The 57,245-nt window shown below is 65.1% G+C and carries 49 protein-coding genes (2 of these 49 running past the window's edge); 19 read left to right on the top strand and 30 right to left on the bottom strand.

Annotation, left to right across the window (positions count from 1 at the left end; translation table 11 throughout):
- Both ASD14_RS12580 and ASD14_RS12575 read right to left on the bottom strand, forming a co-directional pair.
- Positions 1–254, bottom strand: the 5' end (the start) of a protein-coding gene (locus ASD14_RS12580; RefSeq protein WP_056134279.1) for a tetratricopeptide repeat protein. The gene continues 514 nt to the left of window position 1, outside the view; only the first 254 of its 768 coding nucleotides appear in the window; the start codon lies at positions 252–254; its stop codon lies off the left edge, out of view.
- A gap of 171 nt (positions 255–425) precedes the next feature.
- The gene (locus ASD14_RS12575; protein WP_056134276.1) at positions 426–1,106 is read right to left on the bottom strand and encodes an ATP-binding protein; all 681 of its coding nucleotides are present in this window, start codon (positions 1,104–1,106) and stop codon (positions 426–428) included.
- A gap of 285 nt (positions 1,107–1,391) precedes the next feature.
- Between ASD14_RS12575 and ASD14_RS12570 the strand changes: the two genes are divergently transcribed.
- A complete protein-coding gene (locus ASD14_RS12570; RefSeq protein WP_157475365.1) occupies positions 1,392–2,852 on the top strand; it encodes an NEW3 domain-containing protein in 1,461 nt (486 codons plus the stop codon).
- A gap of 161 nt (positions 2,853–3,013) precedes the next feature.
- On the opposite strand, the gene ASD14_RS12565 is transcribed toward ASD14_RS12570, so the two are convergent.
- On the bottom strand, positions 3,014–4,846 hold the full coding sequence (locus ASD14_RS12565) for a hypothetical protein (protein WP_056134269.1): 1,833 nt from the start codon (positions 4,844–4,846) through the stop codon (positions 3,014–3,016).
- A gap of 192 nt (positions 4,847–5,038) precedes the next feature.
- On the opposite strand from ASD14_RS12565, the gene ASD14_RS12560 reads away from it, so the two are divergent.
- Positions 5,039–5,671: a response regulator transcription factor gene (locus ASD14_RS12560; RefSeq protein WP_056134266.1), complete on the top strand. Its 633-nt coding sequence runs from the start codon at positions 5,039–5,041 to the stop codon at positions 5,669–5,671.
- 49 nt (positions 5,672–5,720) lie between these two features.
- Here ASD14_RS12560 and ASD14_RS12555 read toward each other — a convergent pair whose 3' ends face one another.
- From ASD14_RS12555 to ASD14_RS12540, 4 genes are all read right to left on the bottom strand, one after another.
- A complete protein-coding gene (locus tag ASD14_RS12555) occupies positions 5,721–6,065 on the bottom strand; it encodes a hypothetical protein (protein ID WP_056134261.1) in 345 nt (114 codons plus the stop codon).
- A gap of 245 nt (positions 6,066–6,310) precedes the next feature.
- A complete protein-coding gene (locus ASD14_RS12550; protein WP_056134258.1) occupies positions 6,311–7,258 on the bottom strand; it encodes a DegV family protein in 948 nt (315 codons plus the stop codon).
- A gap of 134 nt (positions 7,259–7,392) precedes the next feature.
- Positions 7,393–8,007, bottom strand: coding sequence for a 2-hydroxychromene-2-carboxylate isomerase (locus ASD14_RS12545; RefSeq protein WP_056134255.1), 615 nt, complete (start codon positions 8,005–8,007; stop codon positions 7,393–7,395).
- 27 nt (positions 8,008–8,034) lie between these two features.
- On the bottom strand, positions 8,035–8,430 hold the full coding sequence (locus tag ASD14_RS12540; protein WP_056134252.1) for a DUF1761 domain-containing protein: 396 nt from the start codon (positions 8,428–8,430) through the stop codon (positions 8,035–8,037).
- A gap of 108 nt (positions 8,431–8,538) precedes the next feature.
- On the opposite strand from ASD14_RS12540, the gene ASD14_RS12535 reads away from it, so the two are divergent.
- Positions 8,539–10,239 (top strand): diguanylate cyclase, encoded by a 1,701-nt coding sequence (locus tag ASD14_RS12535; RefSeq protein WP_056134251.1) that lies wholly within the window; start codon positions 8,539–8,541, stop codon positions 10,237–10,239.
- Positions 10,240–10,445: 206 nt separating this feature from the next.
- Here ASD14_RS12535 and ASD14_RS12530 read toward each other — a convergent pair whose 3' ends face one another.
- Both ASD14_RS12530 and ASD14_RS12525 read right to left on the bottom strand, forming a co-directional pair.
- Positions 10,446–11,735: an amidohydrolase family protein gene (locus ASD14_RS12530; protein ID WP_056134488.1), complete on the bottom strand. Its 1,290-nt coding sequence runs from the start codon at positions 11,733–11,735 to the stop codon at positions 10,446–10,448.
- A 14-nt stretch (positions 11,736–11,749) separates the two neighbouring features.
- Positions 11,750–13,174 (bottom strand): amidohydrolase, encoded by a 1,425-nt coding sequence (locus tag ASD14_RS12525; RefSeq protein WP_082538964.1) that lies wholly within the window; start codon positions 13,172–13,174, stop codon positions 11,750–11,752.
- A gap of 192 nt (positions 13,175–13,366) precedes the next feature.
- Here ASD14_RS12525 and ASD14_RS12520 point away from each other — a divergent pair, with 192 nt between their 5' ends.
- From ASD14_RS12520 to ASD14_RS12505, 4 genes are all read left to right on the top strand, one after another.
- Positions 13,367–14,143, top strand: coding sequence for an AMP nucleosidase (locus tag ASD14_RS12520; RefSeq protein WP_056134246.1), 777 nt, complete (start codon positions 13,367–13,369; stop codon positions 14,141–14,143).
- Positions 14,144–14,170: 27 nt separating this feature from the next.
- Entirely contained in the window at positions 14,171–14,578 is a 408-nt protein-coding gene (locus tag ASD14_RS12515) for a GFA family protein (protein ID WP_056134244.1), read from the top strand.
- 175 nt (positions 14,579–14,753) lie between these two features.
- Positions 14,754–15,326: a lysozyme inhibitor LprI family protein gene (locus ASD14_RS12510; RefSeq protein WP_056134241.1), complete on the top strand. Its 573-nt coding sequence runs from the start codon at positions 14,754–14,756 to the stop codon at positions 15,324–15,326.
- A gap of 10 nt (positions 15,327–15,336) precedes the next feature.
- A complete protein-coding gene (locus tag ASD14_RS12505) occupies positions 15,337–15,873 on the top strand; it encodes a DUF924 family protein (protein ID WP_056134238.1) in 537 nt (178 codons plus the stop codon).
- 74 nt (positions 15,874–15,947) lie between these two features.
- Here the strand turns inward: ASD14_RS12505 and grxD are convergent, their stop codons facing one another.
- The gene (grxD, locus tag ASD14_RS12500; RefSeq protein WP_056134235.1) at positions 15,948–16,877 is read right to left on the bottom strand and encodes a Grx4 family monothiol glutaredoxin; all 930 of its coding nucleotides are present in this window, start codon (positions 16,875–16,877) and stop codon (positions 15,948–15,950) included.
- Positions 16,878–17,018: 141 nt separating this feature from the next.
- Here grxD and ASD14_RS12495 point away from each other — a divergent pair, with 141 nt between their 5' ends.
- Positions 17,019–17,855 (top strand): polysaccharide deacetylase family protein, encoded by an 837-nt coding sequence (locus ASD14_RS12495; protein WP_082538962.1) that lies wholly within the window; start codon positions 17,019–17,021, stop codon positions 17,853–17,855.
- 316 nt (positions 17,856–18,171) lie between these two features.
- Here the strand turns inward: ASD14_RS12495 and ASD14_RS12490 are convergent, their stop codons facing one another.
- The 3 genes from ASD14_RS12490 to ASD14_RS12480 form a co-directional block, all read right to left on the bottom strand.
- Complete coding sequence (locus tag ASD14_RS12490) at positions 18,172–18,840, bottom strand: methyltransferase domain-containing protein (RefSeq protein WP_200947067.1); 669 nt, start codon at positions 18,838–18,840, stop codon at positions 18,172–18,174.
- 26 nt (positions 18,841–18,866) lie between these two features.
- Positions 18,867–19,493 carry an SGNH/GDSL hydrolase family protein gene (locus ASD14_RS12485; RefSeq protein WP_056134482.1) on the bottom strand — a complete coding sequence of 209 codons (627 nt, stop codon included), beginning with the start codon at positions 19,491–19,493 and terminating at the stop codon, positions 18,867–18,869.
- A 193-nt stretch (positions 19,494–19,686) separates the two neighbouring features.
- Positions 19,687–20,937, bottom strand: a complete 1,251-nt coding sequence (locus ASD14_RS12480; RefSeq protein ID WP_056134230.1) for an aminotransferase class I/II-fold pyridoxal phosphate-dependent enzyme — start codon at positions 20,935–20,937, stop codon at positions 19,687–19,689.
- Between the two features lie 166 nt (positions 20,938–21,103).
- On the opposite strand from ASD14_RS12480, the gene rsgA reads away from it, so the two are divergent.
- The 4 genes from rsgA (at position 21,104) to ASD14_RS12460 (ending at position 27,717) form a co-directional block, all read left to right on the top strand.
- Complete coding sequence (gene rsgA, locus ASD14_RS12475) at positions 21,104–22,243, top strand: ribosome small subunit-dependent GTPase A (protein WP_235565404.1); 1,140 nt, start codon at positions 21,104–21,106, stop codon at positions 22,241–22,243.
- A 194-nt stretch (positions 22,244–22,437) separates the two neighbouring features.
- Positions 22,438–23,700: a flavohemoglobin expression-modulating QEGLA motif protein gene (locus ASD14_RS12470; protein ID WP_056134477.1), complete on the top strand. Its 1,263-nt coding sequence runs from the start codon at positions 22,438–22,440 to the stop codon at positions 23,698–23,700.
- Between the two features lie 380 nt (positions 23,701–24,080).
- Complete coding sequence (locus ASD14_RS12465; protein WP_056134227.1) at positions 24,081–26,354, top strand: NADP-dependent malic enzyme; 2,274 nt, start codon at positions 24,081–24,083, stop codon at positions 26,352–26,354.
- 460 nt (positions 26,355–26,814) lie between these two features.
- Entirely contained in the window at positions 26,815–27,717 is a 903-nt protein-coding gene (locus ASD14_RS12460; RefSeq protein ID WP_056134224.1) for a polysaccharide pyruvyl transferase family protein, read from the top strand.
- Here the strand turns inward: ASD14_RS12460 and ASD14_RS12455 are convergent.
- A complete protein-coding gene (locus ASD14_RS12455) occupies positions 27,707–28,591 on the bottom strand; it encodes a glycosyltransferase family 2 protein (protein ID WP_056134221.1) in 885 nt (294 codons plus the stop codon). The genes ASD14_RS12460 and ASD14_RS12455 overlap by 11 nt on opposite strands.
- A gap of 125 nt (positions 28,592–28,716) precedes the next feature.
- Between ASD14_RS12455 and ASD14_RS12450 the strand changes: the two genes are divergently transcribed.
- Complete coding sequence (locus ASD14_RS12450) at positions 28,717–29,490, top strand: methyltransferase domain-containing protein (RefSeq protein ID WP_056134217.1); 774 nt, start codon at positions 28,717–28,719, stop codon at positions 29,488–29,490.
- Positions 29,491–29,499: 9 nt separating this feature from the next.
- On the opposite strand, the gene ASD14_RS12445 is transcribed toward ASD14_RS12450, so the two are convergent.
- On the bottom strand, positions 29,500–30,345 hold the full coding sequence (locus tag ASD14_RS12445) for a glycosyltransferase family 2 protein (protein WP_056134215.1): 846 nt from the start codon (positions 30,343–30,345) through the stop codon (positions 29,500–29,502).
- Positions 30,346–30,744: 399 nt separating this feature from the next.
- Here ASD14_RS12445 and aceE point away from each other — a divergent pair, with 399 nt between their 5' ends.
- Entirely contained in the window at positions 30,745–33,438 is a 2,694-nt protein-coding gene (gene aceE / locus ASD14_RS12440) for a pyruvate dehydrogenase (acetyl-transferring), homodimeric type (RefSeq protein WP_056134212.1), read from the top strand.
- 56 nt (positions 33,439–33,494) lie between these two features.
- Here the strand turns inward: aceE and ASD14_RS12435 are convergent, their stop codons facing one another.
- The 7 genes from ASD14_RS12435 to ASD14_RS12405 form a co-directional block, all read right to left on the bottom strand.
- Complete coding sequence (locus ASD14_RS12435; RefSeq protein ID WP_056134209.1) at positions 33,495–34,637, bottom strand: DGQHR domain-containing protein; 1,143 nt, start codon at positions 34,635–34,637, stop codon at positions 33,495–33,497.
- A complete protein-coding gene (locus tag ASD14_RS12430; protein ID WP_056134207.1) occupies positions 34,630–35,157 on the bottom strand; it encodes a hypothetical protein in 528 nt (175 codons plus the stop codon). Before ASD14_RS12430 ends, ASD14_RS12435 begins: the two co-directional genes overlap by 8 nt.
- A gap of 72 nt (positions 35,158–35,229) precedes the next feature.
- On the bottom strand, positions 35,230–37,560 hold the full coding sequence (locus tag ASD14_RS12425) for a DGQHR domain-containing protein (RefSeq protein WP_056134204.1): 2,331 nt from the start codon (positions 37,558–37,560) through the stop codon (positions 35,230–35,232).
- Positions 37,557–38,393, bottom strand: coding sequence for a Dam family site-specific DNA-(adenine-N6)-methyltransferase (locus ASD14_RS15800; RefSeq protein ID WP_082538961.1), 837 nt, complete (start codon positions 38,391–38,393; stop codon positions 37,557–37,559). Before ASD14_RS15800 ends, ASD14_RS12425 begins: the two co-directional genes overlap by 4 nt.
- A gap of 71 nt (positions 38,394–38,464) precedes the next feature.
- Entirely contained in the window at positions 38,465–40,480 is a 2,016-nt protein-coding gene (locus ASD14_RS12415; RefSeq protein WP_082538960.1) for a DUF2075 domain-containing protein, read from the bottom strand.
- A gap of 101 nt (positions 40,481–40,581) precedes the next feature.
- The gene (locus ASD14_RS12410; protein ID WP_056134200.1) at positions 40,582–41,055 is read right to left on the bottom strand and encodes a hypothetical protein; all 474 of its coding nucleotides are present in this window, start codon (positions 41,053–41,055) and stop codon (positions 40,582–40,584) included.
- A gap of 427 nt (positions 41,056–41,482) precedes the next feature.
- Positions 41,483–41,950: a hypothetical protein gene (locus ASD14_RS12405; protein WP_056134198.1), complete on the bottom strand. Its 468-nt coding sequence runs from the start codon at positions 41,948–41,950 to the stop codon at positions 41,483–41,485.
- Between the two features lie 212 nt (positions 41,951–42,162).
- Between ASD14_RS12405 and ASD14_RS12400 the strand changes: the two genes are divergently transcribed.
- Complete coding sequence (locus ASD14_RS12400; RefSeq protein WP_056134195.1) at positions 42,163–42,861, top strand: PIN domain-containing protein; 699 nt, start codon at positions 42,163–42,165, stop codon at positions 42,859–42,861.
- Between the two features lie 145 nt (positions 42,862–43,006).
- Here ASD14_RS12400 and ASD14_RS12395 read toward each other — a convergent pair whose 3' ends face one another.
- The 4 genes from ASD14_RS12395 to ASD14_RS12380 all read right to left on the bottom strand — a co-directional run bounded on the left by ASD14_RS12395 (position 43,007) and on the right by ASD14_RS12380 (position 46,332).
- Positions 43,007–43,633 (bottom strand): hydrolase, encoded by a 627-nt coding sequence (locus ASD14_RS12395; RefSeq protein WP_056134192.1) that lies wholly within the window; start codon positions 43,631–43,633, stop codon positions 43,007–43,009.
- Between the two features lie 183 nt (positions 43,634–43,816).
- Positions 43,817–44,002, bottom strand: coding sequence for a hypothetical protein (locus ASD14_RS12390; protein WP_056134189.1), 186 nt, complete (start codon positions 44,000–44,002; stop codon positions 43,817–43,819).
- 191 nt (positions 44,003–44,193) lie between these two features.
- On the bottom strand, positions 44,194–44,760 hold the full coding sequence (locus ASD14_RS12385) for a hypothetical protein (protein WP_056134186.1): 567 nt from the start codon (positions 44,758–44,760) through the stop codon (positions 44,194–44,196).
- 144 nt (positions 44,761–44,904) lie between these two features.
- A complete protein-coding gene (locus ASD14_RS12380; protein ID WP_056134183.1) occupies positions 44,905–46,332 on the bottom strand; it encodes a VCBS repeat-containing protein in 1,428 nt (475 codons plus the stop codon).
- Positions 46,333–46,510: 178 nt separating this feature from the next.
- Between ASD14_RS12380 and ASD14_RS12375 the strand changes: the two genes are divergently transcribed.
- On the top strand, positions 46,511–47,194 hold the full coding sequence (locus ASD14_RS12375) for a DUF4304 domain-containing protein (protein WP_235565403.1): 684 nt from the start codon (positions 46,511–46,513) through the stop codon (positions 47,192–47,194).
- A gap of 79 nt (positions 47,195–47,273) precedes the next feature.
- Here the strand turns inward: ASD14_RS12375 and ASD14_RS12370 are convergent, their stop codons facing one another.
- From ASD14_RS12370 to ASD14_RS12360, 3 genes are all read right to left on the bottom strand, one after another.
- Positions 47,274–48,317 carry a hypothetical protein gene (locus tag ASD14_RS12370; protein WP_056134177.1) on the bottom strand — a complete coding sequence of 348 codons (1,044 nt, stop codon included), beginning with the start codon at positions 48,315–48,317 and terminating at the stop codon, positions 47,274–47,276.
- A 505-nt stretch (positions 48,318–48,822) separates the two neighbouring features.
- Positions 48,823–50,091, bottom strand: a complete 1,269-nt coding sequence (locus ASD14_RS12365) for an EAL domain-containing response regulator (protein WP_200947065.1) — start codon at positions 50,089–50,091, stop codon at positions 48,823–48,825.
- Positions 50,066–53,116, bottom strand: a complete 3,051-nt coding sequence (locus tag ASD14_RS12360; protein WP_235565402.1) for an ATP-binding protein — start codon at positions 53,114–53,116, stop codon at positions 50,066–50,068. The genes ASD14_RS12365 and ASD14_RS12360 overlap by 26 nt, the downstream gene beginning before the upstream one ends.
- Before the next feature lie 376 nt (positions 53,117–53,492).
- Between ASD14_RS12360 and ASD14_RS12355 the strand changes: the two genes are divergently transcribed.
- The 3 genes from ASD14_RS12355 to ASD14_RS12345 all read left to right on the top strand — a co-directional run bounded on the left by ASD14_RS12355 (position 53,493) and on the right by ASD14_RS12345 (position 56,748).
- Positions 53,493–54,371 (top strand): universal stress protein, encoded by an 879-nt coding sequence (locus ASD14_RS12355; protein ID WP_056134171.1) that lies wholly within the window; start codon positions 53,493–53,495, stop codon positions 54,369–54,371.
- 54 nt (positions 54,372–54,425) lie between these two features.
- Positions 54,426–56,108, top strand: a complete 1,683-nt coding sequence (gene ybaL / locus ASD14_RS12350; protein ID WP_056134168.1) for a YbaL family putative K(+) efflux transporter — start codon at positions 54,426–54,428, stop codon at positions 56,106–56,108.
- Positions 56,109–56,220: 112 nt separating this feature from the next.
- Positions 56,221–56,748 (top strand): GNAT family protein, encoded by a 528-nt coding sequence (locus ASD14_RS12345; protein WP_056134167.1) that lies wholly within the window; start codon positions 56,221–56,223, stop codon positions 56,746–56,748.
- A gap of 62 nt (positions 56,749–56,810) precedes the next feature.
- On the opposite strand, the gene ASD14_RS12340 is transcribed toward ASD14_RS12345, so the two are convergent.
- A protein-coding gene (locus ASD14_RS12340) for a choice-of-anchor Q domain-containing protein (protein WP_056134164.1) crosses the window boundary here: on the bottom strand, positions 56,811–57,245 show its 3' end. The gene runs 867 nt beyond the window's last position; only the last 435 of its 1,302 coding nucleotides appear in the window; its start codon lies beyond the right edge, outside the window — the gene reads right to left on this strand; it ends in the stop codon at positions 56,811–56,813.

Genomic DNA, 57,245 nt, shown 5'->3' with positions numbered 1-57,245 from the left:
ATCTCGAACGCATCCTGCGCGGCGCGCAGTTCGCGCGTGGGATCGAGCACCTGCTTCACGCCGCGCACCAGCGCGTGGCCGTGGCGCGTGTAGCGCATTTCCGGCAACCAGATCATCAGCGCGTAGACGAGGCTGCCCAGCCCCGGGAACGCAAACAGGATCATCAGCCAATAGCGATCCTGCCCGCTGCGCACCGCGTGCATGGCAAAGAACATCGCAATGACCACGTGCAGGCCAAGGCCCAGGATTGGCATGTCGGCTCTCCCCAGAGTGAAGCCAGGCCGCATCCGCGCCGCCGGCCGACGGAGTCTAACGGGCGGGCACGGTTGCCCACACGACATCGCGCGCCGTTCGGCTTGGCCGAACTACACCTGCTGGACGTCACTGCGTGCCGCGGCCGCGTTGAACCAGTGCACCTGCTTTGCCTACGCGACCAGTTCCAGGTCGGTGTAGGCGAAGCGTTCTTCGCGCAGCACCTGTTCGCCGGTTTGCAAAACGAGCGCGTGCGCGAACATCGGCCCGGCATGGACGCATGTGTGGAATTCGCCGCCTTCGCCGCATGGATCCACGCCCGCCGGCAAATCGGCCAGCAACGTCGCATCGAATTCGCGACCACTGAAATCCGCGGGCAGCTGCGTCGTGTCGACGCAGCACAATGTCGCGCGCAGTCCGCCTTCAGTCATCGCGCGCGCGAGCTTCGCGGTGTCGGCGCCGAACAGCGGCGTTTCGATATTCCACCCGAGCCGCGCGCACAGTGTTTCGCGCCACGCGCGCACGTCTTCGAGGAACAGGTCGCCGAAGGCGATCGTCTGCAATTCCGGCCAACGCGCGCGCGCCTGCGCGAGGGCTTCGGCAAAGGCGGCTTCGTAGCGCGCGTTGTCGCACTGCTGCGGAATGCGTACCTCGATCAACGGCAATCCGGTCGCCCCGGCCTGCGCCAGCAGGATGTCGCGACGGATCCCGTGCATCGCGATGCGCTCGAAACCCTCCGTGACCGTGGTGAGCAGGCCGACGACGTCGACATCAGGGCGGTCGCGGAGCGTGTGAAGAGTCCACGCCGCGTCCTTGCCGCCGCTCCAGGACAGGAGGATGGGTTGTTTTCGCATGGGCGCAGCTTAGCGTGGCGAATTTCTCTGAATGGGAAAATAAAGGCATCTTTGGACACGGGTGGTGAAGTTTTAGCCAGCGTATGGATGAACTGGGCAACACGTACCGGTAACGCTGCGGCCGAATCCCCAACATCGCGCCCGTCGCTGGGCTTTAGGGGAAGCACGGCGCTGGTCGATAAACGGAAGTGTCGGCGTGGCCTTCGGCCAGAGCCGCGACGCCCCGGGGCGGAACCGGCACGGCAATGACGCCGGCCCGAGCAATCCACTTCCGAGGTCAGTTCAATGCATTTCCCCGCGATGGCGCTGCGCGCCACGTTCTGCTGCATCCTTGCGCTCCTGCTTTCCCTCGTCGCCGCTCCTTCCGCGCGCGCGGCCACCACCACCGGCGAAATAAAGACCGTGGTGATCCTGGTGAACTTCACCGACACCGCAGCGCCTTCCAACACGCCCGCCGAGCTCAACCAGCTCGTCTTCGGCAAGGTCAGCGATTTCTACTGGGAAGCCTCGTACCAGAAGACCTTTCTCAGCGGTGCCACCTTCGGCTGGTTCACCATTCCGGTGTCGACCACGCAGTGCACCTGGAGCCAGATAGCGAGCGAGGGCAATCGCGCCGCGGCTGCGGCCGGCGCCAACCTGTCGTCCTACACCACCTTCGTCTACCTGTTTCCCACCGCGTCCGGCTGCATCAACGGCGGAGGGGGCGATATCGGTCCCAACGGCGAGCACCGCGTGTTCATCAACGGCGTAGCCGGCTTCACCGAGCAGATGATCTCGCACGAACTGGGGCACCAGTTCGGCTTGCAGCATTCCGACGGCCTCGATTGCGACGTCAGCGCGCTCGGCAACACCTGCGTGCAGCGCGGTTACACCGACACGGCCGACACCATGGGCGGCCACGGCCATTTCAATGCATTCCAGAAGGAACGCCTGGGCTGGCTCAACGCCGCGGGGGCGCCGCCGATCACGACGGTCACCGCCAGCGGGCGTTACACGATCGAGCGCTACGAGACGCCGGGCACCGGTGCCAAGGCATTGAAGATCCCCAAGAGCGTGGATCCGGCCAGCGGGCAGAAGACCTGGTACTACCTCGAATACCGGCAGCCGATCGGCTTCGACGCGGTGCTGGCGGGCCTGGGCAACCTCACGACGGGCGTGCAGGTGCGCACGGGCACGCTGACCGCGGGTGGCATCGGCACGAGCCTGCTGCTGGACATGACCGCGAGCAGCAACGCGACCATCGCGTACGACATCTGGGACGGAGCGCTCGGTGTCGGCCGCACGTACAGCGATGCCGCCGCGGGCGTGTCTTTCACCGTGGTATCCGCCGACGCCAATGGTGCGGTGGTGGATGTAACCGTGGCCGCTCCGCCTGCCGCATGCGTGCGTGCCGCGCCGGCATTGGTCCTGACCGGGCCGACCTCGGCGCTTGCGGCAGGCAGCACCGCCAGTTACACCCTGAGCGTGAGCAACCGTGACGGCAGCGGCTGCACGGCCACCGCGTTTGCGCTTGCGCGTAGTGTGCCCACCGGTTGGAGCGGCGTGCTGGGTGCCACGAATCTCACTCTTTCGCCCGGCACTTCGTCGTCGACTACGCTCACGGTGGTCTCGTCGAGCACTGCGGGCGCGGCCAATTACACGATCGGTGCGGGCACCAGCAGTGCGGCTGGAGCCGTGCATACGGCCAGCGCATCGGCGACCTACGCGATCGCCAGCAAGACTAGTGGCAGGAAGACGCGGCGTTAGCCTGCGATGCCGCTGGCGTGCGGACCGACGGCCCTTTCGCGAAGGGGGACAACTAAGAAGCGGCTCAGGCGCGCCGCAATGCGTGCACGAAAAAGGGCGGTGCAGATCGCACCGCCCCTTGTCCTCGCGTCATGCTGCTTGCGGACGCGTTCGCCGATGCCCTAGTTGTTGATTCCGACCGGGCACAGGTCGCAGCTTGCCGACTTGGAGCTCGCATCCACCTTGATGCCCGGGTTGCTGTGCGCAAAGCCCGACGCGCTCACCGTGTCGCCGTACTGCGCCTTGTCCGGATCGGTCTGGTCGGCGTCCGGCTTCAGCGGGGTGTAGCAGTCGGTGATGTTGTTGACCGTCACGCCCGGATCGATCGTGTGCGTCGTACCGGGGATCTGGCTCAACAGGTTGGCCGAACTGCCGTCGTTACGCGCGTCGCTGAGCGAAGAAACGTCGATCTTGCTCTCGCCGGTGTTCTTCAGCGAGATCGACACGCACACCTTCGGCTTGTAGCCGTTCTCCGGATCGAGCACGACAGCGTTCGGGCACGACTTGGTCAGTTCGAGTCCCGTCGGAACGTTCTTCACGCATTGCGGCGTGGTGTCGGACGAGCCTTCCGCGTAACTGTCGGTGAGGCTGGTGCCACCCGGCGACTGTCCGGCGCGGATCGAGGCCGAGTTCGCGAACGGGTTCGACGGCGAAGTGCAGACCAGCGTCACCGCCATCTGGTTCGCAATGCCAGCCGCCAGCGAATCGGCGACCTTGATGTACGTCGTGTTGTTCGGGAAATAGAGCCCGTTCGCCGGAACACTCGGGTTGCCACTGCCGCCACTGATCGCCACGATCCGGCAGATGTTGTCGCCGCCGACCGCGTCGTCGCGGATCGCGACGTCGAACACGTTGCCGCCCAGGCCATCGTTGCGGATGGTGAGCACGTGCTTGGTCTGGTAGACCTCTGCGCCGGCGTTGTACAGCGGGCTGACGCCTGCCTCGGCCTGGCATTCCTTGCGTACCAGGTCGATGCTGCCGCAGGTGTTGAAATCACCGAGGGCGAGATCCTTCAGGTCCGCGGTTTCCGAATGCGCGGTGCGGGTGTTGGCCAGGAAGCTGTTGAAGCACACGTCGCCCACCAGCGCGGTGATGTCGATGCCGCCTTCGAACAGGCTTTGTGCCGGCAACTGGCCGCTGGTGCCGAACTTCGGCACGTAGGGCCAATACGAACCGGTCTGGCTCGCATTGGACGTGCCGCAGGCGGCGTCGTCCGAGGTGCACACGGTAGTGCCGTTCGAGAGCTGGGCGCGGAGCAGTTGCAGGCTACCGGCGGTGTCGCCGCCGCTCCCCACCCACTCGAACACCTCGATCCTGCTTTGCGCGCCGCCATTGATCACGTCCAGCTGGACGAGGATGTCGCCGCGCTGGCCGGTCGCCAGGTTGCGTGCGGTGTGGTTCGGACTGAAGCCGTCGATGCCAGTCAGTTCGACCTTGTTGCGGAAGAACCAGAAGCCCAGCGCCGCGTCGCCGTTGTTCGCCAGGCGGTCCATGCCGAAGTAGATCACCCGATGCTCCGGCGTGGCCGCGTTGCTGTCGTGGTCGACCATGTAGACCTTGGCGAACGCGTCGGTGATGTTGTCCTTGTCCGGCGTCACCTTGGTCACGTCCTTGCGCGACCAGCCGCTCAGGTCGAGCGAATCCTTGCCGGCGTTGTACTGGGTTTCTTTCGCGCCGCCGGCGGGCAGGTCGTGGACGAAGGTTTCGCCGTTGCCCGCAACCGGCGAGCCGGTCGACGGAGGCGTGACGCCGCTGAGTTCGAAGACGCCCTGCCAGTCGTCGGCGCCGCCGGCAGGATCCGTCACGTTGCCGTCCAGCTCGAACGGGAAGGGGCTGCCGTGGACAGCCAGCGCACTGGTCAGGATGAGGCCGCCGGCAAGAGCGGCCCCGAGGGCGGTGCCAAGGGCTGCGATCTTCCAACTGGCCCTGGTGCGGTTTCGTTTTTGATCAGACATGAGAAGCACTCCTTCGCGAGGGGGAAGCCGCGGGAGTAGGAATGGGCAGCTGCAGCCGCGGCCGGTCGACTCTCCCCTTGCTTCAGCAGCCCCGGAATCGCCCGTACGGGGGCGGCAAGAAGATGGCCGCCTGCCCGTACGCCCCGCGTTCTTGCCCGTATGGGTGCGCGCGTGCACCCCTTGGGAGGATCAATGGCGGGTCTGCCCGTCCTCGCTTTCGGACGCGATCGCCGCTGGGCTGCGCACCTGCAGCGGGTGCTGTCGCTGCACGGGGACGTGGAATGGTGCGGCGTGTTCACCGCGGAGACCTTTCCCACCGCGGCGGGGGGACGGCGCGCGATCTGGCTGATCGATGGCGACGACCTCCGCTCTCCGCGCCTGCCGCTGGGCGATGCGCCGGCCAAGGTGTATTGCTTCCGTCACCCCGATGTCGCCAGCCTGCGCACCTGTGCTCGCCTGGCTGCGAGCGGCTGCCTGGAAAAACTCGCGAGTCCCGATGTGTTGCTGCGCGCGCTACGGGCCGTCGAAGCGGGGTTGTTCGCGGTCGACACCAGCCTGCTGACGCGCGCGCTCGCGGCGGAACGGCGCGCCCCCGCGCCGGTGGACAACAACCTCGGCCATCTCACCGACCGGCAGCGCGAGATCGTGCACTGGGCCGCGATGGGAATGAGCAACAAGCAGATCGGGCGGCGCCTGGGCATCAGCCCCGAAACGGTGAAGAGTCACCTCCACCAGGTGTTCGAGCGCGAAGGCATCAGCGGGCGAGTTGCCCTGCTCGCACTGCATCGGCCCGATGAGAAGGCCACGGTGGACGAGATCGTCTGATCGCTGCTGGCACTGTCGGTCGACGTGCTCGTTCCGCCGAAAGCAACCCTCAGGCCGCAGTCACGTCGCGCAGTTCCCAACCGCTTCCCGCAAGCAGACGCAAACGGTGCTTGAGGATGTTGCCTGGAATCGAACTGGTGACGACCAGCCCCACGTGCAGGTCGTCCTGCTGTCCGAGGACCATCGCATCGGGATCGGTCACGGCGTAGGAAGGATCGATATCGTCGGGATCGTCCTGCCGCTGGCGCCAGCGTTCGAACAATGACCGGGTCCGCAACGCATCCTGCAACTGCGCGGCAAATTCGTCCGCGCCATGCGCGTTGAACGAAAGTGCCGGATCACTGCCGCGCGCACGCGACGGCTCGGGAAGACTGAGGTAATAGCGGGTCGCCATCCGGATGCCCCTGTCGTGGAAATCGGTTTTAGCTTAGGACGCTTTTTATTGCCCGGGCGTGAACATCCGGCGCATTGCGACGTCCGGGAATCACGGTCGTCGCGTGCACAAGGGCGCGATGTGTCGAAATTACGGAAGCCGTATGCACCCCGCTTCCGCCCGTCGTTCGCGCGAAGACAGGCGCCCTTCATTTCCACGAGCTGAAGTGCGCCGGATCGTCGGGAAACCAGACGTTCTCGAAACCGTTACAGCTCGACCTTCCCGGTTTCCGCCGCGTAACCGAGCGCGAGCCCGCCCTTGCCCAGGTTGACCATGCTGGTCAGGCTCATCACCGTCTCGAAGAACTCGACGTTGTTCGCCGCGCACGCCTGGCGCAACCAGTCGAAGCCGGGCAGTGCATGCAGTTCGTCGAGTTCGCCGCCGAAGCTCACGCACATCGTCGGCGTCATCAGCTCGTTGCGTTCGACGCGGCGTACCGCGTGCTCGAACAGTTTCTGCGCGGCGGCGTCGAAGTTCTTGACCTTGCCGACCGGGCCGGTCTCGCCGCGATTGCAATGCAGGATCGGCTTGATGTCGAACGCCGTGCCGAGCTTGGCCGCGAGGAAACTCACGCTGCGGTCGCCGCGGATGCGCGTGCGTTCGCGCATGTAGTTGAGATCGCGCGGGATCAGGAAGCCCTGCGTGTGCAGCGCGAGGTTTTCCAGCCGCGCGCGGATCTTCGGCGTGCCTTCGCCCGCGGCGCGCAAGCGCACCGCCTCGACTGCGGGAATCGCCTGCGCGGCGAACAGGTTCTGCGTATCGATCACGCGCAGCGAGAACGGCGAGTGGTTGCCCGCGGCCGCGCGCGGCGCCTTGTATTCGTTGAGGATCGCGAAGCTGGCCTGCTGCGCGTTGTCGAAGATCTGGCTGCGCGTCTTGGTGATGGTGAGGCAGAAGACGAAGTCGTAATCGATGACCAGCTTGCCCAGGAACAGGTCGCGGATCTGCTCGACGGAGAACGGGCTGCTCTCGGCTTCCCAGCCGCGTTCGGCCAGGTGCGTCTGCAGGAACTGCAGCGCGGCTTCGGGGTTGCGGTAGTCGGCGAGGACCGCCGAGCCCATGCGCACGGTGGTCGGCAGGATCGAGATCTGGTGTGCCTGCAGATAGCTTTCCGGCAGGTCGCACGGTGAATCAACGACAAGACCAATACGCATCGGAGCCCCCAACGGCTGCGTTTCGTGACAAAGCGCACGAAGCATACCCCGATGGCTAAAAAATCGCCGCGCGCAAAGGATGCGCTTCGTGGCGTGATCGCCGGCTCGTTCAGCTTTGAACGGACGTCCGCGGATCAGCGACGCTGGATGCCAATGGGCAGGGAGCCCACACGCTGCATCTCGGGGTCTGCGATCACATCCGGATTGCGCAATGCAGCAATCGCAAAGCCATGTGCATCGTTGCCCCAGAACAGATGCCCGTCGAAGGCCAGCGTCGGCACGCCGTACACGCCGGCCGCGATCGCCGCTTCGGTATTCGCGCGCAGCCGTGCCTTCACCGCTTCGTCCTGCGTCAACGCGGGGTCGACGCCGAGCGCTGCCGCGACTGGCGCCAGCGATTCGATCGACTCGCCGGTGTTGCCTTCCTTCCATATCCAGTCGAAGAGCGCATCGACCGCCTGCGCGGTGCTTCCAGCGGCGATGCACAGGCGCAACGCGGCCATCGGATTGAACGGATGCGCCGTTGGAAACCGCAGCGCCACGCCTTCCTGCCGCGCCTGCCAGAGCACATGGCGGTAGGTGAACTCGCGTTTGCCCGGAATTTCGGCGGGACCCTTCTGACCGCATGCCGCAAGCACCGCGCCGAACACGATCGGGACCGGTGTCACGGCTTCCGGCAAGGCTTTCACCTTCTGCCAGTGCAGATAGGAAAACGGAGAAATGAAATCGAAGTACCAGTGGATCGTCATGGCGCGGTCCCGCAAGTGCCGGTTACGTCAATGCCACAGGCCGAGGATCACGCCGTACAGCACGAACTGCAGCACGTGGTAGCCGCCATCGATCAACCACAGCTTCAGGCTGCGCTGCGCGAAGGCGTAGTTGATGCCGAAGCTGGTGGCGACGAAGGCGAAGCCGACCAGCACGCCATGGTGCACGCCGAGCGGCAGCGATGGAGCGGGGCCGAGCAATACCGCGAAGGCGGTCGCGGCGATGAAGGCGAGTACGAACGCGCTGCCGAACACGCGGCCGGGATGGCCCGGTTTGCCATTCGGATCGATGCCGGCTTCGCGGCACCACGCGTTCTTGAACAGCGGCCCGTACCAGATGCCGCCGAGCACGAACGCCGAAACCGCCGCAGCGACCACCGCCAGCCATTTGATGTCGAAGGACATGCGTGGTTTCCCCTGTAAGCTCCGATGAAGGCTTCAGCATACGTCTGCCCGGGCTTGCGGTGTCATGCGCACGGGCGGACACTGCCCGTGCAGCCGGGAGGCAGGGGCATGAAGGCGGCATGGTGGGCGGTATGCGTCGTCGCGTGGTTGGCCCTGCTGCCGGCCGGAGCGCATGCGCGCGGCGGCGACAACGGCATGGCCCGTATCGAGCGCCTGCAGTCTGGCGTCGACGCTGCTCCCGGACAGATTCTGCAGCAGCCCGAAAGCGCGTGGACGTCCACCGCCGAGCCCAACCAGCTCGCCGGCGCGAAGCACGGCAGCGGCTGGTGGCGATTGCACGCCCGGCACGCGGACGACGTACGCCTGCTGCTGGTCTATCACCCGTACAGCGCGCGGCTCACCGTACTGGCGCCGCCTGACTACCAACCGCAGCACCGGTCCATCTTCGACAGCGAACTGAGCAGCGGGCATTCGCGCCGCGCGCTGGCCTTCGCGTGGGACGACACCACGCAGCCCGTTTACATCGGCGTCGAGGATGCGCGTTATCCGCTGCAGGTCGCGGTGCGCACGCGGGAGGATTTCTCGGTCGAGGATTACGGCCACGTGCGCGTGCTGTGGCTGAGCCTGGGCATCCTGATCGGTGTTTCGCTGGTGACGTTGCTGTTTTGGCTGCAGCTGCGCGAACGCGTGTACCTGTTGTTCGCCGCGACCATGGCCCTGCAGCTGATGTACGTGCTGCTTGCCTATGGCGATGCGTATGCGTTGACGATGTTCGGATGGCTGGCACGCTTCGGCGTGGAAGGCATCTGGTTCATCGCGACCGCATCGACGATCGTCACCGTGTTCTTCCTGCTCGACTTCGCCGAGCTGTGGCCTCGCGCGCCGATGTTGAGCCGGATGCTGTTCGCGGTTGGCGCGGTGCTGCCGTCGCTGCTGCTGGTCGCGCTGCTGGTATCCGGGCTAATGGGCACGCATGACCGCAACTGGTTTCCGCCAATCGGCAATTCGCTGTTGCTGGCGGCGAACGTGCTGGCGATCGTCACGCTCACGGTGGTGTGGCTGCGTGGCGGCCGGCACGCGGGCTTCGTGCTGATCGCGTGGGTTCCGCTGGTGACGGTTTCGACCGCGCGCGCATTGCAGCTCGGTTCCGGCCGACCGTTGAATCCGTGGCTGGAATACGGGCTGCCGCTGATGCAGGCCTTCGCCGCGGTCGTGCTGGTGCTGGGCCTCGCGCATCGCATGCGCATGTTCCAGCGCGAGCGCGACGCCGCGCAGCAGGATGCCGAGCACGATGCGCTCACCCGTGTCTTCAACCGCGCAGGGACAATGCGCCGACTCGATCGCGCGATCGGCGAAAACCGCGAACGGCGGCTGCCGTTGTCGGTGCTGTTCCTCGACCTCGACCATTTCAAGCGCATCAACGATACGCACGGCCATGCCGTCGGCGATGCCTGCCTGGGCGCAGTCACCGAAGTCATCCGCTCGGAGATGCAACCCGAACAGAGCCTGGGCCGGATCGGTGGCGAGGAATTCCTGCTATTGCTGCCCGGCGCTGCGCGACGCCAGGCGCGCGATCTCGCCGAACGCATCCGCGAGCAGGTCGCACTGCGTTGCGCGGAAGTGCAGGGTGCCCCGGTGGCGCTCACGTTGAGTATTGGCGTGGTCGAGTGCCAGCCTGTGGACAACACGGCTTCGCTGTTGCAGCGCGCGGACGAGGCGATGTATCAGGCGAAGCACGAAGGCCGCAATCGCGTGGTGGTGCTCGACCGACGCGATGGCGTGGACCGGCGCAATCCGGTAACGCCCTGAGCCGTGGCTTTGTAGAGCGGAGCTTGCTCCGCTGCTCCTGCTTCCCTTCCTGCTTCTCTGCCGTCGTGGAAAAGCGGCGGAGCAAACTCCGCTCTACAAAGCGCGATCGTTTCTCGATGCACCGCGCAGGCCGCGGCGCGGCTTTGAATACGAACAAAGCCCGCCGAAATGGCGGGCTTTGTTCTCAACGCAAGATCGGATACCGATCACTTCCCACTAGCCGGATAAGCCCGCGGCAAGCCGCCGGCTTCCGGTGGCGTCGCCGCGCGCAGATAGCGATCGCGCAGCTCGGTCTGCCGGCTACGCATCGGGATCGCGCGGCCGTCCAGCCACACCTGCATCGCCACCGCGCTCACTTCCAGCGGATCGCCGCTCCACAGCACCAGGTCGGCGCGCTTGCCGACGACGATGCTGCCGAGCCTGTCGGCCACGCCGAAGGTTTCTGCCGGCACGCGCGTCAGTCCGGCCAGGCCGTCTTCCCACGGCAGGCCGTTGGCCACGGCATTGCCGGCGAGCTGGCGGATCTTGCGCGCGTTGTGCGAAGCATCGCCTTCCTGCGCGAAGCTCACCGCCACGCCGGCTGCGCGCAGGCGTGCCGCGTTCTCCATCGTCGCGTTGATTTCGTCGAAGTTCGCAGGCAGGTTTGCCAGCGGATTGACGAACACCGGCACCTTCGCTGCGGCGAGTTGCGGTGCGAGCTTCCACGCTTCGCTGCCACCCGCGATCGCAACCCGTACGTTGTGCTTCGCCGACCAGCGCAACAGTTGGCGGATGTCGGCGGCGCGATGCACGCTGACGACCACGCGACCGCCGCCATCGAGATACTTCGCCAGCGTCGCGCGACCGGCGGGCGTGAGCAGCGCCGCGTGCGAATCCTGCGGAATGCGGCCGCGCACTTCATCGACCAACTGATCCAGCAGCATCCATTGCGCCGCGCGCGAATTGCCGGTGAGGCCTGCCGCATCGCTGCCGAGGTTGACGAACAGCACGCGCGGCCCGATCGGATCCGGGCTGCCGTCGAGCCGCACGAGTCCGCCTTGGCCGCCGATGATCGAGCCGCCTTCGGTGGTGTTCGCGCCGAGCAGTGTCCAGCCGATGCCTTCGATGCGCTCCACCGGCACCAGCATCGAATCCGGGTTGTAGGCGAGGGTCACGTCGAATTCCGGACGCACCGTCATTTCCTTGCTGCCCGCGCCGAGGCCGACGGAAGCGTCGACCGTGCTGCGTTCGCCCGAGACTTCTTCCAGGCCGATCTCGGTGATGCCGCCGAACAGCGTCGGCGTCAGCGGACGTCCCTGCGCATCGATCACCTGCGCATTCGCGCCGGCGGAGAGGCTCTTGCCAATCGCGCGGATCACGCCGCCGCTCACCAGCACGTCGCTGTTCTGCAGCGTGCCCTGCGCCGTTGCGGTGTGCACGGTGGCGTTGCGGATCAGCACGTCCTGCGCGTGCGCGACACCTGCCGACAACAGCAACGCCCCCGCAAGCGCGGTCATTTTCGCGAAGCGGTTCATTGCACACCTCCCGTCACGGCGCCCTGTCCCAACATGAAGTCCGACTTCGGCTGCCGCGACGGATCATTGCGGTCAAACACGCGCGCGCCATCGACATAGACCTGTTCCGCCTTCGCGTAGACGCTGAAGGGATTCCCGTTCCATACCACCACGTCGGCCATCTTGCCGTTCTCCAGCGTGCCGGTTTCATCGAGGATGCCCAGCGCCCTGGCCGGGTTCTGCGTCAGCCAGCGGATCGCGCGTTCTGGCGCGATGTCCATGCCGGCGAGCCTCGCGTGCGCGAGCACCTTCGCGGCTTCCTGGTTGAGGCGCTGGATGCCTTCTTCCGAATCCGAATGCACGATCGCGCAGCTGTTCGCGGGGCGATCGACCAGGGCGATGTTTTCCTGGATGCCGTCGAGCGCTTCCATCTTGAAGCCCCACCAGTCGGCCCACAGCGCGCCGCACACGCCTTCGGCTGCGAGGCGGTCAGCGAGCTTGTAGGCCTCCACGCCGTGGTGGAACGCGGCGACCTTGAAGCCGAATTCCTTCGCGAGGTCGAGCATCGTCGCCATCTCGTCGGCGCGATAGCAGTGGATGTGCACGCGAATGTCGCCATTGATCGCACCGGCGAGCGTGTCGAGCTTGAGGTCGCGCTTGCCGCCGGTGTCCTTGCTGGAGTCGGCCTTGTCGCCATTGCCGCTGCCGCCGCCCTTGCGCTTCTTCATGTATTCGGCCGCGTCGATGAACGCGGCGCGATAACCGGCGACGTTCGCCATGCGCGTCGACGGGCCGCCTTTCTGGCCGTACACGCGCTTGGGGTTCTCGCCGCAGGCCATCTTCAGGCCCCACGGCGCGCCGGGAAATTTCATCGCCTGGTAGGTCGTCGCCGGCACGTTCTTCAGCGTGACGCCGCGGCCGCCGATCAGGTTCGCCGAGCCAGGCAGCACCTGCATCGAGGTGATGCCACCCGCGAGCGCGGTGAGGAAACCGGGGTCCTGCGGCCATACCGAATGCTCGGCCCAGACGTTGGGCGTCACCGGTGACGTCGCTTCGTTGCCGTCGCTGTGCGCGCTGACGCCGGGGCTCGGGTACACGCCGAGGTGCGAATGCACGTCGATGATGCCCGGAGTGACCCACTTGCCGGTGCCGTCGACGCGGATTGCGTCCGCTGGCGCCTCGAGCGATGCGCCAACCGCGGCGACCTTGCCATCGCGCATCAGCACGTCCGCGTTCTCCAGGCGCTCGCCGGTGCCGGTGAGCACGGTCGCGTGCTGGATCAGCACCGGTGCCGAGGCGATGGCGCGATAGGTGCTCGGATACGGATCATCGGTGAAGGACGGTCGCGATGCCGACGAGGGTGGCGTCCCCCGGGTCTGCCCGGTGCTGGTGCAACCGGCGAGCAGGACCACCGCGAGCGCGGCAGCAAGTGGTTTGAACATGGGCAATCCCCCGCGACGAAACGGGCACCGTAGCCCGAAGCCGCGAAGCTGCAACGTGACTATGGTCATGGGAGCGGGCGCGGAGTCCGGACCATCTCGCCAAGCGCCCGTTCGCGCACATTGCGGGTCCCGCCGTGCGCGTCGGCGCCGTATCCTCTCCCGATCCCCCAGTCCCCCTTCCGGGCTTCTTCGATGAAAGACAAAGAACAGATCGTCGGCAACTGGCTGCCGCGCTACACGGGCGTGCCGCTGGACGAGTTCGGCGAACACATCCTGCTGACCAACTTCAGCGGTTACCTGCACACCTTTGCCCGACTCACCGGTGCGCAGGTGATCGGCCTGGACCGCCCGATGCCGAGCGCCACCGCCGACGGCATCACCATGATCAACTTCGGCATGGGCAGCCCCAACGCCGCGACGATGATGGACCTGCTCACCGCGATCATGCCCAAGGCCGTGCTGTTCCTCGGCAAGTGCGGAGGGCTGAAGAAGAAGAACCAGCTCGGCGACCTCGTGCTGCCGATCGCGGCGATCCGCGGTGAAGGCACCTCGAACGACTATCTCGTGCCGGAAGTCCCCGCGCTGCCCGCGTTCGCGCTGCAACGCGCGGTGTCGACGATGATCCGCGACCTCGGCCACGACTACTGGACCGGCACCGTCTACACCACCAACCGCCGCGTCTGGGAACACGACGACAACTTCAAGGAATACCTGCGCAAGCTGCGCTGCATGGCGATCGACATGGAGACCGCGACGATCTTCGCCGCCGGCTTCGCCAACCGCATTCCCAGCGGCGCGCTGCTTTTGGTGTCCGACCAGCCGATGGTGCCCGAAGGGGTGAAGACCGAAGCCTCCGACGCGCGCGTCAGCGCCGATTACGTCGACAACCACATCCAGGTCGGGATCGAGGCGCTGCGCCTGATCCGCCGGCACGGCAAGTCGGTGCGGCACCTTCGCTTCGACGAATAACGACCTCCAGCAACCACAAGGACGAACATGACCCTGAAGACGTACACCGGCAGCTGCCATTGCGGCGCCGTCCGTTTCGAAGCCGACCTCGACCTGAACCAGGGCACCGGCAAGTGCAACTGCTCGGTCTGCACGAAGACGCGCAACTGGGGCATCACCATCAAGCCCGAGGCGTTCCGCCTGCTCTCGGACGAAGCGGCGTTGAGCGACTACCAGTTCGGCACGCTCAGCGCGCACTGGCCGTTCTGCAAGACCTGCGGCGTGCGTGCGTTCGGCCACGGCGACATCCCCGAAATCGGCGGCAAGTACGTCTCGGTGAAGGTGAACTGCCTCGACGATGTGTCGCCCGAGGAACTGCTGGCGGCGCCGGTGCATTACTGCGACGGCCGCAACAACAACTGGTGGGAAACCCCAGCGGAAGTGCGCCATCTTTGACGTGAACGGGTAGCGTGCGCGTGCGCAGGAAGGTCGCACGCGCAGTGCCAATGGAAGTGCGGGCCGTGTGAACGCCGGAGCCTGAAAATCCCTGAAAAAGCAGGGAAATCCGCCTTCGCAGTCGCAAGCCATGCGACCCCCGCCGCGCAGACTATGCCCTCAAGAGGAAGGGGTTATGGAAAAGATCGTCTACCTGCTGATCGGCGCCACGATCACCTGGGGTCTGTACTTCATCCAGCGCACGCTGGAACGGCGCAAGACCACCGAGGTCATCGATCGCAACCAGAAGCTGCTCAACCTGAAGCAGGGCCTGGAGCAGGCCAGCACCAACCTGGAGGACCTGCGCCAGTTCGAGAGCCAGCTGATCGGCAAGGCCGAAGCCGCAGTGAAGATCGCCGGCCATTACGTCAGCCAGGCCGGCGAAGTCGCGCGGCACGGCGACACGTTGAGCGCGCACGACGAGTTCAGCCAGCAGGCGATCGCCGGTTTCCAGCGCGTGGATGCACGCCTGGATGGTCTCGTGGAGCACCTGGGGAAACAGCTCGATGGCGACAACCTCGCCGCGTTCGAACAGGTGCACCTGGCGTGGCTCTCGTTCCGCGAACGCTACGCGCGCTTCATCGCGCAGTCGTACTCTGGCGGCTCGATCCAGCCCCTGATCCACGCGGTCACGCTGGAAAGCATCACCGCGGCGTGGATCGCGGAGCTTGAAACGCAGCTCGGCGACGACGACGACGCCACCGATTGAAGGATTGCGCATGACCACCGCCAACGAGATCGTCAGCTTCTGGCGCGACTCCGGCCCCGACCGCTGGTTCGGTGGCGGTGATGCGTTCGATGCGGAATGCCGTACGCGTTTCCTCGAAGCGCACCTGCTCGCGGCGCGGCGCGAATTCGAACACTGGCTGGCGGACGCCGAAGGCGCGCTCGCGCTGGTACTGCTGCTCGACCAGATTCCGCGCAACGTGTTCCGCCGCAGCGGCCACGCTTTCGCCACCGACGGACTCGCGCGCCATTACGCCTCGCGTGCGTTGACGCTGGGCTTCGACACGCAGGTCGACCTCAACCTGCGCGGCTTCTTATACCTGCCGTTCCAGCATTCGGAAGCGATGGCGGACCAGGAACGCTCGCTCGAGCTGTCCGCGCGCCTGCCGCCCGGTGGCGATCGCTGGGCGAAGCACCATTTTGAAATCATCAGGCGTTTCGGCCGCTTCCCGCATCGCAATGCGGCGCTGGGCCGCGAGAGCACTACCGAAGAACGTGAGTTCCTGGCGAACGGCGGCTTTTCGGGATAGCGGGAATCGTGCGGGTGATGGTTCCGATGTTGTAGATCGGAGCTCGCTCCGTTCTACAAAGCATCCACTGCCCCTCAGTATCGCGGCACATGCTCATCGGCCTCGAGCGCCCACGCCTCGATCCCGCCTTCGATGTTGTACACCTCGCGGAACCCGAGCCCGCGGAAATGCTCCGCCGCCTGCGCGCTGCGTCCGCCGTGGTGGCACAGGAACGCCAGCGGCGTGTCTTTCGGCAGCGCTTCCAGGTGCGAAAGCGCGTCGCCATCAAACACCGAGAACGGCACGTTCACCGCAGCGAGGGCGCGCTCTTCCGGCGGACGAACGTCGACGAGCGTGAGCGAACCCGCGGCGGCGCGCGCGTTGGCTTCCACGACCGCCATCGTCTTCACCTGCGGCGGCGCGTTCGGGTTGTCGATCACCAGGCCGCGGCCGCGTTCGTCGTCGACCCAGTCGATCGTCATGCCGTTGGCGCGGCGCGCACTGGCCATGTCGAACTGCGCGCGGATGCCGTCCTGCTCGATGGCAATCGCATTCGCGTCCACCGGGGCCAGCTGCAGCTTCGCGTTGAAGCGCGCATCGACATCGACCTGCAGCGCGTAACCGTCGCCGGCATTCTGCAGCGCGTCGCGCAGCATGCCCACGGCTGCGGGCGTGATGGTGATCGAAGGCGGCGTGCGGTCGGGCGCGGACAGGCCGAGCAGGGCGTGCAGTTCGCCCGAATTCACCATCTGCTCGATGATGTCGCTGCCGCCGACGAGTTCGCCGCCGACGTACAGCTGCGGGATGGTTGGCCAGTCACCGTACTGCTTGATGCCTTCGCGGATCTCCGGATCGGCCAGCACGTCGACATGCGCATAGTCGATGTCGAGCGACGACAGCGCACCGACGGCCTTCGCCGAGAAGCCGCATTGCGGCGCGCGCGGCTCGCCCTTCATGAACAGCACGACGCGGTTCGACTGCAGCAGGGATTCGATGCGCGAACGCAGTGCGGGATCTAGGGACATGGGATGTTCCGGAGCGGGGATGAGTGAATTTTACGCCTGCCCGCGGGAACCCGAAAAACGAGGCCACGCCCCGGCTGCTGAAGGCAATCGCCGGTGGCTTAACCGCCCGGGCGGACAGATCCCCATGTCATCATCTTCCCAATGACCGCGCCGCTCCATCGTCCACCGCGCCATCCGCATGCCTGGATCGCCTACCTGCTGCTCTCGCAGCTGGCGATGGCCTGTGTCTGGTGGCGCTGGGGCTGGCATTGGGGGCTGCCGGCGATGCTGCTCTCGCATGCGCCGCTGTGGTGGGGCACGTTCAAGCCGGATTCGCGCCTGTTCAGCCCGGTGTTGCGCCGCCTGCCCACGCGCGCGAAGCAGGTGTGGCTGACCATCGACGATGGCCCGTCCGCCGATACTTCCGCGATCCTCGACCTGCTCGACGCCCATCACGCACGCGCCACCTTCTTCGTAGTCGGCGAACGCGTAGCGAAGCAGGCCGAACTCGTGCGCGAGATCGCCCGCCGTGGCCACACCCTCGGCAACCATAGCCAGACGCATCCGCAAGCCTGGTTCTGGGCACTCGGGCCACGGCAGATGCGCCGGCAGATCGCGCAGAACCAGGCCACGCTCGAAGCAATCACGGGCACGGCGCCGCGCTGGTTCCGCGCAGTGGTCGGCATGGCCAATCCGTTCGTGTCCGCGCCGCTACGCGAGCATCGTCTCGCACGCGTCGCCTGGAGCGCGCGCGGCTTCGATGCCCTGGCGGCGGATCCTTCTTCGGTCGTTGCACGTATCGAACCAGGCCTGGCACCCGGCGCCATCGTGCTGCTGCACGAAGGCGCGAAGCACGGACGCAATGTGGAAACGCTGGCGTTGCTGCTGCGGCGACTCGACGCACTGGGTTACACGACGGTGCTGCCGGAAGCGCTCGAAACTACGACGGACGTACCGAACCCAGAACTCGTCATTCCCGCGAAGGCAGGAATCCCGTGACTTTGCTTTGTGTGAACGGCAGGGAGCGCTGATGGGCCCCTCGCTCCTCATTCCCGCGAAGGCGGGAATCCAGCGACGTTGCTTTGCGTGAGCGGAAGGGAGCGCCGATACGCCTGCCCGTCATTCCCGCGAAGGCGGGAATCCAGCGACTTTGCTTTGCGTGAGCGGAAGGGAGCACCGATACGCCTCGCTCGTCATTCCTGCGAAAGCAGGAATCCAGCGACTTTGCGTTGTATTCGAAGAACGGAAGGCGCTGGATTCCTGCTTTCGCAGGAATGACGAGCAAAGAAAACACGAGCACACCGCAAACAGACAGCTACTTCGTCGCCACAACCCGCCAGTTGTTGAATGGCGTGCGGCCATACAGCGGCGTGAATTCGTAGCGCAAGCCCGCCGCTTCGAAGCGCGCGCGCAGCGCATCGGCATCGGGATAACGCGAAGGCCCGGCATTCATCCAGCCCAGCACGCGCGAGAACACATCGACCGCGCGGGTCACGTGCGCGCGCCCGCTGCCATCGGCCAGTCCCGTGCGGATCACCAGCTTCGCGCCCGGCACCAGCATCGCGATGGCGGCATCGAGCGCACGCGACTGCGCATCCGGCGGAACGAACTGCAGCACGTCGAGCAGCGTCACGCTGCCGCGGTGCGCCGGATACTCGCGCGCCAGGTCGACCACGTCGAAGCCGGCGTCCTGCAGTCCCACGCGCGTGGAAGCCAGGCGCGCCCGCGCGATCTTGCCGGCATCGTTGTCGACGCCGCGGTAGGGCAGGCCGATGCCGTGTCCGCGCAATGCATGCGCAAGTAGTCCCAGTCCGCAGCCCAGGTCGAGCAGCGGCGCGGTCGTGCCGCGCAGCGCCTCACACACGCCCGGATACAGCGGATCGCTGCCCAGCTTGGTGCGCGAATACCAATAGTCCCAGTAACCATCCCGGATACGGTCGGGGAGGAAGGCCTGCGCGATCATGCGCGCCTGTCCGCTCGACAGCGGTCGCGTCGCCGCGTGCGCGTGGTTCATTTCGTGAGCAGCGAACGTGCGACCGGCAGCGCGGCCTGCGTCCACAGCGTGTACATCGCCGCGGAAGGATGCAGTCCGTCGTCGGCGAGCATCGCGGCTTCGGCCCCGCGTTCGCGGGAGACCGGGGTGATGTCGACGAACGTCGCGCCTTCCTTGTCGCACATGCGCCGGGCCTGCTCGTTGAAGGCATCGACCTCGGCGCCGATCGTCGCCGCGTCGCGCTTGTCGTTCACCGCGAAGGGCGTGATGCCCCAGTCGGGAATCGACAGCACCAGCACGCGATCGGCACGCCCGCGTGCGTAACGGATCGCGCGATGCAGCAAGGTGTGGAATTCGCCGCCGTAAGCGACCGCACTGCGGTTGCGGTACTGGTTGTTGACGCCGATCAGCAGCGACACGAAGTCGAAGGTGCCCAGCGGTTCCACCGCATCGATGCCCCACTCGAGTTCGTCGGTGGTCCAGCCCGTCATCGCGACGATGCGCGGGTCGCCGAGCGGGATGCCTTCCTCGCGCAACGCTCGCGCGAGCTGCACCGGCCAGCGGCCGTCTTCGGCCACGCTTTCGCCGATCGTGTAGCTGTCGCCGAGGGCGAGGTAGCTGAGGGTGTCGTTGGCCGCGTCCATGACCGCATTGTAGGGTGGGCCCCGGCCCATCGCGTCACGCCGGATTGACGGTGCATCGGTGGCGGGCTTGAGCCCGCCCTACGCGGTTTTTGCAACCGCAACGGCTGTAGAGCGGAGCTTGCTCCGCTGCCTTCTTGGTCGATGCGAAAAATCAACAGCAGCGGAGCAAGCTCCGCTCTACGGGCTCGTGCTCTCAAGCCACCGCAGTCCGCTTCGCGCGATTCTGCTCCGCATACCGGTCCAGCACCCGTTCGATCCGACGGAACACTTCGCGCAGGTCGTCCGGTTGCGGCAACAACGTCACGCGGAAGTGGTTGCGGTAGGGCACGTTGAAGCTCGAGCCCGGCACCACCAGCACGTCCTCGGTTTCCAGCAGTTCGAGCGCAAACCGGTGGTCGTCGAAGCCGACGGCCGCATCGCCGGTCACCGCCGGGAACGCGTACAGCGCACCGGCCGGCGTCACCAGTTCCAGGTGCTCGCTCGCGGCGATGCTTTCGCTGACGGCGCGGCGCGCTTCGTACAGGCGGCCACCCGGCGCGCACAGCGGCGCGATCGTGTCTTCGCCATGCAACGCTGCTTCGATCGCGAACTGACCGGGCACGTTCGCGCACAGGCGCAGCGCACCGAGCAGGTCCATCGCATGGTGCAGGTCGCCGCTGGCGAGCGGGTCGCCGCTCAGCACCGCCCAGCCCACGCGCCAGCCGCAGGCGCGATGCACCTTCGACAGTCCGCCGAACGACAGGCACGGCAGGTCGCCGGCGATCGGCGCGATCGGCGTGAACGTCGCATCGTCGTAGAGGATCGAGTCGTAGATCTCGTCGCACATCAGCAGCAGCTTGTGGCGCTGCGCGACGGCGACGATCTTCTCCAGCAGTTCGCGCGGATAGGCGGCGCCAGTCGGGTTGTTCGGATTGATCAGCACGATCGCGCGCGTGCGCGGCGACACCAGCGCTTCAATTTCTTCCGCGCTCGGCAGGAAGCCGTTTTCCGGCTTGCACTGGTAATACACCGGACGCCCGTCGTTGAGAATCGTCGCGGCCGACCACAGCGGGTAGTCGGGCGAGGGCAGCAGCACCTCGTCGCCGGGATTGAGCAGCGCGCGCAGCGACAGGTCGATTAGTTCGCTGACGCCGTTGCCGATGAACACGCGCTCGGGTGTCGCATTCGGCGTGCCGCGTTGCTTGTGGAAGGCCGCGATGGCTTCGCGCGCCATCGGCAGCCCCTGCTGGTGCGTGTAGGGGTCGGTCTGGTCGATGCGTTCGGCGATCGCGCGCTGCAGGTGTTCCGGCGCGCGGAACCCGAAGGCGCCCGGGTTGCCGATGTTGAGCTTGATCTGCTTGCGGCCCTGGGCCTCCAGCTCGCGGGCTCGCCGGGCCAGCTCTCCGCGGATTTCGTAACGGACTTCGGACAGGCGTTCGCGGGTCTTCACGGAGGGCAGGGACATTGGCGCAACAACGGATCGGGCGGGCCAGACTAGCCGAAAAAAGCCGCTGGTTCAGCGAAATGGTTGCGGTTCGGCTGATGAAATAACCGCCGATGCGCAGCGCACAAGGCAACACCGCGCGCGGCCACGGCTAGAATCCCGCCATGCACGCCGACCGCGCCATCGCTTGAACCCCGGGCCGAAGCCTCCCGCTCCCGCCGACCTGCAGGCCATCGGCTGGCCGCTGGCCGACGACGGCCTTCCCTCCGAACCGGCCTGGCGCGAAGCCCTGATCCTGCGCCCCCACGCCCGTCCCGCACGCGTGGTCGAGCAGCACCGCAGCGGCTACATCGTCGCCGACGCTCCGGACCACAACTTCCCGGTCGAATCCCTGCCCGAATGGCAGCGCCCCGCGACCTACCGCAAGGGCGGCAGCGCGCCCGAGGAACGCCCCGCGGTTGGCGACTGGGTCCTGATCGAAGGCAATTCGGAAAAGCACGCGAAGATCGTCGAGCTGCTTCCGCGCCGCACCGCGATCAAGCGCGCCGCCGCGGGCGAGCACTACAAGCAGCAGCTCATCGCCGCGAACGTCGACACTGTCTTCGTCGTCTGCGGCCTCGACGCCGACTTCAACGTGCGCCGCATCGAACGCTACCTCCTGCTGGTGCGCACCGGCGGCGCCGAGCCCGTGGTAGTGCTGACCAAGTCCGACATCGCCGACACCGACAGCGCCGTGGCGATCAGCGTGCTCGAACTCGCTGCGCACGACATCGCCGTGCGCGCGGTCAACGCCAAGGATCCCGACAGCGTCGCGGCGCTCCATCCCTGGCTGCAGCCGGGCCACACCGCCGTGCTCGTAGGCTCTTCGGGGGCCGGCAAGTCGACGCTCACCAACACGCTGCTCGGCATCGAGAAGATGAAAACCGCCGGCGTGCGCGAGAGCGATTCGCGCGGCCGCCACACCACGACCTACCGCGCGCTGATCCCGCTGCCGACGGGCGGGTGCATGATCGACACGCCCGGCATGCGCGAACTCAAGCCCACCGGCGAGGAAGACGTCGCCGAGAACTTCAGCGACATCGAAGCACTCGCCGAGCAATGCAGGTTCCGCGACTGCAAGCACCAGAAGGAACCCGGCTGCGCCGTGCGCGCCGCGATCGAAGCCGGCCAGCTCGATCCGCAACGCTTCGCCAATTTCCTCAAGCTCAGCGACGAAGTCGCTTCCGCCGCGAACAAGGCCGCGAACCGGCGCGCGCAGAAGGCGGACGACAAGGTGCAGGTGAAGTCGCTGAACAAGCGCCTCGATGACAAGTATGGGCGGCACTGACTCGCCATCGATCCCGTTTGTCCCCCTTCCTTTCGCGAAGCGAAGGGGAGGGCCGGGAAGGGCTGCTTTTGTTTGTGCTTCTGTTTTTGCTTGTGTTTTTTGTTCTGCCTTTGCGTCCGATTTTGTTCCTGCTTTTGTTCTTGCCCGTCATTCCCGCTTTCGCGGGAATGACGGGCAATAGCGGCAACGCGCACATGACCGAACTCACCCCCGACATCGCCCACCACGCCCTGCTCGACGCGCGCATGGTCCGCGCGGTGAAGGGCATCCGCCTGCTTGGGCTGGTGAGCTGGCCCGCAAGCGCGCAGAACCACTTCCTCGCCGAAGCCGCGCAGGGCCGCTACACGATGCCGGTGATCGAATATCCGAAGCTCGACTTCAGCGAAGCCCGCCGCGAACTCGACGCGATCAACCGCGAAGCCGACCACGACCATCCGCTTGGCCATTACCTCTGCGAGTCCGCGCAAAGCTGGTCGATCGCCGCCGAGCTGCTCGAAGTGCTCGGCACTCCGGCCGTGACCACGCATTCGATCCGCCTGTTCGGCCGCCCTGACGAGCCGCTGCCCGGTGCCGGGCCGACCACGGTCGAAGCCGCGCGTCACTTCATCGACATCGCCAACGAACTGGACCGCGAACTGCTAGCGCCTTCGGAGACCGTCGCGATTTCCGCCACCGCGCTGCAGTTGCAGCTGCAGTCCGCGCTCGACGATTTCTTCGACCGGCGCGTCATCGAGGTGGTGCTCGACCCCGACCTGATCGCGAAGGCAGCCGCCGGTGCGACCCGCATCCGCCTGCGCCATGGCGCCGCCTTCAGCGATTACGACCGCCACCAGTTGCTGGAGCACGAAGCCTTCGTGCACTCGCTCACCGCGCTCAACGGCCGCGAGCAGCCGCACCTGCAGAGCCTTGCGCTGTCCTCGCCGCGCGCGACCGCAACGCAGGAAGGCCTCGCGGTATTCGCCGAGCAGATCACCGGCACGATCGACATCGAGCGCATGAAACGCATCAGCCTGCGCATCGAAGCGGTCGCGATGGCGCTCGACGGAGCGAATTTTCTCGAGGTCTTCCACTACTTCCGCCTCGCCGGGCAGAGCGACACCGACAGCTTCACCTCCGCGCAGCGCGTGTTCCGCGGCGTGCCGATCACCGGCGGTTCGGCGTTCACCAAGGACACCGTGTACCTGCGTGGCCTGATCAGCGTGCACACCTTCTTCCGCTGGGCGCTGCGCCAGCGCAAGCTGGTGCTGGGAAGGCGGTTGTTCGCCGGCAAGATGACGCTCGGCGACGTGCAGCGGTTCGAGCCGCTGTTCGACAGTGGCGTGCTGGTGCCCCCGCGCTGGCTGCCGCGCTGGGTGATCCGCGCGAACGGACTGGCCGGCATGCTCGCGTTCTCGCTGTTCGCCAACCGCATCCGCCTTGATGCAGTGCCGAAGAGCGAGGATTTCCTCGATATCTGAGGAAAAGCGCCCCTCACACGCCAAGGGTGCTTCCTTCGGGCGTCCGCCCGTTGGGCACCTTCTCCCCGCGAGCGGGGAGAAGGATGACGTTCACCCTGGAACCCGCACGCGGGACAAGGACGACGTTCACCCCTCGCCCCGCTTGCGGGGTGAAAGCGGGCGCTTGTGCGCCACTGGCGCACGCCCGACTGACGCCCTTGCGCTACGCGCAAGGGCCGGGGCAGAGCGAGGGACAGCGTCGCAAAGCGACGCAGGGTGAGCGGGCGTCCAATGTTACGAACCTCGTCGCACCGTCGAACCCAGCCGTACGTGAGCCCCGTCCAGCCCCGCAAATCCGCGCGGGCTACAATCCCGGGCCCTGCAGTCTGCGTGCCTTCGCGATGTCCGACGACCTGAAACAAGCCGCCCTCGACTACCACCGCCTGGAACCGCGCGGAAAGATCAAGGTCACCGCGACCAAGCCGATGGTGACCCAGCGCGACCTCGCGCTGGCGTACTCGCCGGGCGTCGCCTACGCGTGCGAGGAGATCGCCAGGGATCCGCGGCTGGCCAGCGACTACACCGCGCGTGGCAACCTCGTTGCGGTCATTTCCAACGGCACCGCCGTGCTCGGCCTGGGCGACATCGGCCCGCTCGCTGGCAAGCCGGTGATGGAAGGCAAGGGCGTGCTGTTCCAGAAGTTCGCCGGCATCGACGTGTTCGACATCGAAGTCGACGAGAAGGATCCCGACAAGCTCGTCGAGATCATCGCCTCGCTCGAACCCACCTTCGGCGGCATCAACCTCGAGGACATCAAGGCACCGGAGTGCTTCATCGTCGAGCGCAAGCTGCGCGAGCGGATGAACATCCCGGTATTCCACGACGACCAGCACGGCACCGCGATCATCGTCGGCGCCGCCGTGCTCAACGCGCTGGAAGTCGTCGGCAAGAAACTCGGCGACGTCAGGATCGCCACCACCGGCGCCGGCGCCGCGGGCATCGCCTGCCTCGACATGCTGGTCGCACTCGGCGTGAAGAAGGAACACATCACCGCTTTCGATCGCGAAGGCGTGATCTACGCCGGTCGCCCCCACCTCGACCCGGACAAGGCGCGTTACGCACGCGACACGAACCAGCGCACGCTCGCCGAGATCGTCGATGGCGCCGACATCTTCCTCGGCCTCTCCGCCGGCGGCGTGCTGAAGCCGGAGATGGTCGCGACCATGGCCGACAAGCCGATCATCCTCGCGCTCGCCAACCCGTATCCGGAAATCCTGCCGGAAGACGCGAAGAAGGTCCGCCCCGACTGCATCATCGCCACCGGCCGCTCGGACTATCCGAACCAGGTCAACAACGCGCTGTGCTTCCCGTACATCTTCCGCGGCGCGCTCGATGTCGGCGCGACGGAAATCAATGAAGCGATGAAGCTCGCCTGCGTGCGCGCCATCGCCCAGATCGCGCGCATGGAATCGTCGGACCTCGCCGGTGCCTACGGCGGCGAGATCCCGAAGTTCGGCCCCGACTACCTGATCCCGCGCCCGTTCGATCCGCGCCTGCTGGTAATACTCGCCCCGGCCGTGGCACGCGCGGCGATGGATTCGGGCATGGCCACGCGCCCGATCCTCGACATGAAGGCGTACGAGGAAAAGCTCGCCCAGTTCATCTACCGCACCGGCCTGCTGATGAAGCCGGTGTACGACCGCGCCCGAGCCGACCGCAAGCGCGTCGTCTACGCCGAAGGCGAAGAGGAAACCGTGCTGCGCGCGGTGCAGACGGTGATCGACGAGGAACTCGCCTTCCCGATCCTGATCGGCCGTCCCGACGTCATCGAGCAGCGCATCGCGCGACTTGGACTGCGCATGAAGGCGGGCGTCGATTTCGAACTCACCAACATCAACTCGGACCCGCGCTTCGACGACTACTGGCAGCAGTACCACGCGCTGACCGAACGCCGCGGCGTCACGCCCGCCGCCGCGAAGAACCTGCTGCGCTCGCGTCCGACGCTGATCTCCGCGCTGATGGTCGAACGCGGCGAAGCCGACGCGATGATCAGTGGCCTGGTCGGCCGCTTCCACAAGAAGCTCGGCTACCTGCGCAGCGTGTTCGACTTCGAGAAGGGCGTCACCGGCACCGCGGCGATGACCGGTGTGATCAACGACCAGGGCGTGTGGTTCTTCCTCGATACGCACGTGCAGCTCGATCCGTCTCCGGAGCAGATCGCCGAAGCCACGCTGCAGGCGACCTATCGCCTCAAGCTGTTCGGCATCGAACCGAAGGTCGCGCTGCTCTCGCACTCCAACTTCGGCAGCCACGACAACGCGTCCGCGGCGAAGATGCGCAAGGCCTACCAGATCATCCGCGAGCGCGTGCCCAGGCTCGAAGTCGACGGCGAAATGATGGCCGACACCGCGTGGGACGAGGAGCTGCGCACGCGCATCTTCCCGAACTCCACGCTCAAGGGCCGCGCGAATCTTTTCGTGATGCCCAACCTGGACGCCGCCAACATCACCTACAACATGGTCCGCGTGATGACCGACGGCGTCGCCATCGGTCCGATCCTGATGGGCCTGGACAAGCCCGCGCACATCCTCACCCCTGCATCGACGCCGCGCCGCGTAGTCAACATGACGGCGATCGCGGCGGTGGATGCGCAGATCCGGGCGGCGAGGAAGTAAGGCGCGAGTCGAGGTGCCTGCAGCTGCAGTTGCAACTGCAGTTTGCGTCGCAGTTGCTGTTGTTTTTGCTCGTCATTCCCGCGAAGGCGGGAATCCAGTGACTTGGTACTTGCCGTTGTTTCTGCTCGTCATTCCCGCGAAGGCGGGAATCCAGTGACTTGGTACTTGCCGTTGTTCCTGCTCGTCATTCCCGCGAAAGCGGGAATCCAGCGACTTTGTCGTTGCAGTCGCCGTTGCCCTGGCTTGTCATTCCTGCGAAAGCAGGAATCCAGTGACTTTTGCTTTAGGTTTTCAAAACAAGGACACAACAACAAAGCCACTGGATTCCCGCCTTCGCGGAATGACGAGCAATGGATGACTAGCGCTTTGCACTGTGGAAAAGCGCTTCCTGCTTCCGCAGGAACGACGAAGTCGTAAGCTGAAACCTGTTCGAGCAAGCCTGGAAACAGAGTCCAACCCCATGCGCCTGAAGTACTGCAAACTCCCCCAAGGCAATTTCGGCGATGACCTCAACGTCGAGCTCTGGCCCGCACTCTTCCCGGACCTCGAAGCCAAGCGTCCGGACGTATGGCTCTACGGCATCGGCACCATCCTCGGCGGCACCCAGCCCGACGGTCCGAAAGCCGTGCTCGGTTCCGGTTGCGGCTACCGCGGTACCCCGCGGCTCGGCGATGACTGGTGCGTCTATTGGGTGCGCGGCCCCGGCACCGCGTCGAAGTGCCATCTCGACCCCGCCCTCGGTCTCGGTGACGCCGCCGTGCTTTACGGGCCACTGCATCAGGAACTAGCCCCAGTACAAGGCCGCATCGGCCTGGTCCCGCACCACAAGAGCTACGACAGCTGGGACTGGGACACGCTCGCGCGCGACGCCGGCCTGTATCCGATCGATCCGCGCCAGACACCACAACAGGTCGCCAACGCCCTCGCCAGCTGCGAGCGCGTGCTCACCGAATCCCTGCACGGCGCGATCTTCGCCGACACCCTCGGCGTGCCGTGGCGCGCCGTCGTGCTCGCGCGCCGCTTCAACGATTTCAAGTGGCAGGACTGGCTCGACACCCTCGGCATGAAGCTGCGCACCGCCGAAGTCCACGTCGAACTCCATCGCACGCTGAAGCCGGGCAAGGCGTTCACCAATCGCCTCGCGCGCTGGGTCGGCGGTCCTGACGAACGCAACCACCTGCGTCCCGTGCGTGCCGCAACGCCATCGGATGTCGAACGCGTACGCCAGGACCTGATCAACATCGCCAGCGAGACGAAGTCGTTCGTCCTCAGCGATCCCGCCGTGCGCGCCGCGCAGCAACAACGCATGCGCGAAGCGTGCGCCCGCTTCGCGGCGGATTACGGGCTGACTTTCAGCGCCTGACTGCTGCGATCGGCGCGGGTTGCTGCCAGTAGCCGGTGGCGATGGATACCCTCAGATCCGGCAGCGGGGAAACCTCGAATTCGCGCAGGTGCTGATCGATGCCGCGCTCGGCGCGGGATGCTTTCGAAACCCGTGTTTCGCGCAGATACCGGTCGTTTGCGCTGGCGCCATCCTGGTGCCGCTCCGGGTGGTGCAGGTGCCAGGCCAGTCCCGCAAAGCGCATATGCCGTGCCGCGATGCCCGAATACCAGGCGCGCCAGGCCAACTCGCTGTCTTCGCGACCCCAGCCTTCCATGCGCTCGTCGAAGCCGTTGACCTGCAGCAGGTCGGTACGGAACCACCCCTGGTTGCAGGTCTTGATCGCGCGTGGCGGCCTGCGCCCGGCGCGGATCAGGTTCAATGAGGCGAGGGTGGGGCTGCGCACCGCATTACGCCGCCGTTCGAGCTGCCGTGTGAACACGTGCAGGTCTATCGTGCCGTCACGGAGCATCCGCTGCGACAGTGCCGGCGTCGTCAGCGCCCGCGAGCCCTGCACAAAGCTACCTGCACGCGCATACCGCAAATGATCGGCGACGAAGTCGCGATGGACCACCATGTCGCCGTCCAGCATCAGCACATAGTCGCCGCCCGCCGCCGCGATCGCGCGATTGCGCGATCGCGCGGCGCGGAAACCGAGATCTTCCTGCCAGTGATGCCGCAGCGGAACGGGGAAATCGCCCGCGATCTCTTCCAGCAGTCGCCGCGTCTGCGGGCCTGAACCATCGTCGGCAACGATGACTTCTTCCGGCAGGCGCGTCTGCCGCGCCAGCCCGAGCAACACCAGTCGCAGTGCCTGCGGCCAGTTGTACGTGGTGACGACCACGCTGACGTTCACGCGGCCACCTCCTTCACGTACGCAGCGCGACCTGTGCGTGCCAATGCGCGGGAAGATCGCGGCGTGTCGACTTCCCGCGTGCTGGGGTCGGGCATACTTGCGCGCCTGTTTTCCCGGGAACGTCCGTGTCGCCAGAATCCGCCGATCAGACCGCCCGCGAGCGCGCGCGCAACTTCGAGCGCCGCTTCGAAGGGCGGTTGAACTACGGGTACCAGGGCATTCCGATATTCGCCGCGCCCGGTCTCCACGAACTGGCGGCGGAGCGGCTTTCGGCCGTGCTGCCCGATGCGCACGCGCAGGTGCTCGAGCTCGGCGCCGGCGCGGGCGCGCTCAGCCAGCGCCTGGCCGACCTCGGCATGCAGGTGTGCGCCAGCGATCTGTTCGACGCCAATTTCACCCCGCGCGACCGTATCGATTTCGTCGCCCTCGATCTCAACCAGTCCTTCGCGGAGCAGCTGAACTCCCGCTTCGACGCGATCGTCGCGCTCGAGCTGATCGAGCACCTCGAGAATCCCAGGCACTTCTTCCGCCAATGCCGGCAATTGCTTGGCGAGAACGGTTATCTCGTGGTGTCGACGCCCAACCTCGCCAACCCCGTATCGCAGGCGGTGTTCCTGCGCGAAGGCGTGTTCCAGTGGTTTCGCGAGAACGACTACCGGGAGCAGGGCCACATCATGCCGCTCGCGCCCCAGGTGTTGCGCCGCTGCTGGGACGAGGCCGGCTTCCTCTGCACGTGGGAAGGCAGCGTCAGCGATCCGTACCGCCTGCTGCATCGCCGGCGCAACCGCGGCACGCGCCTGCTGGCGCGCGTGTTGTCGAAGTTGTCGAAGACAGCGCCTTCCCTGCAGGGCGAGGTGTATGTCGCGGTGCTGCAGGTTCGCCCGGACGCCAACCGCTAGCGCGCGCATTTACGACATCGCCTGCGCGGCGGCGACGTGCGCATCCAGTCCGCGCACGCAGCGGATGGCGCGCGTGTCGCGGGTGCGCTGGAGCAGGGCGTCGTTAGGCAAAGCCTGGTTGGGTGGAATGCCATCCGGCCAGCGCGTCTTGTGCCAGAGATGGACGGCGAGCCCGGCGTAGCGCAACAGACGACGCTCCACGCCGGCATGACGCAGCCGCAGCGTCAGGTCATCGTCCTCGCGGCCCCAGCCTTCATAGGCGTCGTCGAAACCGTTGACCGCATCCAGGTCTCGCCGCCAGACGCCGAGATTGCAGCTCATGGCCACGCCGCCCTTCCGGCGCGACGCCTTCCAGGCGGCCAGCACCGGCAGGCGCAACGCGTGCTTGCGCTTGAGCTCGCCGCCGGCACCGCGCGGCGCGAACGGCATGCGCATCGAGAAGCGCGGCGCGCCGCCGGCGAGCAGGCGCGCGGATTCCGCCTGCGAAGCATTGAGGCGTCCACCGAGCAGGTAGCTGCCGGGGCGGATCAGGCGATGGTGGTCAGCGACGAACTCCGGGTGCAGCACCATGTCGCCGTCGACGAAGATCACGTAGTCGCCTGTGCTGGCGGCGATGCCCAGGTTGCGCACGCGCGCGGCGCGAAAGCCCAGGTCCTCCTGCCACGCGTGGCGCAGCGGCACGGGGTAATCGCGGGCGAACTCGCGGACCACGCGCGCGGTGTCCTCGCGCGAACCATCGTCGGCAACGATGACGTCGTCGGGCAGCACGCGCTGCGCGGCGACACTGCGCAGGCACAGGGCCAGCGCCGCCTGCCAGTTGTAGGTGGTGATGATGAGGCTGGTGCGGGGGGCCATCGGGGGGAATGGCTCGCTTGGCGGGGGCGCCCATCCTAAGAGGTGCGGGCGCGCTTGGGTACGAACCAGCGCACAAGCGCAAGCGGGACACATCATTCCAACGGAGCGGAGAGGAACATCCCCGAGCCGGAGTCCACCGACAGCTGGCTTGCCGTACCGACTGAGCGCATGACGGGACGGCGCCCGCGGCTCTGCGAACACACGGATCCCCTATACCGAACCCGCCAACGCGCCCACCCAGCAGCCGCTTCCGCATCCCCGCTGAAATCGTTTGCCCTTCCGGCCGCCTTGCCGCTTTCGTCATGAGCCGCAGGGTCCCCTCCCCGGACCCCGCTGCTAGAATCCCAGCTCTAATCAACGACCCCAACGACGCACCCGGCGAGGTTGCGCGGAGCCCCCATGACGAACTGGCTGAACGATCTCCTGGCAAACGACCCCGATCCCACCGAAACCCGCGAGTGGATCGAATCCATGACCGCGGTCATCGACCGCGAAGGCGCCCAACGCGCCCACCAGCTGCTCGACGGCATGGTCGAAGTCACGCGCCGCGCCGGCGCGCACCTGCCGTTCCAGCCCACCACCGAATACATCAACACCATCCCGACCCACCTGGAGGCCAAGAGCCCCGGCGATGCCGCGATGGAATGGCGGATCCGCTCGATCATCCGCTGGAACGCGCTCGCCATGGTCGTGCGCGCCAACCGCAAGCCCGGCGACCTCGGCGGCCACATCGCGTCGTTCGCGTCGGCCGCCACGCTCTACGACGTCGGCTTCAACCACTTTTGGCGCGCGCCCAACGGCGACTTCCCCGGTGACGTCGTCGCCGTGCAGGGCCACAGCTCGCCCGGCATCTACGCGCGCAGCTATCTCGAAGGCCGCTTCACCGAAGACCAGCTCGACAACTTCCGCATGGAAGTCGACGGCCGCGGCATCTCCTCCTATCCGCACCCGTGGCTGATGCCCGATTACTGGCAGGTGCCCACGGTGTCGATGGGCCTGGGCCCGATCAGCGCCATCTACCAGGCGCGCAACTGGAAGTACCTCGAAGGCCGCGGCCTGATGCCCAAGTCCGATCGCAAGATCTGGTGCTTCCTGGGCGATGGCGAAACCGACGAACCCGAATCCCTCGGCGCCATCTCGGTCGCCGGCCGCGAAGGCCTCGACAACCTCTGCTTCGTCATCAACTGCAACCTGCAGCGCCTCGACGGCCCGGTGCGCGGCAACGGCAAGATCATCCAGGAGCTGGAAGGCATCTTCCGCGGCGCCGGCTGGAACGTCATCAAGACCATCTGGGGCAGCTACTGGGATCCGCTGCTCGCCCGCGACACCACCGGCATCCTGCGCAAGCTGATGATGGAAACCGTCGACGGCGAATACCAGAACTGCAAGGCCTTCGGCGGCGCGTACACGCGCGAGAACTTCTTCGGCAAGTACCCGGAGACGAAGGCGATGGTCGCCAACCTCTCCGACGACGACATCTGGCGCCTCAACCGCGGCGGCCACGATCCGCACAAGGTCTACGCCGCCTACCACGCGGCCACGCAGACCAAGGGCATGCCCACCGTGATCCTCGCCAAGACGGTGAAGGGCTACGGCATGGGCGCGGCGGGCGAAGCGCTCAACCCCACGCACCAGACCAAGAAGCTCGACGACGAGCAGGTCCGCATCTTCCGCGACCGCTTCAACATCCCGGTCACCGACGACCAGCTCAAGGACAGCGCCGTTCCGTTCTTCCACCCCGGCAAGGACTCGCCGGAAGTCGAATACCTGCACGAGCGCCGCAAAGCCCTCGGCGGCTACCTGCCGCAGCGCCGCCGCAAGAGCACGCAGACGCTCGAAGTACCCAAGCTCGAGACCTTCGACCGCCTGCTCAAGTCCAGCGGCGACCGCGAAATCAGCACCACCATGTCGTTCGTGCAGACGCTCAACATCATCCTGCGCGACAAGCAGGTCGGCCCGCGCTGCGTGCCGATAGTCGCCGACGAGGCGCGCACCTTCGGCATGGAAGGCCTGTTCCGCCAGCTCGGCATCTACGCCCCGCACGGACAGAAGTACAAGCCGGTCGACCGCGACCAGCTGATGTACTACCGCGAAGACGCCGCCGGACAGGTGCTCGAGGAAGGCATCACCGAAGCCGGCGCGTTCTCCTCGTGGCTGGCCTGCGCGACGAGCTACAGCACCAACGACCTGCCGATGCTGCCGTTCTACATCTACTACTCGATGTTCGGCTTCCAGCGCATCGGCGACAGCGCGTGGCAGGCGGCGGACATGCGCGCGCGCGGCTTCCTGCTCGGCGCCACCGCGGGCCGCACCACGTTGAATGGCGAAGGCCTGCAGCACGAAGACGGCCACAGCCACCTGCTCGCCAGCGCGATCCCCAACTGCCGCAGCTACGACCCGACCTTCGGTTTCGAAGTCGCGGTGATCGTCCAGCACGGCATGCAGCGCATGCTCGCCGAGCAGCGCGACGAGTACTACTACATCACCCTGATGAACGAGAACTACGCCCACCCGGACATGCCGGAAGGCGCGGCCGACGGCATCATCAAGGGCATGTACCTGTTGAAGGACGCCGGCAAGCCCAGGAAGGGCGAACTGCGCGTGCAGCTCATGGGCAGCGGCACCATCCTGCGCGAAGCCATCGCCGCGGCCGAACTGCTCGACAAGGACTTCGGCGTCACCGCCGACATCTGGTCCTGCCCGAGCTACACCGAACTCGCCCGCGACGGGGCCGACGCCGAACGCTTCAACCGCATGAACCCGGAAGCCAAGGCCCCGCGCAAGCCGTACGTCACCCAACTGCTCGAAGGCCGCCAGGGCCCGGCCATCGCCGCCACCGATTACGTGCGCGCCTTCGCCAACCAGATCCGCGAATACGTGCCGATGAAGTACACCGTCCTCGGCACCGACGGCTTCGGCCGTTCGGATACGCGCGCCAACCTGCGCCGCCACTTCGAAGTCGACCGCTACTACATCGCCCACGCCGCCATCGCGGCGCTGGCCGCGGAAGGCAAGATGACGACGAAGGATGTGGCGAGGGCTATCAAGCAGTACAAGATCGATAGCGAGAAGCCGAACCCGATTGGGGTTTGAATATCGCAGTAAAAAAGGCGACCACTGGTCGCCTTTTTTGTGCCTGCCTCCCGCGGCTACGGCCTTATCCCAGTTGTCACGAGAAGATCTCTATAGAGTGTCGAAGCGCCAGTCGAACCTGGTGGGTAGTGGTTGGTTGTGAAGTGATCATCGGTAAGGCTCGAACGATCAAGAATTTTTCTAAAAGCGGTTTTCGTCACTACTTCCGGCGTGCTCGTTTCAAAGAGATAGCAGTCTCTGAAGAACCGCATCAGGGCGTTGTATCCATTTGTCTTGTTAAGGACAGCGCCACGACCGGTCCAATTCCACGCGCCTTCCCATTTGTCTGCGACGGCGCTGAAAAAGTTCATTAGATTCGCAAGGATCTTTTCATCCTCGTCTTTTTGGAAGAACGTATAGAAGGGTCTTCTAGAGAATTCGGAGCCATCGCGCTCAGGCCAAAACCCAATCCGTTTGCCGATGTCTCGGTCAGTCATTGGATCCTTGCTGATGTACGGAAGGATTCCCTTTACAACGGTTGCTTGGGATAGCGTCTCTCCAAACCTGCCTTCCGTAGCGGAACCGAGGCGCTTGATTCGGCCCTTAAATGGGCTGTCTTCCAGCTCATCCAGCGCAACTGCGATCTCGTGGGAAGTTTTCTCTGGGGATCTGTTCCTATCCAACGAGAAGAGGTCATAGACGAGGCTCTTGTTAACTTTCGTCTGGGCCAGGTTAACGGTTGAAAAGATGCTCGCCTCTGTGGCGTCATCAATTCCGATAAAAATCGAAACCGGAAGGTCGAAGAGAATATCGAGATTGTCCTCGAATGATTTCAGTCGGTGTTGGCCATCAATAATGGTCGCCAAACTTTCGTACGGAATATTCAATCGCTCATCGATGGGGTCGATATACTCGGATAGCTCTAAGACGCAGTAATCGCGGCCTTCTTCTATTCTCGCGCAGCGCTCGTCAACTGAAACGACGATCGAGGTCGGAAAGACAGCGTCTTGAGTCTTTATGTACTTAGAAATTTCCTTAATTCGTGCTTCCTTAAGCTCACGCTGAATCCCCAAAAATTCTTTGTGTCCACCACGATCGTGAATTCGGCGGAAGTCGAACTTGCAGACCTCGAGAAGGTCGCGCGCAGCGGCTACGCCCGTATAGAACGTACCAATCTGCTGCCTGACAGGAAAAACCGGCAGCCGTAGCTTCTTAACCATGCTGCCCTTCCTCCATCTTCCTATAAGCCAACTTTAGCTTTCGACTTCCGGACTTGAGACTTTCATCCGGGGGCGGTGGCTCAATCTCCAGATAGAAAAGCAAGAGATAGTTGATGAAAAGAAAGGCGCCATAAGTCCAATAGCTTGATAACACAATTGCTTTGTTCTTTGCGTTAGAAATTGTGGGATCAAGCCCGAGCATTCCAACGATGACAAGGGAAGCCAGTAACGTCACGAAACCAAGTAAGCGACGTGGGCCATGCATTGGGCTATTCCACTTAAAAAATGCAAGCCAAAAAATAGTCCCGATAAGCCCGTATGCATATAAGAACAATTGGCCATTCCCTATCGCTCCCTTCACCCCAGCATAGAAATCAAAATTCGCCTCATTGCGATAGTTGTAGGCGATTGCTGTGATAAGCAACGGAGCCAGGGCAATAACAGCCGTTACGATGACCTCCGCCAGAGCGAGGCCATGTGTCTTAGGGCGAGTAAAAAACTGTCGAATCCAGTACGTCATAAGGGGTCCGTTGCTTACAGGCTTCCTACCAAATGCACTGCGGCGAGCACGTCCAAAACACTAAACGGAGGCTCATTCGGTTTCGGCGTCCTCGACTAGATCAGAATCTTCGTCCATCTCGTCAGCCACCGCTTTTTGCTTTTGCCGCAGCCACTGTTCATGGCTCTCTAAGAGAGCAACTTGCTCGACAGAAAGCGAAACTCCAGATGATGCGTGCGCAACAACATTCCGCATCTCGTTAATTTCTTGGAGCCATTTTGTTTGCCTGTCCTTGCTCTCAGTCTTTTTTCCGTAACCCAGTAGCTGCTGAAACAGCTGCCACTGGCTCAGCGCGATGCTGCGGTAGTCAATAAGGTCCAAATATGATTCGCGCTTTCCGCGCTTGTTGTCATCGTTCTCGCTGCGCTTGGCCACTTCAAGTCTGACGGCCTTAGGAACGCCCTGAATCCACCAACTGTCGCCGTCATCTGCGAATTCCTGTTTGAGCTCTTGAACGACAATGCTCTGCAGAAGTTGCTCTAGCCGGTCAATGATTGCCTTTGCCCGAAGGTTGGTCTGCTCTTTCTCGCGCCGCAGGAATTCTTGTAGACCTGGGGGATCGAAATTCGGGAACTGAGCTTTCAACGCCTGCTGGGCTCGGCGCATTCGTGTCGTCTGCCCCTGTACGCCCCGAAGGTCTCTGTATCGCTTCCGGTCTTGCTCTGTCATTTGACCAAAATGATTCGCCAGAGCGAGCGCATACGGCTTGAGGATTGCGGAAAGATCCTCGTCGTCGAGTCGAACCAGTTTGCTGCCGTTGGTTTCGAGATGCTGGATAACACTTCTAAGGACCATCGTGCACGCGCTCACGCTGTCGTTCATTGCCAGACCGCCGCCATCCTTGGAGCCTAAGTCCCACCATTCAGGTGCGCCGGAACGAATGTGACTGAACCAGCTTTTCAATACATACACGGTGCGCGCAAGGGTTTCCTCGTTCTGCCCTCTCCAAAAGGCACCTCCCTCCACGACCACTCCCTTGTTTTCCTTAACGATAAAAAAGTCCTGCCGTTCAATAGCTCGAAAAAGGGATGTCAAGGATATGCAGCGCAGGGAGTCCTTTGTCGAATCCGCGAGTTGAATGCGGCCATAGAAGGGCGAGTCCTTGTCAGCATCCAGAACTTGCACTGCTTTTGAAACGATCGCCTGGACGCGAACAATTGCCGAATCAGCATCCCAGTGCAGTTCTGCAAATAGCTCTTGCAGCAAGGATGGCTTCACGCTCTTTTGCTTTGCATTTATATCTATAAACAACTTTGCCTGAGCGCTTGGTGCGATTCCTTCGAAAGCCAAAACCGCGATATGGCCGGACTTGGCAAATGGATGGCCTGAGTATGAATACAGACGATGCTGGCCATCAATGATCCAAGCAGACTTAAAGGCCGGCTTTAGTTCTAGCCATCCAAGTATTCCACTAGCGTCTCGGTCAGCTTGCTCGTTCTCTTGCTTGACTCTTTGAAAATCTAAGCACTTCTTTTCAATGTTCACGACGATATTCGTCGGAAAAATCCCGTGGTCGGAGATGTATTCGCGAATCCTCTTCAGTCGGGGCTTTGAAATCATCCGCTGGTAAGTGTGGATGTCGGATGCCTTTCCCTTCGAGCGATGAGAGACATATGCGATCTTCAACAAGTACTCGGGCGAGGCGGGAAACGTATAGCAGTTATAAGGCCCCATCTTTGCCTTTACAGCTGGCACCTTTATCGAAAGCCCCGCGATGCTCTTTCCCGGCAGCATGTCTGCATACATTTGATACTTGGCAGCTGGTCCAAGATGGCTGACAAGCTTTTCGTAGTACTCCAAATCTCTTTCGTCGAACAGCAGAACGTTTGCTGTTCGTGCGCGCTCTCGATCCGCCTCTGTGAGCTGTATGTTGTTCAAGAAGAACGCTAATACAGAGTGTCTCTTGTGTGGCGATGGGAACGCGGCGCTGACTGATTTCGCGACGCGCTCCCTCATTTGGGCCAGCTTCGCCAGTTCCTCTTGAAACTGGGGCCGCTTTACGAAATTGACAGAAGACTTGCATTCAACTGCCAGCGCCACATCTGGATCAATCGCAACCACGTCTAGCTGGTTGATCGGTGAAGAGCTGTCTTGATGGGTCAGCCTAAGCTTTGCGCCACCAAGGCCAGACATAGAGTCGAAACCCATTCGATAGAAGAGCGTCCACACCCGGTCCTCCAGCGCTACACCATGTGGTTTGTCGCGCTTCAGGCGCACAGAAACCTTTCCCGCCTTAACGACGCTCCACCCTTTGCCCATCTCATCCGCAACAAGCTTTGGATGCACGCTCTTCTGAGCGTATGGCTTCGCAGTAGCCCTGGCGTGCGCGCGAAGCTCTGCGATAGGAAGCACGTTCTCGATCAAGTCCAGTCCCCCCCTAGAATAAATAGGCTTTCCGTTATCTTCCTGCGATGCGTACTAGAAGCAGCGATAACTGAAAAGCGCTCGATAACTATCTTTCTAGTGCCGCTGTATAGCTCATCAATGGAGTCGTGATGCGCATTGCTGACAAAAACATGGCAGCCCTTAGCTGCAAGTGCTCGGGCATGCTTGGCTAGTCTTATTTGATCCGCCCAAGAAAAAATGTGTTCGTTGTATTTGACGAAACCGTTGTTGGCGTGAGCGACTGTGTAAGGTGGATCGAAGTAGACGAGGTCCCCAGGCTGAGCGCCTGCTGTTGTCTCCTCAAAGTCCCCGTGCTCCAACTTGGCGTTCTGCAAGACATCGCTTGTGCAACGAAGAAGATCGTCATCTACCGAATCAAGATGAGTTTTGTATCCATACGGAACATTGAATTCCCCTCGCAAGTTGACGCGATGTATGCCATTGAAGGACAGGCGAGTTAGATAGAGAAGTCGCGCCGCTTTAGTTAATTCAGTTCTTGGCTTTGACTCCCGGACTCGGTAGTAGTCCTCTTCGGAGTTCCGCAATCTTTTCAGCGCCTTGATTAGGTCGTCGGGCTGTTCTTTAACGCGCCGGTAGCAGTTGATCAGATCCTGATTAATGTCAGATAGGACGGCCTTGGCAGGCTGAAGTGCAAAGAACAAAGCCCCTCCGCCAAAAAACGGCTCGTAATACCTATTGAATCGCGCAGGAAAATGCTCAATGAGCTTAGGGACTAGCGCTCGCTTGCCTCCTGGCCATTTGATAAGTGGCGTTCCGATCGCGGATCTTCCTCGTGCCGCAAGCTGAGTCACTAGATTGCCTCTGTTTTTTTGAATGATGCCATGAAGCAAAAATCCGGTTGTTCGAGAGTCAATTTCTGTGGTTAGGCGACTTCCGTTAAGCCTAAAGACGTCAGGTAGTCATAAGTTGGATCATAGAACTGCGGTGCCCGGGTCGGATCGAGCTCACTGCCTTCGGGAACGACCAGAACCATGCCTTGGCGCGCGCGAGTCAGAAGCACGCGGTACGCGTTCTTCAAGTAGATCTGCCGCTCGGTCTTGTTGACCCGATTCCAGCGGGTACCTTTGAACTCATGGTGCGACCAGCCTTCGCCGTTGAAGCGTAAGTCGCCATCCCACACGACGCAGGCCCAATCCAGTTCCAGACCCTGCACTTGGAACTCGGTGGCGACGTCTTCGAGGTAGTAGGAGGAACGAGTGTCTTCCTTGCCGTCGAGAAACCACTTCACCGGATCGGTCTTCACTCGCACGTCGATGGCGTGTGGCTTGAGGCGTTGTGCTTGTGAGGACACCACGATGCCGTAGCGCTCGGAGCCGCGTGCTTGGTCGCGCAGCCAGCGCTTGGCTAGGTCGAGCCGGCGCGTGATCTTGATGGGGTAGCGAGCCGCCAGCTCAGCAAGCGTTTGCTTGGCGGCGGCTTCCTCCACATCCAGCACTTCGCGGACGAACTTGCTGAGCGACTCGGCGCGGAAGGAGCGCATTGAGGTCGCCAGATGCAGATTTGGATTGCTGCGCGTGTTTGGGAGCGCCAAGACCTTCTTGAGCGTCGCATCGCTGCGGTACTCCGATTCGGTCAGATTCGGCGACAGGTGGACTTCCCAATCTTGGAAGCGCTTCAGTACGGCCTCCAGCCACTCACTGATGCCGGCCTCGCCGGTGTTGATCTCTTGTCCGCCGCCGACGAGACAAACGACCACCGCCCAATCCTTGTGGCGATCCACGCAAGAGATCAGGAACTCCGGTTCGGACTGATCGAAGCCGGGGAGTCCCTTCTTCCGAGCCATGAAGGACGTCGTCTGTTCGAGCGTCCACGCACGCTGCGCTTCGTCAAAGAACACGACGTGTTCCGGCGGCGCTTCAGCGTCGGCCAGGCAGTCGTCACGGAAGTGATGGACGTTCTGGATAAAGGCGGCAACCTTTTGGCGTGCGTCACCCTTCTTGATTGGTGCGTTCTGGATGGCGGCTCGCGCGACGGTGTCGCGCGCGAGCGCTTCTCGCAGCACGGCAACGAGCGGGCCGTTGCCGGAGAGAAAGACGCTGTACGTCGCGCTCTCCTTGTCGAGATGGCGATTGGCGACATCAAGACCCACCAGCGTCTTGCCTGCGCCCGGCACACCGGTAACGAAGCAGATAGCCTTCTTTCCGACCGCCCTTGCTTCCTCAATGATTTGATCAACGGCCTTGGAGGTGATCGCAAGGTTCTGCGCACCGGCGCCGTGACGCGAAATCGTTTCGACCGAATGCCCTGCATACAGCGCACGCGCGGCTTCGATGATCGTGGGTGTCGGCAGGTAGCGACCGCTTTCCCACGACGCTACGTCGATGCGAGGCGCGGTCAGGAAGGTAAGCGTCTTGACGATGATTTGCTGCAAGTCGCCGGCGCTGGCGCGAATGGGCCGAACCAAGCCGTCTTCGTGCAGCGTGTGCAGGAGCTCGATGGTCTGCGGTGCCGCTTTGGTCGCCACCAGCACCGGAGCAATGCAGATGTCGTGGCTGGCGTCGTGGAAGTTCTTCAGATCGAGTGCGTAATCCCAGACCTGATCCAGCGCTGCGACGTTGAACTGCGATTCGCCGGCCTTGAACTCCAGAACAAACAACACATGGCCGACGAGCAGGATGACGTCGGCACGACGGCCCAGCCGAGGGATCGTGTATTCGAAATAGATCTTGGCGGTTGCATGCTCGCCTTCCGGCAGCTGCAACGCCTTGAGGATCTGGATCTGCTCTTGCCACGCGTTGTTCTGGGTGAGCTCTAGATCGCCACCCGCGCGCTGCACCAACCCACCGAGGATCGCTTGCGCGCTCTGCTCGATAAAGTCCCCAAACCGCGCGCCGTACAGCCACCGACGCACAACTGCCTTGTGCTGATCGCCTTCCATATTTATTGGCCCGTGCGTCCCCTAACGCCGGCCCAGGGTAACAGCGGCGCCGAGCGGGTCCAAAAAATGGACTTTGCTGAAGCTGTTCATGCGCGCCCCTGTCAACACCGCTGTCCGTATGCGGGTCGATTCCCCGCCGCGATCGCCTCCGCCTCGCTCGCATAGCGCCCGCGCTTGGTCGCGCCGTAGTAGCGCGTGCCGGGGCAGTGGTAGACGCCGGAGCCGGTGTTGATCCACACGGTGGTGGTGTCGCCGGCAGGGCCGGGGGAGAGGCGGTCAATGACTTGTTCGCGCGTGCGTTGCGCGACGGCGGGGGAGCAGGGCTTGTGGTATGCGGCACGGTAGCCGTGGGCGACGGCTTCGGATTCGTCGAGGTATTTGCCGCGCTTCGTATTGCCGTAGTACTGCCCGCCTGGGCAGTGATACACGCCGCTGTTGGTGTTGGCCCACACCTGGGCGTCACGGGCGTGCGCGCCGGTGGCGAAGGCGAACGGCAACAGCAGCGCCACCAGCCAGGCGAAGGCGTGGCGGCGCCAGCGGTGCATGTGCGTGTAGGTCTGCAAATCCTTGTGCATGGCATGTCCCCGTCATGCCTGATCTCAGAAAAATCCTACGGGATCTGACGGCGTGGCCGGTCATCGGAAGGACAAAGCCGGCGTCCGAGTTCAAAGCTCGGGTGACCGAGCGGAAAGCCTGGTCCGCCGAGCTCGGAGCTGCGTCATCCGAGCAAAAAGCTCGGCCGGCCGAGCTCGGAGCTCGGTCACCCGAGCAAAAAGCTTCGTCGCCCGAGCAAATGGCTCGGTCATCCGAGCAAAAAGCTCGGTCCGCCGAGCTCGGAGCTCGGTCGCCCAAGCAAAAAGCTCCGTCACCCGAGCAAATGGCTCGGCGCTCCGAGCAAAAAGCTCGGCGGCACAAAAAAGCCCGGCGGATGAAGCACTTGGCTTCACCCGCCGGGCTGGGTTGGCTACCTAGGGGCGCGCGCAGGCGCCTTGGGCGGGCCGATCAGGCTTCCGCGGAAGCCTTCTCCGGGGTGGAACGGCGGCGGTAACGGGCCGAGAGTTCGCGGCGCGCGGCCTTCAGGGCGGCGTCCTTGCCGGCCACTTCGAGCAGGTTGTAGCAGTCGCGCGCGACCGACATCAGGTCGCTGCCCAGGGCCATCTCGGTGTCATCGGCACGTTCGACCAGCTGGCGCAGTGCCAGCAGGCGCGGGCGCAACTGGTCGAGGGCGCGCTTGTCGGCCTGCGCTTCGGCCAGGTTGATGCTGGGCGGAATGATCTGCGGGTTGGCCATCGCGACAGCGATCGCCTGGTCGCAAAACGCCGCCGACTTCGGACCGAGCTTGGACAGCTCGCGGCGTTCGTCGTTCTGCAGCACGACCATGCGTGCGAACAACTGGCCGAGCGTGCTGAGCGCGGTGTCCATCTGCGTGAGCTCGGCGTCGGTGTACTGGATCGAAACAAGATTCTGCATTGGCTATTCCTTATATCCCTTAGCAAAGTCCGGAATGAGTTGGCCGGACGGTCCATGCTCCGCCGCGAATCCGTGCGACAGGCCCAATACCGAACGTGTCGGCGAGGGAGCGGGGCGAAGTCTGCCAGAGGCGATGTGGCCGCCGCCAGCCCAGCGGAGACCGCGGACCGTGTTGGGTCCTACACTCGCGTGCATCACACCGGAGCCTGGCCATGACGAAGCCGTTTTTCCTGATCGATTTCGAGAACGTCCAGCCGAAGGCACTCGACCGGCTCAAGCCCGGTGAGGCGCGCATCAAGGTGTTCCTCGGCGAACAGCAGTCAAAGCTGATGCTGGATGTCGTGCAGGCGCTGCAGCCTTTCGGTCCCGACGCGGAGTACATACAGATCACGGGCAGCGGACCGGATGCTGTCGACTTCCACATCGCGTACTTCATCGGCCGGCTCGCGGCGGCTGAAGCGGATGCTGCGTTCAACATCATCTCGAAAGACAAGGGCTTCGATCCGCTCGTTCGCTACCTCAACGATCACGGCATCGCCTGTCAGCGATATCCCGAGATTCCCGGTGCTTCGCCGGCAGCAGCAAAGACCGTTGCCTCGAAGAAGGTCGCAAACGCGGTAGCTAAGTCGCCAGGCAAGAAGGCAGCGAAGGTGACGGTCACCGTGCTTCCGCAAACTAGTGGCATTGCGCCCGCTGCGAAGGGAACCACGACCCGCGCACGAGTGCCCGAGGTCATCAAGCTGCTGAAGAAATCCACCAAGCCCGCAAAGCTGTCGAGCCTTAAGTCGTCGATCAAGTCATGGTTCAAGCCGCCGCTCGATGACAAGGCGGTGGACGCCATTGTGCAGAGCCTGCAGAGCAGCAAGAAGATCACGGTCGCTGGTACGAAAGTCGATTATCAGCTCGGCTGACGGCGCGCGTATCGTTGACCAGAAAAAGAACGGCCGGGTCTTCCCCGGCCGTTTCCCTGTGCAATTGCCGCCTGAACATCAGGCATGACGCCATGTAGTTCGCCAGCAGTCAGCGGCACGTCCCCTGGTCACGAACACGCACGCTTCATCCCGCATGCCGCCCGCGTCGCGCCGCGAAATATCCCCGCATCGCAGTGCGCAGCCGATCGGCGCCGGGGCGGCCCCAGTCGCGTTGCAGTTCGCACGCCAGCGCGAGCACGGTGATCGGCGTCGCGCCGGCCTGGATCATGCGTTGCACCGCGGCCTCGTGCGCGGTCGTGCTGACGCCACCGATGGCGTCGACGACGAAGTAGACCTCATACCCTTCTCGCAGCGCGTCCAGCGTGGGGAAGGCGACGCATACCTCGGTCCACAGGCCTGCGATGATCAGCTTGCGACGCCCGGTTGCGGTGACCGCAGCGCGGAACTCGGGGTCTTCCCACGAATTCATGGTGGTGCGATCGATTTCTTCGACGCCCGGCAGTGCGGCGCGCAGCTCGGGGTTGCTCGCGCCCATGCCATGGCGCACGTACACCGTGGACAGCACCACCGGCAGCGCGAAGGCGGTGGCCACTTCGCCCAGCAGCGTGACGTTGGCGACGAGCTCGTCGTGCGGCATCGACGTGACGCCGGCGTACTGCTCGGGCTGGTAATCGATCAGGGCGAGGACGGCGTTCTGTGGCGTGACCAGCGCATCGGTGCTGGGATCGCGGATCGCGGTGACATCGGACATGGCGGCATTCCTTCGGGCGGTGGTCTGGAACAGGGGTCAGAGTACATTTTCTGAGGTTTTGCTCTCTGACCCTGCATCTCCCTCCCTTCCAAAAAAAGAAAACGGCCGGATTCTTCCGGCCGTTTTCATGTCGCGTGTAGCCGCCTGAGCATCAGGCACTACAGCAATGCAGTTCGCCACAACTCAACGGCATCGTCCCCGATAGTCGCCATGGCCGAGGTGCGCACTGATGGCCTCGCGCGGCAGTTCCAGCGTCTTCTTGCCCTTGTGGCAGACCAGGTCCTTGCCGGGCGGGCCTACCAGTGCCACGGGCAACAGCTCGCACCCGGACAGTGGCAGGACGAGCAGAAGGGCGAGCAGGCGTTTCATTCGGGATGTGTCTCGTGACGGGATGAGGCGCACAGGGTAGTGGTGCGCATTGCGGTGGAGCCGTGATGCGTGTCGTGCTCCAGACAAGCGCCAGCCGTTGGCGTTCGCGTATCCCTACTTCGCGCACGCCACCAGCGCCGCCAATGCTGTGTCGCAAGCGCGATCAGGTGGACGGGCTATGACGCGCGAACTTACCGACGCCGCCAACCATCGCCCGCATCCTCCGCTTGCCCCGGTCGATCCGCGTACGTGATGGTGCCTTCGTGGTAGACCTCGATCAGCCACGGCGCGTCGTCCGCATACACCCACATGTCGGAAGCCTGGCGCATCAGCGTCAGCGCATGCGTGGACGCATCGGCGACGGACAAGGCGACGCGCGGCATGTCCCCGCGCGCCCAGTCGACGATCACCGTGGCCGTCGGTGCGAGCCCCAGCGCGTGCAGGGCCACGTCGAACAGTTCCTTCAGTTCTTCATCGCTGGCGCCGCGCGCGCTGACGGCATGCGGTACCCGGTCCCAGCGCACGCTCGCGAAGCCGATCGGGTACTGCGCCAGCGGGCCGCGACGCGTGTCGCCATCCCACAGCACTTCATGCCGTACGCCTGCCTGCCGCAGGGCTGCACCCAGGTGCTGTTCGAAGCGCGCGACCTTCTCTGCGTGCTGCTGCCGCGCCATGCGCCCGGCCTGGTCCGCGCGCAGGCGATCGCGCTTGGCGAGCAACTCCTGGCGACGCTGGGCGGATTCTTCGTCGATGGTCATTGCGGGCGTGAAACAGGAGTCAGAGTGGCTTTCGGGTTTCGACGCAGCTCATGGCGGAGTTGAAGCACAGCAGCAGGGCCGCTCCGCACAACCATTCCATTGACATGGGTGATGAGTTTGCTCAGGAAATCCACGAAGCCGGATCTATGGTGACTCCCACACGAGCCCCGACTCGTCGGGCAACGGAGGGGTCCAGTGCGTGCAGTCCGTACCGTCAAAGAACAGGATTCCGCCGCTGGCCACGGCAAGGTCATTACAGCCGTCGCCGTTCAGGTCGCCCACCGCGAATGCCCCGTCGTGGTAGCTGACCTTGTAGGGCCAGACGGGAAAGAACATCGGAGACGTCAGTTCTCCTGCCCGCTGCAGGTAAACGGCAATGACGTCCTCGTCGATGAGTCCGCCGGTGGGTCGGATCTGCTTGTTGATGACGTCCGCGTGCCGATCACCGTCCAGGTCCACGGCCAGGGATTGCGTGTTGTCCGTGCGATACGACGGAAGTACGTAAGGCGCGGCGAACTGGTTGCTGAGCATGCGTTCGCGGATGACGCCCAGCGAGGCGATGGAGTCGGTGATGCCGTCGCCGCTCACGTCCGCGAAGGTGACGTGATCCCCGACGTCCCCATAGCCCGGGTGCAGATACGTCGGGGCGTTGAGGGCACTGTCGCCCTGCAGGGCGACCATGACCTTGCCTTCCGTATCGGTCCTGACCGGGCCGCCGTTCTGCCCGAGGAGTTCGAATCCCAACACCAGGTCCGTACGGCCGTCATCGTTGAGGTCGACCGCCTCGAGTTCGGTAAGCGAATACGGTTGGCCGAGCTGGAATTGTTGGGACGTGGGAAAGGAGCCGCGCCCGTCCCCGAAGTAAATCGTGTAGCGGGGACAGGTGAACTGGTACGGTCCGCACTCGGGTCCGAACGAATAGTCGCTGACGTTCTCGGACCCCACGATGTCAAGAAACGAATCCTGATTTGCGTCCAGCACCACCCAGTTTTGCGGAGTACTGCGGGATTCGTCAGTGAAGGGCGGATGCGCCAGGCGGCCGCTCAGTCCGCCTTTGCCATTCGACAGCAGCGTATACACGGCGCCTTGGGCACCGGAGTCCGAGATTGCGGATGCTGCGACATCGAGCACGTTGTCGCGATTGAAATCCGCGAGCACAAGCTGCTTGTCGTGCAGGTAAACAGCTTGCGGCGAGTAGACGAAGATGGCCGGGGGCGCCAACGTGCCGTCGGCTCGCTGAACGAATACTTCGATCTGGTGCTCGAATACCGGCGCGGCGACCAGGTCGGCACGCCCATCGCCGGTCACGTCGCCAATCGCGATCGTCTCGTATTCGACAGTGCCGCCGCCTCCATCGGTGCGCGTATAGGCGCGCACCGGCTTCAGGCTGAAGCCCGCCGGCACCGCAGTCGCGACGTCACGCAGTGCTTGCGCGATTGGAGTGTCCTCGCTCCCGCGCGCAATCAGCAATGACTCTTCTGCTGTGGAGTCGTACTCGGCCTGGGCTAGCGCATTCTGCTCGCCAGGAAGTTCTCTCTGGGCGCAGCCGCCCATTGCCAGCACCAATGCCATGAGTGCCGCATGCCGTGCGATGCGCGACTCGCGCGTTCCCGTTCTCACGATGGTTTCCCCTGTATTCGCATCGCTCGGTCAAGTCTACGGCAGGGCAACCTACCGACCCAAAGGACCCGGCGCGTTTCCGACGGGGTCAGGTTCGCTTGCCGGACGCGACAAATGACCCTGCCGCGTTTTGTACGCGGCAGCCAATGCTGGAATACTCGCGCCCTTTCTGCGGAGCACCACGATGCTGAAAGACGACGTCCGCAATGCCGTGTTCGAGGCGATTGCCACTCCGCTCAAGGCGGCCGGCTTCAAGGGCTCACGGCGTGAGATGTCGTTCCGTCGGGTGGTGCCGGGTGGAGTGCATACGCTCGGGATGCCGCTGGCCGACTACCGGCCCACCTACGTCTTCAATCTGCTCGTCACGGTACGCGTCGACGCGATCGAGGCAATCACGCTGCCTTTCAGTCGGATCGTCACGAAGTACTGGGAGCGTTCGAGCACATTGATCATCGGCCCCGAGTTCTTCGATGCGCCGCGCGAGCACAGGATCCGGAACGAAGCAGAACTGCTGATCGCCGTCGCCGAAAGTGCTGCGCTGTTCGAGGGGCGGATGTTGCCGTGGCTCGACGCGTCCACCGACCTGGCCAGCATCGAGCGACAGCTCAACGCGCCGGTCCGGCACCCCGGGCAGTACACCGATCTCGATAGCTACGCCTTTGCCGGCCTCGCCGCTGCCTCGCTGTGCGGCCGGCAGGACCTGGACGCGCTCGCGGCGCGCTACCTGGCGGAAATGAAGGCGCGCAACTTCACGGACACGATCGAACGGTTCCAGGCGTTCGTCCAGCAGATGGGACTCGCGCTGCCGGATTGAGTGACGAACGGGAAAGGGCGCCGGCCCGATGCAATGGCTCGTCGCACCGATGCTGCCTCGACGCGCTCGGTGGATGCGCCTACGGCGCCGGCGTCACTGCGGCCACCACGCTGCCTTCGTAGGTGCCATAGGCGAATCGCGTCGCGTCCGGCGACCAGGCGATCGGCGAGGTAACCGCGAGGCCCGTGCGCGCGTCGAAGCTGCGGCGCAACGCGCCATCGGACACGCGCCAGAAGCGGATCATCCCGCGCTGCTGCCAGCCGCTGCTGGTTTCGATCGGGAGGTAGCCGGTCGTCACCAGTCGCGCGCCATCGGGTGAGAAGCGCAGGGCGACCACGCCTTCGTTGCTGGCCGCGTTGCGGAAGCGCATGACGGCGACGCCGTCGCTGATGCGCCAGAGCGTGGTTTCGTTCGGCGTGCTCGCCCAGGCGGCCAGGCGTGTGCTGTCCGGCGTGAATGCCATCGGCGCGAAGCCCTGCGTCGTGCCGCCGGTGAAGATGCGCACCACCGCGCCGCTGCTGCGCGACTGCACGGTGATGCTGCCCTGGCTCGCGGCGGCCTGGTAGGTGCCGTTCGGCGAGAAGTTGAAGGTGGTGCTGACGCGGTCGTAGCCGCTGCCCACCGTGCGCACGAGGGTGAAATTCGCGATGCGCCAGCGCGACAGCGTGCCGTCGCCGCCGACCGAAGCCAGCAATTGCGCATCGGGTGCGAAACGGACGATGCCGTTGGCTTCGATCGTGGCGTTGAGCGTTCCGAGGAAAACGCCATCGCTCGCGCGCAACACGCGGTAGTTGAAGCCGCCGTTGCGGTTGTGCACGGCCAGGAAGACGCCGTCGTTCGAATACACGGTCTGGTCGGCGCCGCCGGAGCGATGCGGCTGCAGCACCGAATACACCAGCGCCCCGCTGCTCGCGCGGCGGGTGCGCACCCAGCGATCGGTCGATCCCACCGCGATGCGCGCCACCGTGCCCGGCGCCCAACCCACGCCCTGCACGCTGTTGGCCAGGCTGCTCGGCGTCGGCGCTTCCCAGACGATTTGCGGCGCGCCCTGCGCGAACACCGCAGTACTGGCCAGCGCCAGGCTGCACAGCAGCGCCAGCAGGCCGTTTCGATTGCGTTTCATGGCGCACCTCCGCATGGCGAACGCGGGTGCGAAAACGGGCCGGCGCCCGCGTGCAGGAACACCATAGTCCTGCGATGCCGACCGGCGGCTTTACCTGTCGCGACCGTTGGTCGGGAGCGTGGTATTCCGGACGGAAATGCCTGTTTATCCGGTCTCAGCCGATCCTCCGCGAGGCCCGGCAACTCAACCTTGGGGCGGGTGCGTGCGATGCGATCCGCAGCGTGTGGAACAAGGGTCAGGTTCGGTTATTTCGATTGGCAAATCGCATGCCGGAGCGACGTCTACACGGAAGCACTTGATCCGGCGTGCCGTCGACGCGCATCAACGCGCGCGCATAAATGCCGTCAGCGACGCGAAGTGTTCCGGGCTGCTTCTGCGTATCGGATTCCGCGTTCCGGTATCCGTCCCTGTCCAGCAGGACCAGCCAAAAACCGTCGGGAAGCAGCGCCAGCGCCGACGTTCAAGCAGGCGGTGGGCTCATTACGATGACGCCCGCACGTCGCCCCTATTCCCACTGCCGTATCCACTCCGGCACCGCTTCCGCCTCCATCGGCCTGGCGATGAAGAAGCCCTGTGCCAGGTCGCATCCGCAGTCGCGCAGCAGGTTCCAGTCCTCCTGTGTTTCCGCGCCCTCGGCGACCGAGGTGATGTTGAGCTTGCGCGACATGTCGAGACTGGATTCGAGGACCAGCCGGCTCGCCTGCTGCCGGGTGGCGTGGGCGACGAACGACTGGTCGATCTTGAGTTCGGTGAAGGGCACGCGGGTGAGTTGCTGCATCGACGAGTAGCCGGTGCCGTAGTCGTCGATCGACAGGCCGAAGCCTTTCATGCGCAGGCGGGCGAGGTTTTCCAGCACCGCGCCGACGTTGCTCATCGCGACCGACTCGGTGATCTCCAGCACCATGTGGCGCGGATCGAGTCCCTGCTGCACCACCTGCCAGGTCACCGCGTCGGCGATCGCGGGGTCGCCGAGCTGCGCGACCGACAGGTTCACCGACACGTCGAGGTCGAAGCCCGCCTCGCGCCAGCGCCGGCACTGCGCGGCGGCCTGCGCGAGCATGCTCCAGGTCAGTTCGCCGATCTGGTCGTGCTGCTCCAGCAACTGGATGAAGGCGTACGGCAGCACCACGCCGCGGCGCGGATGGCGCCAGCGGGCGAGCGCTTCGACGCCGCGCACGCGACCGGTGCGCAGCTCGATCTTGGGCTGGTAGAACGGCACGAATTCATCGTTGGCAATGCCGGCAAGGACTTCGTCCAGCGCGAACGGCGACGCCGGCGCGCGCTGCTTTTCCGGGTTCGCGCGCATCTGCCAGTGCGTGGCGATCAGTTCGGCGAAGCGCTCTGGCGACGCGGGTTTCTCGATCGTGCCCAGCAGGCGGATGCCGTAGGCGGCGCTCATGGTTTCGATCGAGTCGAGCAGCGCGCGGTCGAGGCTGCTGCTGACGATGAGCGAGGCGGCGACCTTGGCCTCGCCGAGCCGGCGGATGAAGGCCATGCCGTCCATGCCCGGCATGTCGATGTCGGTGACGATGATGTCGAAGGGCTGTTCGAGCTCGCGGGTGATCTCCAGCGCGGCGGCGCCGTCCTCGGCTTCGTGCACGGAGCGTGCGCCCAGGTCCTCGAGCATCGCGACCATCATGCTGCGCTGGAACTCGTGGTCCTCGGCGACCAGGATCGTCAGCCCGGCGGCGACGTCGCCGGCCTCGGCGACGAGGTCGTCGCGGGCGTCGCCTTCGAGGCCGGGCAGCTCACTGTTGTTCGACGACATAGGCATCCAGGCGCTCCAGTTCGTGATGCAGCCGCGCGCGACAACCGGCGACGGCGGCGCCGTCGCCGCTGCGGCCGGCGTGTTCGATCAGGTTGCATACCGCGGCGAGCGCGTGCGCACCGATCAGCGCGCAGGCGCCCTTGATCCGGTGCGCCGCGTGCGCGATGGCGGGAAAGTCGAGGTGGTCCAGCGCGGCGAGCAGGGCTTGCACGTCGCCCTGGTTGACGCGGTGGAAGTGCTGCAACACGCGACGCACGGCCGCGGGTTCGCCCTTGGTCAGGACATGCAAGGCAGCGGGGTCGACCGGCGTGTCGGCGGCGCCGGCGGTGTTCGTCGCCTCCGCGATGACGGGTTCCGTCGCCGCCTGCGCGCGCGGCAGCGGCAGCCAGCGCTGCATCGTTTTCGATAGCGCCTCCAGGCCGGTCGGCTTGGCGAGGTAGTCGTCCATGCCCGCTTCCAGGCAGCTCTCGACGACACCGCGCAACGCATTCGCGCTGCAGGCGACCACCGGCGTGCGCGGGAGGCCGCGCTCGGCTTCGCTGGCGCGGATGCGGCGGCTCAGCTCGTAGCCGTTGAGCCGCGGCATGTTGCAGTCGGTGAGCACGAGCGCGTAGCGGCCGGACGCCCACATCTCCAGCGCCTGCTGGCCGTCGTCGGCGGTTTCCGCCGCGTAGCCGAGGGTGGCGAGCTGGCTGCGCATCACCATGCGATTGATCGGATGGTCGTCCACCACCAGCACCAGGGTGCCCTCGGCCTGCGCCTGCGCGATGTCGGGCGCGCCGCGGCCCGTGCCCGCCAACGGCAGCGCTTCGCGTCCGGCGGCGAGCGCCAGCGGCTCCTCGCCGGTGATCGTCACCGGCAGCTCGAGGATCATCCGCGTGCCCTGGCCCGGCTCGCTTTCCATGCGCAGCGCGCCGCCCATCAGCCCGGCGAGGCGATGCGAGATCGCCAGGCCCAGGCCGGTGCCGCCGAAGCGCGAGGCGATGTTCGCCTCGGCCTGCTCGAACGGCTGGAACAGCCGTTGCTGCGCTTCGGGCGAGATGCCGATGCCGGTGTCCGCCACCACGAAGCGCAGCCGTTGCTGCATGCCGGCGTGCGCCACGCATTCGGCAGTGACCTCGACGCGGCCGCTCGGCGTGAACTTGATTGCGTTGCTGACGAAGTTGCCGAGGATCTGCCGCAGTCGCTCGGGGTCCACCAGCACCGACGGGTTGATGCTTGGGTCGCAATGCTGTTCCAGGGCGAGACCGAGGCTGCTGGCGGTGCTGGAGTAGACCCGGCACACGCTGGCGAGCACCGCCTCGATCGAAGTCGGCTCGGGCGTGACGTCGAGCTTGCCGGCTTCGATCTTCGAGAAGTCGAGGATGTCGTCGATGATCCGCTGCAGGGAGCGCCCGGATTCGCGCACCACCTGCACTGCGCTGCGCAGCTCGGCCTCCAGCGGCGCGAGGCTGATCAGCTCGAGCATGCCGAGGATGCCGTTCATGGGCGTGCGGATCTCGTGGCTCATCGTGGCCAGGAACGCGCTCTTGGCGCGGTTGGCGGCGTCGGCGGCCTCCTTGGCCTGGCGCAGGCCGGCCTCGAGCGTCTTGCGTTCGGTGATGTCCTGCAACGTGCCGCGCAGCCAGGTCACCCGTCCGCTGTCGTCGCACTGCGGCACGGCGATGATGTGGAAGTCGGCGATGCGTCCGCTCGGCAGGTGCGCGCGGATTTCGAACTGCTGCGGCTGTGCGGTCTCGATCGCGCGCGTGAAGGTGGCATCGATCGTGGCCGCCTCGGCTTCGCCGAACAGCGCGCGGCCTTCCTCGAACCCCGGCGCACCCAGCGCGATATCGCGCTCGAGCAGCGCGAACATCTGCGGCGACCAGGTCACCGCGCCCGTCGCCACCTCGCAGGTCCAGTCGCCCAGCCGCGCCAGGCTCTGTGCCTGGCCGAGCCGGTGCGTGGCGTCGATCAGCGCCTGCTCGGCTTCCTTGATGTCGCTGATGTCGGCCCAGTAGCCGTTCCACAGCACGCTGCCATCGGGCAGCGCGCACGGGATCGCCGACGAGCGGATCCAGCGCACCTGGCCATCGGGCTTGCGGATGCGGAAATCGACTTCGAGATCGCTGAGTTCGCGCGCGGACTGGTCGATGGCCGCCTGGAAGCGCTCGCGATCCGCTTCGAGCACGACCTCGCGCGCCTTGCCGGCATCGCGCAACACTTCCTCGCGCACGATGCCGCGCACGGCCTCGGCGTTGCGGCTGAGATAGACGTAGCGGCCGACGCCGCGGGGGTCGAGGCGGTAGCGGTAGACCGCGCCGGGCAGGGTCTCCACGATGCCGCTCAGCAGGCGCTCGGCGTGCTGGCGCGCGCGCAATTGCGCCCGCAGCGCCCACAGCGCGGGCACCAGCAGCGCCAGCAGCGCGATGCCGGATACCAGCAGGATTTCGCGCAGGTCGGTGCGGCGTGCCTGCTCCAATGCTTGGCGTTGCGCGAGCAGGCGCTTCTGCTCGTCGCGCAGCTCGTGGGTGAGCTCGCGGATCTGCTGGCTGGCGCCTTCTGCAAGGCCGGCGCGGAACGCCGCGGCCGCTTCCGGCGAAGCGTGCCGGCGCAGGCCGCGCGCCGCCGCCTCCATCAGTGCGGCGCGACGCTTGACCAGTTCCGGCAGCGCGGCCGCGCGCCGCATCTGCGCCGGATCGTTGGCGACCAGCGCGGCGATGCGCGTCGCCGAGGTGCGCACGTACGCCAGCGCTGCATCGCGCGCGTGCAGGTAGGACGCATCGCCGGTGAGCAGGTAACCGCGCTGGCTGGCTTCGGCGAACGCCAGCCGTTCGCTGAAGTCGGCGATCGAGACCAGCACTTCGCGGGTATGGTTGACCGCCGCCTCGGACGCCGCGGCTTCGCGCGAGCTGCTGTACAGCGCCCAACCGAGCAGGGCGATGGCGACCACCGCCACGCCATAGCCAGCCAGCACCCACTGGCGCACCTGCGTCGCGCGCTGGCCTTCGCTGCTCACGCGTACCCGCGTGGACGGTGACGTGGATCCCACGGAAATGGCATGCCTCCTCGCGAGGCCGGAACGCATGCGAGCCCCGGCCAACCCCTGTCCCTTTGGCCCGAGTATTGGCAGCTAACGTGGACGATGGGTGAAATGCGCGCGGGCACGAATGAACGAGTCAGGCGGGCGCTGCGCCGCAGCATCGGAATGCCAGATTCGGCAAAAAAGACGCCGGCAGCGATGAAGCTCGCGCATGAGTGATCGCGCCGTGCGGCTTTGCGTCTGCGAGGGACACACCACGTCGTGCACCGCAGCGGGCCACCGCCGTATGGTTGAGTTCGGCGGCGTGGAACCCAATGGTTAACGGCTGCGGTGGCGCTGCGCTCCTGCGCCATCTCCACCAGTTCATCCATTACGGGAGGCGGACATGGCGCCGATGGGCGTTCCGGTGACGCGACCCAGCAGGATCCTGCTGGCCACTGACCTGACGAGCCGATGCGATCGCGCGCTCGACCGGGCCATCCAACTCGCACGGGAATGGGACGCGCAGCTGCATGTGCTGCACGCGATCGAAGCGCAGCCGCCGGCCGCGCCGCTGGGCATGGATCCGGACACCTACGCGCGGTCGCATCCCGATCCGGAACCCGCGGCCCGCCGGGCGCTGATGCGGCTGGCCGGCGACGCGCCCGCCTGCGTCCACGTCGAGACCGCGGCGGCGGCCGAGGCGATCCTCGCCGTCGTGGCGCGCGAAGCCTGCGACCTGGTCGTGCTGGGCGAATCGCGCGACCAGCTCGTGGGGCCGGTGGAAAGCACGCTGGAGGAGGTCGTGCGCAAGGCTCCTGTCTCGACCCTCGCGGTGCGATCGCGGCCACGGGGCGAATACCGCCGCCTCGTCGTGGGCACGGACTTCACCGACGAGGCCTGGCAGGCGCTCGCCTGGTCGGCGTCATGCTTCCCCGGTGCCCTCATCCAGCTGGTGCACGCGTCGTGGATGCCCTATGCGGGCTGGCTCGAGCGCACGACCGCCGTCGCGGACGACGCCGCGCAGAAGCGGGCGCGACTGCGCGCGCAGCTCGACGAGAGCGGACTCGCAGGGCGCGCGCCCCCGATCCAGGTCCGCGTGGAAGCGGGCCAGCCCGCTTCGGTGCTGCGCCGTTGCGCGGAGGACATCGACGCGGACCTGCTCGTGCTCGGCGCCCACGAGCGGGGCATGCTGTTCGACGCGGTCGTCGGCAGTACGCGCTCGATCCTGCGCGGCATGCCGGGCGATGTCCTCGTCATGCGCGCCGTGCGGAACCGCGCGTAGCCATCCATTCGCAACCTCGTCGTTCCAGGACGTCGTCATTCCAGGGAGTTGCCCATGCACCACACGTCGCTGATCGCCCTGCTCGTAGGTGGATTCGTGCTGGCCTTCGTGCTGGGCGCCCTGGCGCAACGGTGCCGGCTGCCGCCCCTGCTGGGCTACCTGCTCGCGGGCGTGGCGCTGGGTCCGTTCACCCCGGGGTTCGTCGGCGACGCGGCGCTCGCGCCACAGCTGGCCGAGATCGGCGTGATCCTGCTGATGTTCGGCGTCGGCCTGCATTTCTCGCTCGCCGACCTGATGAAGGTGCGCAACATCGCCTTGCCCGGCGCCGCTGTGCAGATTGCGGTGGCCACGGTGATGGGCTGGGGCCTGGCGCGGTGGCTGGGCTGGTCGAACATGGCGGGCGTGATCTTCGGCCTGTCGCTGTCGGTCGCCAGCACCGTGGTCCTCCTGCGCGCGCTGGACGAGCGCCGGCTGGTGGATACCACGCGCGGCCAGATCGCCGTGGGCTGGCTGATCGTCGAAGACATCGCGATGGTGCTCGCGCTGGTGCTGCTGCCGGCGATCGCGGGCGATGCCGGCGGCGACGCGGCGCAGCCGCTGTGGATGGCGGTGCTGGTCACCGTGGCCAAGGTCGGCGCGTTCGTCGCCTTCATGCTCATCGTCGGTCGCCGGGTGATCCCGTGGCTGCTCGGCCGCATCGTCGGCATGGCGAACCGCGAGCTGTTCACCCTGTGCGTGCTCGCGATCGCGCTCGGTGTCGCGTTCGGATCGGCCACCCTGTTCGGGGTGTCGTTCGCGCTGGGCGCCTTCTTCGCCGGCATGGTGCTCAACGAGTCGGAGTTCAGCCACCAGGCCGCGAACGAGACGCTGCCGTTGCGCGATGCCTTCGCGGTGCTGTTCTTCGTCTCGGTGGGAATGCTGTTCAATCCCTCGATCCTGGTGGAGCGGCCGGTGGAAGTGGTCCTCACCGCGCTGATCATCGTGGTCGGCAAGTCGGTGGCCGCGTATGCGATCGTCCGGGCCTTCGGGCGCGACAACAGCACGTCGCTCCTGATCGCGGCGAGCCTGGCGCAGATCGGCGAATTCTCCTTCATCCTCGCGACGCTCGGCCTGCAGCTGGACGTGCTGCCGCGCGAGGGCCAGGACCTGATCCTCGCCGGCGCGATCATCTCGATCATCATCAATCCGTTCCTGTTCACCGTGCTCGACCGCCGCAAGGCGCGAAGGAACCGCGAAGCCGAGGCCGCGAAGGACGCCGTGGCGCCGCTACCCGCCGATCTGTCCGGTCACGTGATGCTCGTCGGGTACGGCAGGGTCGGCCGCGAACTGGCGCGGCTGCTCGCGTCGCGCTCGTTGACGACCGTCGTGGTCGATGCCGATCCGGATCGCGTCGACGCTGCCCGCAAGGACGGCTACCTGGGCGTGCTCGGCAATGCCGCCGACGCACGCGTGTTGCAGGAGGCCCGGGCCGACACGGCCGACTTCGCGCTGATCGCCGTGCCGCTCGGGCTCGAAGCCAGCGCCATCGCGGCGTGCCTGCGCAAGCAGTCGCCGGGCCTGACGATCATCGGCCGCGCGCACAGCGACGAGAGCGCGGCGCGCCTGCTCGGCCACGGTGCCGATGCCGCCGTGATCGCCGAGAAGGAGCTGGCGCACAGCATCATCGCGATGATCGAGGCCACGCCGCAGCGGCGGGGCTCGACACCGCTGCCGCCGGCGCAGGACTTCGTGGGCTGACGCGCGCGTCCGCCGCAGTCGTCGGCGCGCGCGTGTGACGGTGATGCGGAGGCACTCGAAGATTCCGCGCCGTTACGTTCCGGAACGCGAAGGCATCAGGCCACGAAAAAACATGTCGCAGGTTCCAGGTCCCGGGTCGATCGAACTCACGCCCATCAGCGAAGCCAACCTTCGTCGCCTCGCGCGCGGTGAACCGGTCGAGCTCGCGCCGCTGGCGGTGGCCGAAGGCGCACTTCCACCACCAAAAACGGTGGCGCGTGCATTGGCGCAACTGGCACTCGCTACACCCGCCTTGTGGTGCGTTCCGTTCCTGGTGGTGTCCCCATCGCGCGCGACGGTGCTGGGTGCCTGCGGCTTCAAGACGGCACCGGTCGGCGGCCGCGTGGAGGTCAGTTACGGGCTCGCGCGCGCAGAGCGGGGCCGTGGCGTCGCGACCATCGCCATTGGCCAACTCCTCGAACTCGCAGCAGCGAGTGGCCTGGTCAGCGAAGTCGTGGCGCACATCGTTCCCGACAACGTCGCGTCTTCGCGACTGGCGGCGCGCCTGGGCTTCACGCCCGAAGGCCTGCTGGACGATGCGGATGGAGAGCAGGTCATGCGCTGGATCAGGCGCGTGCCCGGCCTGAGCCCGCGCCCATGATCATTGCGTTTGCCGTCGAACCAGCGGCCGCTCCGCTCGAGCAACAGGCCTGCCGAAGGATCTCAATCGGCGCAGGTACAGGTACTTTCAAACGCACCGATGTCCGCTCTTCCGTTAAGCACGCGCGGGAAGCCGGGACCGCGCTGGTCGTACTGCTGGTTGGCCTTGTTGTTGCCGCGGTCGAGCGCCGGGCTGCCGCGCAGCAGTGAATGCGTCAGCGTGGGGCCGCCGTTGTCGACGAGCGAACTCTGCAGCATCGGGTTGGAGGCGATGGTGTCCGCCGGCAACGGAACGCGCGACAGCCGCACCAGGTTGTTGCTGCCGGTGATCGTGTAGCCGTTCGCGACGCTGCCGCCGATGTCGTAGTTGGTCATCAGGTAGGCGCGGCAGATGTTGGCCGCGATGATCGTGCTTTCCAGTTGCAGGTGGCGGGCCTGCAGGGTGCCGGGGCATTGCGCAACCGATTCGTTGATGTTGAACGCGATGGTGCTGTTGCT

Origin of the sequence: Lysobacter sp. Root494 (genome assembly GCF_001427225.1) — a bacterium.
GTDB lineage: Bacteria > Pseudomonadota > Gammaproteobacteria > Xanthomonadales > Xanthomonadaceae > Agrilutibacter.
This window is presented reverse-complemented; position numbering and strand designations above follow the sequence as displayed.

Coding starts and splice junctions, on each gene's coding strand:
- ASD14_RS12380 (WP_056134183.1), bottom strand. CDS start 46,332: ATGGCATTGGTGCTGGCAATGGGCGGCTGCGCCCAGAGAGAACTTCCT.
- ASD14_RS12485 (WP_056134482.1), bottom strand. CDS start 19,493: ATGGACGCGGCCAACGACACCCTCAGCTACCTCGCCCTCGGCGACAGC.
- ASD14_RS12410 (WP_056134200.1), bottom strand. CDS start 41,055: ATGCACAAGGATTTGCAGACCTACACGCACATGCACCGCTGGCGCCGC.
- ASD14_RS12435 (WP_056134209.1), bottom strand. CDS start 34,637: ATGGTTAAGAAGCTACGGCTGCCGGTTTTTCCTGTCAGGCAGCAGATT.
- ASD14_RS12465 (WP_056134227.1), top strand. CDS start 24,081: ATGTCCGACGACCTGAAACAAGCCGCCCTCGACTACCACCGCCTGGAA.
- ASD14_RS12535 (WP_056134251.1), top strand. CDS start 8,539: ATGAAGGCGGCATGGTGGGCGGTATGCGTCGTCGCGTGGTTGGCCCTG.
- ASD14_RS12575 (WP_056134276.1), bottom strand. CDS start 1,106: ATGCGAAAACAACCCATCCTCCTGTCCTGGAGCGGCGGCAAGGACGCG.
- ASD14_RS12385 (WP_056134186.1), bottom strand. CDS start 44,760: ATGACCATCGACGAAGAATCCGCCCAGCGTCGCCAGGAGTTGCTCGCC.
- ASD14_RS12415 (WP_082538960.1), bottom strand. CDS start 40,480: ATGGAAGGCGATCAGCACAAGGCAGTTGTGCGTCGGTGGCTGTACGGC.
- ASD14_RS12520 (WP_056134246.1), top strand. CDS start 13,367: ATGAAAGACAAAGAACAGATCGTCGGCAACTGGCTGCCGCGCTACACG.
- ASD14_RS12540 (WP_056134252.1), bottom strand. CDS start 8,430: ATGTCCTTCGACATCAAATGGCTGGCGGTGGTCGCTGCGGCGGTTTCG.
- ASD14_RS12555 (WP_056134261.1), bottom strand. CDS start 6,065: ATGGCGACCCGCTATTACCTCAGTCTTCCCGAGCCGTCGCGTGCGCGC.
- grxD (WP_056134235.1), bottom strand. CDS start 16,877: ATGTCCCTAGATCCCGCACTGCGTTCGCGCATCGAATCCCTGCTGCAG.
- ASD14_RS12495 (WP_082538962.1), top strand. CDS start 17,019: ATGACCGCGCCGCTCCATCGTCCACCGCGCCATCCGCATGCCTGGATC.
- ASD14_RS12430 (WP_056134207.1), bottom strand. CDS start 35,157: ATGACGTACTGGATTCGACAGTTTTTTACTCGCCCTAAGACACATGGC.
- ASD14_RS12370 (WP_056134177.1), bottom strand. CDS start 48,317: ATGAAACGCAATCGAAACGGCCTGCTGGCGCTGCTGTGCAGCCTGGCG.
- ASD14_RS12390 (WP_056134189.1), bottom strand. CDS start 44,002: ATGAAACGCCTGCTCGCCCTTCTGCTCGTCCTGCCACTGTCCGGGTGC.
- ASD14_RS12400 (WP_056134195.1), top strand. CDS start 42,163: ATGACGAAGCCGTTTTTCCTGATCGATTTCGAGAACGTCCAGCCGAAG.
- ASD14_RS12570 (WP_157475365.1), top strand. CDS start 1,392: ATGCATTTCCCCGCGATGGCGCTGCGCGCCACGTTCTGCTGCATCCTT.
- ASD14_RS12505 (WP_056134238.1), top strand. CDS start 15,337: ATGACCACCGCCAACGAGATCGTCAGCTTCTGGCGCGACTCCGGCCCC.
- ASD14_RS12395 (WP_056134192.1), bottom strand. CDS start 43,633: ATGTCCGATGTCACCGCGATCCGCGATCCCAGCACCGATGCGCTGGTC.
- ASD14_RS12545 (WP_056134255.1), bottom strand. CDS start 8,007: ATGACGATCCACTGGTACTTCGATTTCATTTCTCCGTTTTCCTATCTG.
- ASD14_RS12515 (WP_056134244.1), top strand. CDS start 14,171: ATGACCCTGAAGACGTACACCGGCAGCTGCCATTGCGGCGCCGTCCGT.
- ASD14_RS12345 (WP_056134167.1), top strand. CDS start 56,221: ATGTCGCAGGTTCCAGGTCCCGGGTCGATCGAACTCACGCCCATCAGC.
- ASD14_RS12510 (WP_056134241.1), top strand. CDS start 14,754: ATGGAAAAGATCGTCTACCTGCTGATCGGCGCCACGATCACCTGGGGT.
- ybaL (WP_056134168.1), top strand. CDS start 54,426: ATGCACCACACGTCGCTGATCGCCCTGCTCGTAGGTGGATTCGTGCTG.
- ASD14_RS12470 (WP_056134477.1), top strand. CDS start 22,438: ATGACCGAACTCACCCCCGACATCGCCCACCACGCCCTGCTCGACGCG.
- ASD14_RS12365 (WP_200947065.1), bottom strand. CDS start 50,091: ATGCCTATGTCGTCGAACAACAGTGAGCTGCCCGGCCTCGAAGGCGAC.
- ASD14_RS12565 (WP_056134269.1), bottom strand. CDS start 4,846: ATGTCTGATCAAAAACGAAACCGCACCAGGGCCAGTTGGAAGATCGCA.
- ASD14_RS12480 (WP_056134230.1), bottom strand. CDS start 20,937: ATGTCCCTGCCCTCCGTGAAGACCCGCGAACGCCTGTCCGAAGTCCGT.
- aceE (WP_056134212.1), top strand. CDS start 30,745: ATGACGAACTGGCTGAACGATCTCCTGGCAAACGACCCCGATCCCACC.
- ASD14_RS12405 (WP_056134198.1), bottom strand. CDS start 41,950: ATGCAGAATCTTGTTTCGATCCAGTACACCGACGCCGAGCTCACGCAG.
- ASD14_RS12445 (WP_056134215.1), bottom strand. CDS start 30,345: ATGGCCCCCCGCACCAGCCTCATCATCACCACCTACAACTGGCAGGCG.
- ASD14_RS12355 (WP_056134171.1), top strand. CDS start 53,493: ATGGCGCCGATGGGCGTTCCGGTGACGCGACCCAGCAGGATCCTGCTG.
- ASD14_RS12460 (WP_056134224.1), top strand. CDS start 26,815: ATGCGCCTGAAGTACTGCAAACTCCCCCAAGGCAATTTCGGCGATGAC.
- ASD14_RS12560 (WP_056134266.1), top strand. CDS start 5,039: ATGGCGGGTCTGCCCGTCCTCGCTTTCGGACGCGATCGCCGCTGGGCT.
- ASD14_RS12550 (WP_056134258.1), bottom strand. CDS start 7,258: ATGCGTATTGGTCTTGTCGTTGATTCACCGTGCGACCTGCCGGAAAGC.
- ASD14_RS12525 (WP_082538964.1), bottom strand. CDS start 13,174: ATGTTCAAACCACTTGCTGCCGCGCTCGCGGTGGTCCTGCTCGCCGGT.
- ASD14_RS12530 (WP_056134488.1), bottom strand. CDS start 11,735: ATGACCGCGCTTGCGGGGGCGTTGCTGTTGTCGGCAGGTGTCGCGCAC.